At 67.0% G+C, this 55,793-nt stretch carries 50 protein-coding genes, 2 pseudogenes and 2 riboswitches (2 of these 54 cut by a window edge); of the genes and pseudogenes, 20 read left to right on the forward strand and 32 right to left on the reverse strand.

All coding sequences use genetic code 11. The annotated features are described in order from the left end of the window. Both ACXAD2_RS04715 and cbiE read right to left on the reverse strand, forming a co-directional pair. Positions 1 to 22, reverse strand: partial view of a cobalamin biosynthesis protein gene (locus ACXAD2_RS04715; RefSeq protein ID WP_475168196.1) — the start only. It extends 338 nt beyond the left edge of the window; the window shows 22 of its 360 coding nt (coding positions 1-22); the start codon lies at positions 20 to 22; its stop codon lies off the left edge, out of view. After that, positions 19 to 1,215, reverse strand: a complete 1,197-nt coding sequence (gene cbiE / locus ACXAD2_RS04720) for a precorrin-6y C5,15-methyltransferase (decarboxylating) subunit CbiE (protein WP_475167520.1) — start codon at positions 1,213 to 1,215, stop codon at positions 19 to 21. Before cbiE ends, ACXAD2_RS04715 begins: the two co-directional genes overlap by 4 nt. Here cbiE and ACXAD2_RS04725 point away from each other — a divergent pair. Further along, the gene (locus ACXAD2_RS04725) at positions 1,214 to 1,960 is read left to right on the forward strand and encodes a cobalt-precorrin-6A reductase (RefSeq protein WP_475167522.1); all 747 of its coding nucleotides are present in this window, start codon (positions 1,214 to 1,216) and stop codon (positions 1,958 to 1,960) included. The genes cbiE and ACXAD2_RS04725 overlap by 2 nt on opposite strands. On the opposite strand, the gene cobJ is transcribed toward ACXAD2_RS04725, so the two are convergent. From cobJ to ACXAD2_RS04760, 7 genes are read right to left on the reverse strand one after another with little or no spacing between them, the layout of a single operon-like run. Continuing rightward, entirely contained in the window at positions 1,939 to 2,685 is a 747-nt protein-coding gene (cobJ, locus tag ACXAD2_RS04730) for a precorrin-3B C(17)-methyltransferase (protein ID WP_475167523.1), read from the reverse strand. The two genes, ACXAD2_RS04725 and cobJ, sit on opposite strands and share 22 nt — an antisense overlap. Then, positions 2,682 to 3,422 carry a precorrin-2 C(20)-methyltransferase gene (gene cobI / locus ACXAD2_RS04735; RefSeq protein WP_475167525.1) on the reverse strand — a complete coding sequence of 247 codons (741 nt, stop codon included), beginning with the start codon at positions 3,420 to 3,422 and terminating at the stop codon, positions 2,682 to 2,684. The genes cobJ and cobI overlap by 4 nt, the downstream gene beginning before the upstream one ends. Further along, complete coding sequence (locus ACXAD2_RS04740) at positions 3,419 to 4,048, reverse strand: precorrin-8X methylmutase (protein WP_475167527.1); 630 nt, start codon at positions 4,046 to 4,048, stop codon at positions 3,419 to 3,421. Before ACXAD2_RS04740 ends, cobI begins: the two co-directional genes overlap by 4 nt. Positions 4,049 to 4,054: 6 nt before the next feature. Then, on the reverse strand, positions 4,055 to 5,176 hold the full coding sequence (gene cobG / locus ACXAD2_RS04745) for a precorrin-3B synthase (protein ID WP_475167531.1): 1,122 nt from the start codon (positions 5,174 to 5,176) through the stop codon (positions 4,055 to 4,057). Further along, positions 5,173 to 8,499, reverse strand: coding sequence for a cobaltochelatase subunit CobN (gene cobN / locus ACXAD2_RS04750; RefSeq protein WP_475167534.1), 3,327 nt, complete (start codon positions 8,497 to 8,499; stop codon positions 5,173 to 5,175). Before cobN ends, cobG begins: the two co-directional genes overlap by 4 nt. 24 nt (positions 8,500 to 8,523) lie before the next feature. Then, positions 8,524 to 9,579: a cobalamin biosynthesis protein CobW gene (gene cobW, locus ACXAD2_RS04755; protein WP_475167536.1), complete on the reverse strand. Its 1,056-nt coding sequence runs from the start codon at positions 9,577 to 9,579 to the stop codon at positions 8,524 to 8,526. Continuing rightward, the gene (locus tag ACXAD2_RS04760) at positions 9,576 to 10,019 is read right to left on the reverse strand and encodes a DUF1636 family protein (RefSeq protein WP_475167543.1); all 444 of its coding nucleotides are present in this window, start codon (positions 10,017 to 10,019) and stop codon (positions 9,576 to 9,578) included. Before ACXAD2_RS04760 ends, cobW begins: the two co-directional genes overlap by 4 nt. A gap of 90 nt (positions 10,020 to 10,109) precedes the next feature. Beyond that, positions 10,110 to 10,322: riboswitch (cobalamin riboswitch) on the reverse strand. 38 nt (positions 10,323 to 10,360) lie between these two features. On the opposite strand from ACXAD2_RS04760, the gene cobO reads away from it, so the two are divergent. The 4 genes and pseudogenes from cobO to ACXAD2_RS04780 all read left to right on the forward strand — a co-directional run bounded on the left by cobO (position 10,361) and on the right by ACXAD2_RS04780 (position 14,353). Further along, positions 10,361 to 10,972: a cob(I)yrinic acid a,c-diamide adenosyltransferase gene (cobO, locus tag ACXAD2_RS04765; protein ID WP_475167546.1), complete on the forward strand. Its 612-nt coding sequence runs from the start codon at positions 10,361 to 10,363 to the stop codon at positions 10,970 to 10,972. 200 nt (positions 10,973 to 11,172) lie between these two features. After that, a riboswitch (cobalamin riboswitch) is annotated at positions 11,173 to 11,368 on the forward strand. Positions 11,369 to 11,537: 169 nt separating this feature from the next. Then, a complete protein-coding gene (locus ACXAD2_RS04770; RefSeq protein WP_475167549.1) occupies positions 11,538 to 12,551 on the forward strand; it encodes an ABC transporter substrate-binding protein in 1,014 nt (337 codons plus the stop codon). Further along, positions 12,548 to 13,588: a FecCD family ABC transporter permease gene (locus tag ACXAD2_RS04775; RefSeq protein WP_475167550.1), complete on the forward strand. Its 1,041-nt coding sequence runs from the start codon at positions 12,548 to 12,550 to the stop codon at positions 13,586 to 13,588. The genes ACXAD2_RS04770 and ACXAD2_RS04775 overlap by 4 nt, the downstream gene beginning before the upstream one ends. Next, positions 13,585 to 14,353, forward strand: a pseudogene (locus ACXAD2_RS04780) (ABC transporter ATP-binding protein). The gene ACXAD2_RS04775 and the pseudogene ACXAD2_RS04780 overlap by 4 nt, the downstream one beginning before the upstream one ends. 68 nt (positions 14,354 to 14,421) lie before the next feature. Here ACXAD2_RS04780 and ACXAD2_RS04785 read toward each other — a convergent pair. The 4 genes from ACXAD2_RS04785 to ACXAD2_RS04800 form a co-directional block, all read right to left on the reverse strand. Then, a complete protein-coding gene (locus ACXAD2_RS04785; RefSeq protein ID WP_475167552.1) occupies positions 14,422 to 15,360 on the reverse strand; it encodes a FecCD family ABC transporter permease in 939 nt (312 codons plus the stop codon). An 89-nt stretch (positions 15,361 to 15,449) separates the two neighbouring features. Continuing rightward, positions 15,450 to 16,439, reverse strand: a complete 990-nt coding sequence (locus ACXAD2_RS04790; protein WP_475167553.1) for a FecCD family ABC transporter permease — start codon at positions 16,437 to 16,439, stop codon at positions 15,450 to 15,452. Next, a complete protein-coding gene (gene fepB / locus ACXAD2_RS04795; RefSeq protein WP_475167555.1) occupies positions 16,436 to 17,365 on the reverse strand; it encodes a Fe2+-enterobactin ABC transporter substrate-binding protein in 930 nt (309 codons plus the stop codon). The genes ACXAD2_RS04790 and fepB overlap by 4 nt, the downstream gene beginning before the upstream one ends. Beyond that, complete coding sequence (locus ACXAD2_RS04800; protein ID WP_475167558.1) at positions 17,362 to 18,213, reverse strand: siderophore-interacting protein; 852 nt, start codon at positions 18,211 to 18,213, stop codon at positions 17,362 to 17,364. Before ACXAD2_RS04800 ends, fepB begins: the two co-directional genes overlap by 4 nt. Before the next feature lie 150 nt (positions 18,214 to 18,363). On the opposite strand from ACXAD2_RS04800, the gene ACXAD2_RS04805 reads away from it, so the two are divergent. Continuing rightward, positions 18,364 to 19,146, forward strand: coding sequence for an ABC transporter ATP-binding protein (locus ACXAD2_RS04805; protein WP_475167561.1), 783 nt, complete (start codon positions 18,364 to 18,366; stop codon positions 19,144 to 19,146). 5 nt (positions 19,147 to 19,151) lie between these two features. On the opposite strand, the gene ACXAD2_RS04810 is transcribed toward ACXAD2_RS04805, so the two are convergent. After that, complete coding sequence (locus tag ACXAD2_RS04810) at positions 19,152 to 19,940, reverse strand: IclR family transcriptional regulator (protein ID WP_475167563.1); 789 nt, start codon at positions 19,938 to 19,940, stop codon at positions 19,152 to 19,154. 347 nt (positions 19,941 to 20,287) lie between these two features. Between ACXAD2_RS04810 and ACXAD2_RS04815 the strand changes: the two are divergent. The 6 genes and pseudogenes from ACXAD2_RS04815 to ACXAD2_RS04840 all read left to right on the forward strand — a co-directional run. After that, a pseudogene (locus tag ACXAD2_RS04815) lies at positions 20,288 to 20,572 on the forward strand (hypothetical protein); the annotation flags it as partial. Between the two features lie 460 nt (positions 20,573 to 21,032). After that, positions 21,033 to 22,214: a TonB-dependent receptor gene (locus ACXAD2_RS04820; protein WP_475167565.1), complete on the forward strand. Its 1,182-nt coding sequence runs from the start codon at positions 21,033 to 21,035 to the stop codon at positions 22,212 to 22,214. 67 nt (positions 22,215 to 22,281) lie between these two features. Continuing rightward, on the forward strand, positions 22,282 to 23,583 hold the full coding sequence (locus ACXAD2_RS04825) for an NtaA/DmoA family FMN-dependent monooxygenase (RefSeq protein WP_475167568.1): 1,302 nt from the start codon (positions 22,282 to 22,284) through the stop codon (positions 23,581 to 23,583). A gap of 145 nt (positions 23,584 to 23,728) precedes the next feature. Next, the gene (locus ACXAD2_RS04830) at positions 23,729 to 25,813 is read left to right on the forward strand and encodes a TonB-dependent siderophore receptor (RefSeq protein WP_475167571.1); all 2,085 of its coding nucleotides are present in this window, start codon (positions 23,729 to 23,731) and stop codon (positions 25,811 to 25,813) included. After that, positions 25,813 to 27,051: an MFS transporter gene (locus ACXAD2_RS04835; protein ID WP_475167575.1), complete on the forward strand. Its 1,239-nt coding sequence runs from the start codon at positions 25,813 to 25,815 to the stop codon at positions 27,049 to 27,051. The genes ACXAD2_RS04830 and ACXAD2_RS04835 overlap by 1 nt, the downstream gene beginning before the upstream one ends. 197 nt (positions 27,052 to 27,248) lie before the next feature. Further along, positions 27,249 to 28,127 (forward strand): helix-turn-helix domain-containing protein, encoded by an 879-nt coding sequence (locus ACXAD2_RS04840; RefSeq protein ID WP_475167579.1) that lies wholly within the window; start codon positions 27,249 to 27,251, stop codon positions 28,125 to 28,127. Positions 28,128 to 28,160: 33 nt separating this feature from the next. Here the strand turns inward: ACXAD2_RS04840 and ACXAD2_RS04845 are convergent, their stop codons facing one another. Continuing rightward, entirely contained in the window at positions 28,161 to 28,601 is a 441-nt protein-coding gene (locus ACXAD2_RS04845; protein ID WP_475167582.1) for a TonB-dependent receptor domain-containing protein, read from the reverse strand. Then, positions 28,565 to 29,125, reverse strand: coding sequence for a TonB-dependent receptor plug domain-containing protein (locus ACXAD2_RS04850; RefSeq protein ID WP_475167584.1), 561 nt, complete (start codon positions 29,123 to 29,125; stop codon positions 28,565 to 28,567). The genes ACXAD2_RS04845 and ACXAD2_RS04850 overlap by 37 nt, the downstream gene beginning before the upstream one ends. Before the next feature lie 180 nt (positions 29,126 to 29,305). On the opposite strand from ACXAD2_RS04850, the gene ACXAD2_RS04855 reads away from it, so the two are divergent. Beyond that, positions 29,306 to 30,187, forward strand: coding sequence for a helix-turn-helix transcriptional regulator (locus ACXAD2_RS04855; RefSeq protein WP_475167589.1), 882 nt, complete (start codon positions 29,306 to 29,308; stop codon positions 30,185 to 30,187). A gap of 22 nt (positions 30,188 to 30,209) precedes the next feature. Here the strand turns inward: ACXAD2_RS04855 and ACXAD2_RS04860 are convergent, their stop codons facing one another. The 12 genes from ACXAD2_RS04860 to pcaD all read right to left on the reverse strand — a co-directional run bounded on the left by ACXAD2_RS04860 (position 30,210) and on the right by pcaD (position 42,147). Continuing rightward, entirely contained in the window at positions 30,210 to 31,088 is an 879-nt protein-coding gene (locus tag ACXAD2_RS04860; RefSeq protein ID WP_475167592.1) for a homocysteine S-methyltransferase family protein, read from the reverse strand. 213 nt (positions 31,089 to 31,301) lie between these two features. Further along, positions 31,302 to 31,823 carry a ferric reductase-like transmembrane domain-containing protein gene (locus ACXAD2_RS04865; RefSeq protein WP_475167595.1) on the reverse strand — a complete coding sequence of 174 codons (522 nt, stop codon included), beginning with the start codon at positions 31,821 to 31,823 and terminating at the stop codon, positions 31,302 to 31,304. A gap of 94 nt (positions 31,824 to 31,917) precedes the next feature. Continuing rightward, positions 31,918 to 32,406, reverse strand: coding sequence for a peptidase associated/transthyretin-like domain-containing protein (locus tag ACXAD2_RS04870; RefSeq protein WP_475167596.1), 489 nt, complete (start codon positions 32,404 to 32,406; stop codon positions 31,918 to 31,920). 216 nt (positions 32,407 to 32,622) lie between these two features. Beyond that, a complete protein-coding gene (gene pepT / locus ACXAD2_RS04875) occupies positions 32,623 to 33,882 on the reverse strand; it encodes a peptidase T (RefSeq protein ID WP_475167598.1) in 1,260 nt (419 codons plus the stop codon). A 331-nt stretch (positions 33,883 to 34,213) separates the two neighbouring features. Further along, the gene (locus ACXAD2_RS04880) at positions 34,214 to 35,686 is read right to left on the reverse strand and encodes an NAD-dependent succinate-semialdehyde dehydrogenase (RefSeq protein ID WP_475167602.1); all 1,473 of its coding nucleotides are present in this window, start codon (positions 35,684 to 35,686) and stop codon (positions 34,214 to 34,216) included. Positions 35,687 to 35,689: 3 nt separating this feature from the next. Beyond that, entirely contained in the window at positions 35,690 to 36,736 is a 1,047-nt protein-coding gene (locus ACXAD2_RS04885; RefSeq protein WP_475167609.1) for a tartrate dehydrogenase, read from the reverse strand. Between the two features lie 42 nt (positions 36,737 to 36,778). Next, entirely contained in the window at positions 36,779 to 38,242 is a 1,464-nt protein-coding gene (locus ACXAD2_RS04890; protein WP_475167616.1) for an aldehyde dehydrogenase family protein, read from the reverse strand. Positions 38,243 to 38,494: 252 nt separating this feature from the next. Beyond that, complete coding sequence (locus ACXAD2_RS04895) at positions 38,495 to 39,565, reverse strand: 3-carboxy-cis,cis-muconate cycloisomerase (RefSeq protein ID WP_475167622.1); 1,071 nt, start codon at positions 39,563 to 39,565, stop codon at positions 38,495 to 38,497. A 73-nt stretch (positions 39,566 to 39,638) separates the two neighbouring features. After that, complete coding sequence (gene pcaG / locus ACXAD2_RS04900; RefSeq protein WP_475167625.1) at positions 39,639 to 40,238, reverse strand: protocatechuate 3,4-dioxygenase subunit alpha; 600 nt, start codon at positions 40,236 to 40,238, stop codon at positions 39,639 to 39,641. Between the two features lie 2 nt (positions 40,239 to 40,240). Continuing rightward, the gene (gene pcaH, locus ACXAD2_RS04905; RefSeq protein WP_475167627.1) at positions 40,241 to 40,984 is read right to left on the reverse strand and encodes a protocatechuate 3,4-dioxygenase subunit beta; all 744 of its coding nucleotides are present in this window, start codon (positions 40,982 to 40,984) and stop codon (positions 40,241 to 40,243) included. Then, positions 40,981 to 41,364 carry a 4-carboxymuconolactone decarboxylase gene (gene pcaC / locus ACXAD2_RS04910; RefSeq protein ID WP_066111273.1) on the reverse strand — a complete coding sequence of 128 codons (384 nt, stop codon included), beginning with the start codon at positions 41,362 to 41,364 and terminating at the stop codon, positions 40,981 to 40,983. The genes pcaH and pcaC overlap by 4 nt, the downstream gene beginning before the upstream one ends. Beyond that, positions 41,365 to 42,147 (reverse strand): 3-oxoadipate enol-lactonase, encoded by a 783-nt coding sequence (gene pcaD / locus ACXAD2_RS04915; RefSeq protein ID WP_475167633.1) that lies wholly within the window; start codon positions 42,145 to 42,147, stop codon positions 41,365 to 41,367. It lies immediately after the preceding gene. A 101-nt stretch (positions 42,148 to 42,248) separates the two neighbouring features. Between pcaD and ACXAD2_RS04920 the strand changes: the two genes are divergently transcribed. Continuing rightward, positions 42,249 to 43,172 (forward strand): LysR substrate-binding domain-containing protein, encoded by a 924-nt coding sequence (locus ACXAD2_RS04920; protein WP_475167635.1) that lies wholly within the window; start codon positions 42,249 to 42,251, stop codon positions 43,170 to 43,172. 15 nt (positions 43,173 to 43,187) lie between these two features. On the opposite strand, the gene ACXAD2_RS04925 is transcribed toward ACXAD2_RS04920, so the two are convergent. The 3 genes from ACXAD2_RS04925 to ACXAD2_RS04935 all read right to left on the reverse strand — a co-directional run bounded on the left by ACXAD2_RS04925 (position 43,188) and on the right by ACXAD2_RS04935 (position 46,436). Beyond that, positions 43,188 to 44,141 carry a 2-hydroxyacid dehydrogenase gene (locus tag ACXAD2_RS04925; RefSeq protein ID WP_475167642.1) on the reverse strand — a complete coding sequence of 318 codons (954 nt, stop codon included), beginning with the start codon at positions 44,139 to 44,141 and terminating at the stop codon, positions 43,188 to 43,190. 131 nt (positions 44,142 to 44,272) lie between these two features. Then, entirely contained in the window at positions 44,273 to 45,145 is an 873-nt protein-coding gene (locus tag ACXAD2_RS04930; protein ID WP_475167644.1) for a histidine decarboxylase, pyruvoyl type, read from the reverse strand. Positions 45,146 to 45,152: 7 nt separating this feature from the next. Then, positions 45,153 to 46,436 (reverse strand): hypothetical protein, encoded by a 1,284-nt coding sequence (locus ACXAD2_RS04935; RefSeq protein ID WP_475167647.1) that lies wholly within the window; start codon positions 46,434 to 46,436, stop codon positions 45,153 to 45,155. Positions 46,437 to 46,746: 310 nt separating this feature from the next. Here ACXAD2_RS04935 and ACXAD2_RS04940 point away from each other — a divergent pair, with 310 nt between their 5' ends. After that, entirely contained in the window at positions 46,747 to 50,496 is a 3,750-nt protein-coding gene (locus ACXAD2_RS04940) for an AAA family ATPase (protein ID WP_475167650.1), read from the forward strand. A 24-nt stretch (positions 50,497 to 50,520) separates the two neighbouring features. On the opposite strand, the gene ACXAD2_RS04945 is transcribed toward ACXAD2_RS04940, so the two are convergent. After that, a complete protein-coding gene (locus ACXAD2_RS04945) occupies positions 50,521 to 51,021 on the reverse strand; it encodes a MarR family winged helix-turn-helix transcriptional regulator (RefSeq protein ID WP_066111286.1) in 501 nt (166 codons plus the stop codon). 215 nt (positions 51,022 to 51,236) lie between these two features. On the opposite strand from ACXAD2_RS04945, the gene ectA reads away from it, so the two are divergent. The 5 genes from ectA to ACXAD2_RS04970 form a co-directional block, all read left to right on the forward strand. Next, a complete protein-coding gene (gene ectA, locus ACXAD2_RS04950; RefSeq protein ID WP_066111288.1) occupies positions 51,237 to 51,773 on the forward strand; it encodes a diaminobutyrate acetyltransferase in 537 nt (178 codons plus the stop codon). Positions 51,774 to 51,834: 61 nt separating this feature from the next. Then, positions 51,835 to 53,124, forward strand: a complete 1,290-nt coding sequence (gene ectB / locus ACXAD2_RS04955) for a diaminobutyrate--2-oxoglutarate transaminase (protein WP_224901490.1) — start codon at positions 51,835 to 51,837, stop codon at positions 53,122 to 53,124. A 4-nt stretch (positions 53,125 to 53,128) separates the two neighbouring features. Next, the gene (locus ACXAD2_RS04960; RefSeq protein WP_164180609.1) at positions 53,129 to 53,521 is read left to right on the forward strand and encodes an ectoine synthase; all 393 of its coding nucleotides are present in this window, start codon (positions 53,129 to 53,131) and stop codon (positions 53,519 to 53,521) included. A 3-nt stretch (positions 53,522 to 53,524) separates the two neighbouring features. After that, the gene (locus ACXAD2_RS04965; RefSeq protein WP_066111294.1) at positions 53,525 to 54,949 is read left to right on the forward strand and encodes an aspartate kinase; all 1,425 of its coding nucleotides are present in this window, start codon (positions 53,525 to 53,527) and stop codon (positions 54,947 to 54,949) included. Between the two features lie 278 nt (positions 54,950 to 55,227). After that, a protein-coding gene (locus ACXAD2_RS04970) for a carboxynorspermidine decarboxylase (RefSeq protein ID WP_475167660.1) crosses the window boundary here: on the forward strand, positions 55,228 to 55,793 show its 5' portion. Its footprint extends 526 nt past the window's final position; only the first 566 of its 1,092 coding nucleotides appear in the window; it begins with the start codon at positions 55,228 to 55,230; its stop codon lies off the right edge, out of view.

Consider the following 55,793-nt stretch of genomic DNA (forward strand, 5'->3'; position numbering starts at 1 on the left):
AGCCAAACCCCGCGACGATCACAGCGTGACGCTCCATTGCGCGACCGGGCGCGCTGCGGCCCAGCCGGTGCGCGATCCCAGCGGCGCGGCCTGCGCCAGCTCGATCCGCAGCAGATCGCCGCCCTGCCGCGCATGGGCCCCGAGCAGCAGCGCCTCGGTCTCCAGCGTCACGGCATTTGCCACCAGCCGTGTGCCCGGCGCCAGCTGCCGCAGCAGAAATTCCAGCAGCGCCGCATCCAGCCCGCCGCCGACGAACACCGCATCCGGCGCAGCCAGCCCGGCCAGCGCCTCGGGGGCGCGGCCAGTGATCACCGCCAGCCGCTCCAGCCCGAGCCGCGCGGCATTGCCGCGGATGCGCTCGGCGCGGTCCGGGCGCGGCTCGATGCTGGTGGCGGCAAGCGAGGGATGCGCCAGCAGCCATTCCAGCGCGATGCTGCCCGAGCCGCCGCCGATGTCCCACAGGTGCTCGCCGGGACGCGGGGCCAGCGCCGAGAGCGTCAGCGCCCGCACCGGGCGCTTGGTCATCTGTCCGTCGCTGTCGAACCAACCGTCCGCACGCCCCGAGGCCAGTGGCAACACCGCGCCGCCGCCCTGCACCTGCAGCGCCACGCAGACCGGGTGAGCGAATGCGCCCTGAAGCAAGTCGGCCAGCACCGCCGTGACCCGCTCTCGTGGACCGCCGAGCGCCTCCATCACCCAGAGCCGCGAGGCACCGAAGCCCGCCGCGCACAGGTAATCGGCCAGTTCCGCCACAGCCGCGCCGTCGCGCAGCGTGACCAGCGCGCGCAGTCCCGGCGCCAGATGCGGTCGCAGCCGCGCCAGCGGCGCCGCATGCAGCCCGAGGCAGAGCAGCCCGTCAAGCGGCCAGCCCAGCCGGCTCGCCGCCAAAGAAAAACACGACGGCCCCGGCAGCGCCCGCCACTCATCACGCTCCAGATACCGTGCCAACACCGAGCCCGCGCCGAACCAGAACGGATCGCCCGAGGCCAGCACGACCACCTGCCGCCCGCGCAGCGCCAGCAGTTGCGGCACACCTTCGGCAAAGGGCATCGGCCATATCACGCGCTCGGCGCGCGCCTCGGGCAGCAGCGCGAGATGCCGCTGCGGGCCCATGACCACCTCGGCGCAGCCAAGCGCGGCAAGGCTTGCAGAGCACAGCCCTTCCGCGCCATCTTCGCCCAGCCCGATGATCGTCAGCCAAGGAGCCTCAGACATGTCCCGCCCCCTCGTCCTTGGCGGCACGACGGAAGCCAGCGCATTGGCTGCGCTGCTGGCTGAGGCGCGGGTCGGGGCGATACTGTCGCTCGCCGGGCGCACCCGCCAGCCCGCCGCGCAGCCGCTGCCGACCCGTGTCGGCGGCTTTGGCGGGGCCGAGGGACTGGCGCGCTACCTGCAAGACAACGGCATCACCCATGTCATCGACGCCACCCATCCGTTCGCCGCACAAATGAGCCGCAATGCCGCCGCGGCCTGCGCCATGCTCGGACTGCCGCTGATGGCGCTGAGCCGGGCCGCTTGGCAGGCGCAGCCCGAGGACCGCTGGCAACACGTGCCAGACATGGCGGCGGCGGTGCGCGCGCTGGCGGGACCGCCGCGGCGGGTCTTCCTCGCGGTGGGCCGCATGCAGCTTGCCGCCTTCGCCGCACAGCCGCAGCACCACTACCTGCTGCGCCTCGTCGACGCGCCGCAGGCCGCCCTGCCCCTGCCGCGGGCCGAGGTTATCGTGGATCGCGGCCCGTTCACCGTCGAGGCAGATCTTGCGCTGCTGCGGTGGCACGGCACCGAGATGGTCGTGGCCAAGAACGCCGGAGGCCCCGGCGCAGTGTCGAAGATCACCGCCGCGCGCGCGCTGGGGCTGCCGGTGGTGATGATCGACCGCCCCGCCCTGCCCGCGCGCGCCGAAACCGATGACCCGGCAGAGGTGCTGCGCTGGCTCGCTCATGCGAACCTCGGTGTGTAGACGATGGGCGCCCCGGCGCGCGGGATCACCCGCGTCCGCGACGATCCGACAATCACCATAGTGCGCATGTCCGCCATCTGCGGCGTGCAGTCCGGCAGCGGCACGGTGCGGATCTCTTCTTCGGGGGTCGAGACCGCACGGGCAAAGATCACCGGGCGGGCATCGCCGCAGACCTCGGTAAGCAGGGCGAGCGCGCGCGCGAACCCCTCGGGCCGGGCCTTTGAGCGCGGGTTGTAGAAGGCCATGGCGAAATCCGCCTCCACCGCCAGCCGCAGGCGCTTCTCGATCAGCGGCCAGGGCTTGAGATTGTCGCTGAGGTTGATCGCGCAGAAATCATGGCCCAGCGGAGCTCCCGCCCGCGCCGCCGCCGCCAGCATCGCGGTGATCCCGGGCAGCACCGAGATCTCGAGCCTGCGCCACGCCTCCGGGCCGGCCTCTACCGCCTCAAAGACTGCCGCCGCCATGGCAAACACCCCCGGATCGCCCGAGGACACCACCACCACGCGCCGCCCCGCCGCGGCCAGATCCAGCGCGTGCCGGGCGCGCTCAAGCTCGACGCGGTTGTCAGAGGCGTGTTTCACCAGCCCCGGGCGATCCGCCACGCGGGCCACATAAGGCAGATAGCCGATCACATCCGTCGCCGCGGCAAGCGCGGCACTGGCCTCGGGCGTGACCAGGCTTTCTGCGCCCGGCCCCAGACCGGCGATGACCAGCCGCCCGCTCATGGCCGTCGCCCCTGGCCGTGCACGACGATGATCGAGAAATAGGGGGTCACGCTGCGCTCTGCTTCGGCAAGGCGCTGGACGGTCTGGCCCGGCATCGAGGCGAACTCGATCAGCCATGCCGCATCATATCGTCCGGCGCTTTGAAGGGCGCGGCAAACTTTGTCGATATTGCGCCCGATCTTCATCACCACCAGCGCATCGCTGTCAGCCATACGCTGCGCCAGCATGTCCTCTGGCAGCGTGCCCATCAGCACGGTCAGCACGTCATCGCCCCAGGTGATCGGCGCGCCGGTGGCGGTCCAGGCCGCCGACATGCCGGTGATCGCAGGCACCACCTGCACCGGCACCAGATGCACCAGCCGCATGTAGAGATGCATGAACGAGCCATAGAAGAACGGATCGCCCTCGCAGAGCACGACCACATCTTCGCCCGCCTGCGCCAGTTCGGTCAGCCGGGCCGTGCAGGTCTCATAGAAGGCGGCGAGCAGGCGGTTGTACTCGGGATCGGCAAAGGGGATCTCGGTGGTCACCGGATATTCCATCGCGTGCTCTTGCGCGCCCTCGGGGATCAGCCCCTCGGCGATGCGCCGCGCCTGCCCGCGCCGCCCGGCCTTGCGAAAGAAGGCGACATGGCGCGCGCCGCGCAGCAGCCGGTCGGCGCGCACGCTCATCAGGTCGGGCTCGCCCGGCCCAAGGCCGAGGCCCCAGATCGTGCCTGTGTTTGGCTGCAAGTTCATTCGGCACGGCTCGCAATGGCATTGACCGCTGCGACGGTGATCGCGCTGCCGCCGAGACGGCCCTCGACGATGCAGCAGGGCACCGGCTGCGCGGCCCAGAGCGCGGCCTTGCTTTCCGCCGCGCCGACAAAGCCGACCGGGCAGCCGATGATCGCGGCGGGGCGCGGGCAGGCCGGATCCTCGAGCATGTTGAGCAGATGGAATAGCGCCGTCGGCGCGTTGCCAATGGCCACCAGCGCGCCCTCGAGATGCGGTCGCCAAAGCTCCAGCGCAGCGGCAGAGCGGGTGTTGGCCATCTGCTGCGCCAGCCCCGGCACTGCCGAATCGTGCAGCGTACAGATCACCGCGTTGCCCGCCGGCAGGCGTGGCCGGGTGATCCCCTCGGAGACCATGCGCGCATCACACAGGATCGGCGCACCTGCCTCCAGCGCGGCGCGGGCGCGGGCGGTGAACTCCTCGGAAAAGCGGATGTGCCGCTCCAGCCCGACCATCCCGGCGGCGTGGATCATCCGCACCGCGAGCTGTTCCTCGTCGCGGCCAAAGCGCCCGAGGTCGGCCTCGGCGCGGATGGTGGCAAAGCTCTCGGCGTAGATCGCTGCGCCGTCGGTCTGGTAGCGGTGGGGCATGGTCGTTCAAAGCACTCCGGTTTCAAGGTCGTCGGGCGTCAGCCCGGTGCGGCAGGGGGTATCTCCTGCGCGGCCATTTTCGATGAGGTCGAAGCGCCCGTCGCGTCCCACCAGCGTGCGGCGCGCGGCGCGCGGGCGGGCGCAGCCCTTGGCGCAGCCCGAGACGTGCAGCGCGCCGTCCCAACGCCCCGCGAGCGCCCGCGCCAGCGCGCGGGTCTGCACCGTGGCCGAGGCGCACAGCGGCGCCCCCGGGCAGGCGTCGACGGCAAGCAGCGGATCCCTCGCCGCGGCGATGAAAGGCCCGGGGCGCGGCAGCGCGCCACCCTCGAGCAGCAGCATCCGCCACGGCGTGACTCGGATCGCAATCGCGTTGCTTTCCCGCAGCACATCGGCCAGCGCCAGGGCATCGAGCTGGCCAAAAGCCGCGCCGATCAGCGCGCCCTCTGGCCGCAGGCCCGGCTCGGGCAGATCGGCGGCGGGCAGCGGCGGCACCTCCTGCCAGCCGCGCGGCAGGGCAGTCTGCGCCACCACCTGCGCCATGCGGCGGCGCTCCGGCGTGCGCCGCGCGTCGAACCAACGCAGCATCTCAACAAGGGCCGGGATCGCCCCGTCCTCGGTCACCACGCGCCCCGCCGCCGTGCCATCGGCGCGCAGGATCAGTCCGTTGGCACTGCGCTCCAGCCGGACATCCGCCGAGGCCGTGGCAAGCAGCGGTGCCGCGCCGGTGTCGATGGCAACGCCCACTTTGGCGGGCAGTTCGGGCAGGCTGGGCAAGGCTGCCGTCAGCGCGTGCGTCAGTCTCTCGGTGAGGTCCCCCGGCTGCCAGAATGGCGAGACGAGGATGTTGCGCCGCCGCTCCGCCGCGGCGCTGGCATCGAGCAGCCCGAGCGCCGCCAGACCCGCCAGCAGCGGGGCATGATCGGCCTCGGCAACGCCGCGGATCTGCAGGTTTGCGCGGCTGGTCAGATCGATCACACCGCTGCCGTGGCGCTGCGCCAGCGCGCAGAGCCCCAGCGCCTGCCGCGCGTCGAGCCGCCCCAGCCGGGGCCGGACCCGCACCACCAAGCCATCGCCCGACATCATCGGCTGGTGGGCCCCGGGGCACCAGCCCTTGACCGCGCCGCTCATCGGCCCTGCTCCAGGTCGGCGCGGATCGAGTTGCGGCGGCTGTCCCAAAGCCCGGCGCCCTGCAGCGCGAGGAACCGCGCGCGCAGCGCCTCGAGCGCGGCGGGATTGGCCTCGGCCATGAAAGCCGCGACCTCCTCGTCGCCCAGCGTCGCGTCGAAATAAAGGTCGAAGAGATGCGGGCCGACAACCCCTGCGAGATGCGCGAAAGCCGCCATGTGATCGAGCGTCGCCGCGATCTCGGCGGCCCCGCGGAAGCCATGGGCGCGCATGCCGTCGATCCAGCCGCGCGAGCCCGCCCGCGCCTGAACCACCCGCGCGATCTCTTCGGTCAGCGCCCTTGCGCGGGGCCGCGCCGGGTCGGTGGTGTCGAGATGGTAGAGCCTCGCATTGCCGCCGGTAAGCGCCTGCGCGGCGGCAAAGCCCGCCTCATGCGCGGCATAATCGGCGGCCAGCAGCAGGTCGGTCTCGGGCAGGTCCTGCGGGTGTACGAAGGCATCCGCCCCGGCGAGCCGCGCGCGCAGCCCGGCCTCGTCGCGCACCGCGTCCTCGCCATCCAGCGCCCAGGCCGAGGCCGCGAGCCAGGCCTGCCCCGCGCGCTGCCGGCCTGCGTCGCTGTAATCTTCCAGCGCCGCGGTCAGGCCCAGCCCGTAGCTGCCCGGCGCCGGGCCGAAGACCCGCGCCCCCGCGCGCCCCGCATAGGGATTGAAATCCGCCGCCTCGTCGCGCGCCGCGAGCGCCCGCACCGCGCTGGCAAACAGCGCGGAGAGCGTCGGGAAGACATCGCGGAACAGCCCCGAAACGCGCAGCGTCACGTCGATGCGCGGGCGCTCGAGCTCGGCGATCGGCAGCACCTCGATGCCACGCACCCGCTCCGAGCCCGCATCCCAGATCGGGCGGCAGCCCAGCAGGTGCAGCGCCATGGCGAACTCCTCGCCGGCGGTGCGCATGGTCGCCGAGCCCCAGAGGTCCACCACCAGCCCGCGCGGCCAATCGCCCGCGTCCTGCAGGTGCCGCCGCACCACCTCCTCAGCCAGCCGCACGCCCTGAGCATGGGCGGCCCGTGTCGGCACCGCGCGCGGATCGGTGGTGTAGATGTTGCGCCCGGTCGGCAAGACATCGCTGCGCCCGCGGTAGGGAGAGCCCGAGGGGCCGGGCGCGATCCACCTGCCCTCCAGCGCCGCCAGCAATGCCGCGCGCTCGGTGGCAACAGAGGCGGCGGTGTCGAAGGGCGCGCCCGGCCGCGCGGGGCGCCCCCAGACGTGCAGCCCCTCGCCGAACTGGCTTTCCTTCACGTCGCAGACGAAGCGGTCGATGCGGGTGATCGCCTCGGCGCTGCAGCCGGCGGTCGCGAGGCCCAGGTCATCCTCCACCCCAAGACTGCGGGCCTCGAGCCGGATGTCTTCCTGCAACCGCTCGCGGCGGCGTGGATCGAGCCCGTCGGCGTTGGAGAACTCATCCAGCAGCGCCTCGAGCCGCGCCAGCCGCAGCGGCGTGCCACTGGTCTTCAGCGGCGGCGGAATGTGCCCGAGGGTGACCGCGCCGATGCGCCGCTTGGCCTGCGCCGCCTCGCCCGGGTCATTGACGATGAACGGATAGATGACAGGCAGCGCACCGGTCAGCGCCCCCGTCAGCGCCTCTGGCCAGCAGGCGTCGGACAGCGCCACCGATTTGCCCGGAAGCCATTCCAGCGTGCCATGCGCGCCGATATGCACCAGCGCATCCACCCGGTCCTGCAGCCATAGATAGAAGGCGACATAGGCGTGGCGCGGCACCCGTTGCAGATCGTGGTAGTCATCGGCGCGCGCCTGCACGGGGCCACGTTCGGGCTGCAGCGCGACAAGCGCCCGGCCCAGCGTCACCGCAGGGAAGTGGAAGGCGCCGTCACGGACCGCCGGGTCATCCTCGGGCGCGCCCCAAGCGCCGCGCAGTTCGGTGCGCAGCCGCTCGGGAAGCCGCTGCAGCGCCGCAAGATACTCAGGCAGGGGCCAGCGCAGAGTGCGCGTGCGCAACATCTCCGGCAGATCGCCCGCCGGCTCCGGCACATCATAGCCCGCCGCCTGCAGGTCACTCAGGATCGCGCGCGCCGAGGCGGGCGCGTCGAGCCCCACCGCATGCCCCATCTGCCAGTCCTTGCCGGGATAGGTCGAGAGCACCAGCGCCACCCGCCGCTCCGGCGCCGACACCCTGGCCAACTTCAGCCAACTCGCAACCCGCGCCACCAGCGCAGCGATGCGGCCGTCATGCGGGCGGTGCAGCATACGCGAAAACTGCAGCGCGGGATCGCGCGGGCCGGGCTCTTTGAAGGAGATCACCCCGCCGCTCAGCCGACCGTCCACTTCGGGCAGCACAACGTGCATCGCAAGATCGGCAGGCGAAAGGCCGCGCTCCGCCGCGTCCCATGCCGCGCCGGTCGACGTGGCCAGCGCCGCCTGAAACACCGGCACCCCGGCGACGTCGAGGACCGATCCGCCCTCGGATCCTCGCCCCGAGAACGCGGTGAGGTTGACGATGGCGTCGGGCGCCAGCGCCTGCACCGCCGCGCGCATGTCCCCGGCGAGCCCCTGTGCCTTCAGCGACAGTGCAAAGAGCCCGACCACCTCGGCGCCTTCAGCGCGGAAGGCGGCGAAAAGCGCTTCGACCGGAGCGATGTCCGCCGCGACCAGATAGGCGCGGTAGAACACCAGCAGCACCCGGCTGCCCTTCATCTTTCCAGCACTACTCCGAGGAGCGCGAGGGGCAGCGCCCCTCGCATCTGCCAGCGCCAGCACGCCAGCCTCGGGCGTCCAGAGCCCCCAATCCGGCAGCGCCCGCGCGCCCGGCACCGGTCCGGCAGAGAGCCCCGCCGCCAGCGCCAGCTGCGCCAGCGCGCCATGCGCCGCCGCCGTCCCGCCCATGTCGCAGAGCTGCGCCAGTCGCCGCAGGGTCGAGATCGGCAGGTTGGAGATCGCATCGAGTTGCGTATCCTCGCGCCCGTCCGCCGGCAGCACCGCCAACGCGATGCCGCGGCGCTGCGCCAGCGCCTGCACCTGAGCCAGCCCGTAGGACCAGTAGGACCTGCCGCCGATCAGCCGGATCAGGATGCCCGTCGCCCCTTCAAGGGTGCGGTCCACATAGGTGTCGACCGACAGCGGGTGCTGCAGCGCCGCGAGATTGGCCAGTCGCAGGCTCGGCAGGCCACCCTCGGCGCGATGCCACGCCGCCGCAAAAGCCCCGAGATCGCTGTCGGAGAAGGACAGCACCACCAGCTCCGCCGGGCTTTGGCCCAGATCGGTCGGCGTGGCGCTTTCCTCGAGCCCATGGCTCTCGCGGAAGATGACATGCATGGCGGGCCCCAGGGTCTATGCGGTCTATTCGGCGGGCTGGCGGGCCGTCCCCAGCGCGGCCTCGATCACCTCGCGGCGGATGTCGTCATGTTCTGCGATGACCACCAGCTTGCCCTGCCGCGCCTCGCCCGGCTGCCACGGACGGTCAAACTGGTGGCGCACCCGCGCGCCCACCGCCTGCATCAGCAGCCGCATCGGCTTGCCTGCGACGGCAGCATAGCCCTTCACGCGCAAGATGTTGTGATCCCGCGCCAACCCCTCGATCGCGCCCACCAGCGCGGCGGGATCGGCCAGCTCAGGAAGGTCCACGACGATCAACTCAAAGTCGTCATGGTCGTGATCATGCGGCGTGTCGTGGTGACTGGGACGGGCTGCCATATCGTCCTCGGCCGCCGCCTCAAGACCGAGGATGACGCGCGGATCGACCACGCCTTCGGCCACCTCGATCACCGGGATCGGGCGCGGCGCTTCGGCGGCGATCACCTCCCGCGCCTTGGCGACGCCCTCCGGCCCGGCAAGGTCGGGCTTGGTCAGCAGCACGAGGTCGGCGCAGGCGATCTGATCCTCAAAGACCTCCGACAGCGGGGTCTCGTGGTCGAGGCTGTCGTCGGCAGCGCGCTGCGCATCGACCCGCGCCACATCGGGCGCGAACCGCCCCGCCGCCACCGCCTCGGCATCGGCCAGTGCGATCACCCCGTCGACGGTGATGCGCGAGCGGATGTCGGGCCAGTCGAAGGCCTTCAGCAAAGGTTTCGGCAGCGCCAGACCCGAGGTCTCGATCAGAATGTGGTCGGGGCGCGGCTCGAGCGCCATCAGCGCCTCGATGGTGGGAATGAAGTCATCGGCCACGGTGCAGCAGATGCAGCCGTTCGACAGCTCAAGGATATTCTCGGCCGGGCAGTCGGGGATGGCGCAGCCCTTGAGGATCTCACCATCGACGCCGACGTCACCGAACTCGTTGACCACCACGGCCAGCCGCCGCCCGCCGGGGTTCTGCATCAGCGCCGAGATCAGCGTGGTCTTGCCCGCGCCGAGAAAGCCGGTGATGACGGTGACAGGCAGTTTCGAAAGATCGCTCATGTGTCGGTCTCCTCAAGCGGATCGGGGAATTCGGCAGGCGGGATGCGCGCCACGCAGTTGCGTTTGAAATGGTCAGGCCGCTGCCGCCATGGGATCAGCCCGTCCGGCGCCGCGTGATAGGCGCGCGCGCCTTCAAGAAGCACCCCGGCCAGCGCGCTTTCGAGATTGCCGTAGACATAGGTCCATTTGCCGGCACCGCCGCGCAGCGCCGCGGTACAGCCCGCGTCGCAGTTCTGCAGGCATTCCACGGCGCGCAGACGCACGCCCTCGGGCGCACCCGCCGCCAGCAGCGCGTCGTAGAGCCGGCGCCCCGGGCGCAGCCCGTCGTTGTCGCCGGGCGTTTTGCTGTTTGCCTTAGGTCGGCATTTCACGCAGACCAACAGCTCGCTGTCGGCCTCGGTTCGTTCGGTCACTCTTAGCGTGTGCGCGCAGTTATTCATTCGCCTCGCCCTATCGGCAGTGCGCACGGAGGTATCGGCGGAATGAGTCCCGGCAAAAGGGTACACCCCGACACCGGCACACCCCGTCCGGTCTCATCAGTCAGGCTGGCAGGTCTCCCGGCTCACGGAATTCAAGGACATAAGCCCAGCGGACGCTCTGCCTTCCCAGCCTGTTGCGGCCAGTGGCAAGTTGAGCGCCCTTTTCCGTTCACGGTCGCGGGGGCGGCTGCTTTGGGCCTCTCACGAGGCCATCGCATTCCCTTTTCACCCGTTTACACGGGCACCAGCGTGATGCCAGATGCGCTCCAAAACCGACCCTTGTCAAGCGACGGAGCGTTGCAATGAGCGATGACCTCGACACACGCCACAACGAAAAGATGAAGCGCATCAAAGCCGCACGCACGCGGATGATGGCGACGAAAACCGAAGAAAAGGGCCTGATCATCGTCCATACCGGGGCGGGCAAGGGCAAATCTTCCTCGGGCTTCGGGATGATCATGCGCTGTATTGCGCATGGTATGCCCTGCGCCGTGGTGCAGTTCATCAAGGGCACTTGGGTGACCGGAGAAGCCGAGTTTCTGCGCAATCGCTTTGCGCAGGAGTGCCGCTTCTTCGTCTCGGGCGAGGGCTTTACCTGGGACACCCAAGATCGCCAGCGCGACATCGCCGCCGCCCGCAACGGCTGGGAGATCGCCAAGAAACAAATTCTCGACCCCGAGGTGCAATTCGTGCTGCTGGACGAGATCAACATCGCCCTGCGCTACGACTATCTCGACATCGACGAGGTTGTGGACTTTCTGCAGACCCACAAGCCGCCCATGACCCATGTCTGCCTGACCGGACGCAATGCCAAACCCGAGCTGATTGAGGCCGCCGATCTGGTCACCGAAATGAGCCTCCTCAAGCATCCGTTCAAAGAGGGCGTCAAGGCGCAGAAGGGCGTGGAATTCTGAGCTCTGGCGGTGCGTATGATGGCGCGCGCCGGCACCTGATCACACCCTGTCTGAGCGCTGTGCCCGCGTCTGGCCGACGGGCCGCAGACGTTTGCTTTGCCGCGCGACTCGCATCCGCGGGTGCGGCTCTGCTCTGCCGCAGAGCGCCGCCCGCCCGGCGATGCGCGGCGAAAGGCAGTTGCCAGAGCGGATCGTGAGCCGCTAAAGAACCTTCGTCGGTTTCCGAAAGGAATCAAAAGGGAATCCGCCACCGCGCCAAACGGTGAACCGGAACTGCCCCCGCAACTGTAGGCGGCGAGCACCAAGCGACACAGCCACTGTGGCCCAGAGCCATGGGAAGGCCGCTCGGTGCAACGACCCGCCAGTCAGGAGACCTGCCGACGCAACGCAACGCGGCCCGGACGGGGATGTCCGGGGAGGTGCCTATGAAATTCGTCTATCGGTGCCCAGGGGCACCGGCCATTGCCAGCTTGCGCGGGGGAAGCCAATCTTCCGTCGCCCCGCCAGCCGTGTGCGCGGCGTTCCCCTCCCTGTCTTCGGTCGGCCACCCTTCTGGAGACACTTCATGTATCGCGCACCCTTGATTGCGGCAGCCCTCGGGGTCGCCCTGCTGCCGCTGGCGGCAAATGCTCAAACATCCTATCCGCTGACGCTGGAAAACTGCGGCGTCGCGCTGACCATCGACGCCGCGCCCGAAAGCGCCGTGACGGTCGGCCAGGCCGCGACCGAGATACTCTACTCGCTGGGCCTCGGCGAGAAGGTGACCGGCACCTCGGTCTGGTTCACCAAGGTGCTGCCCGAGTTCGAAACGCTGAACGCCGGGATCGAGCGGCTGGCGGACAATGACCCGAGCTTCGAAAGCGTCGTCGCCAAGAAGCCCGGGCTCGTCGTCGAACAATACGAATGGCACATCGGCCCGCAGGGCATCGTCGCCACGCGCGAGCAGTTCCACGATCTTGGCATCCCGACCTACACGCTGCCCGCCGATTGCGTCGGCAAGGACAATTCGGTCGGTGTCGATGGCACGCGGCTCGAGCTCTACTCGATGAACAGCGTCTATCGGGGCATCACCGAGCTGTCGCAGATCTTTGACGTCGCAGAGAGCGGCAACGCGCTGGTCACTGATCTGAAGTCGCGCGAAGCGGCGGCCATCGAGAAAGCCGAAAGCCTCGATCTGCCAGAGGATGCGTCTGCGGTGTTCTGGTTCTCCTCGGCGGAGATGGACATCGACCCCTATGTCGCCGGTCAGGGCGGCGCGCCCGCCTATATGATGCAGGCGCTCGGGCTAGAGAACGTCGTCGACAGCAACGAGGAATGGCCCACCGTCAGCTGGGAAACCATCGCCCGTGCCAACCCGACGGTGATCGTCGCCGCCCGGATGGACCGCCGCCGCTTCCCCGCCGACGATATCGAGAAGAAGCTGGAGTTCCTGCGCACCGATCCCGTCGCGAGCCAGATGGATGCGGTGAAGAACGGTCGGATCGTGATCCTCGACGCGCATGGTATGGACCCTTCGATCCGCAATGTCGGCGCGCTTGAGACGCTGGCGGATGCGCTGAGCGGTTTCGACCTCGAATGACCGATCTGACGATGCCGGCGGGGGTCGCGCGGCCCCTGCTCCTGTGGGCACCTGCCGGCATCGCCGCTTTGGTGCTGGCGGTTGTCGCCGGGACCGTGCTGGGAGAGACGCCGCTGCCTTTGTCGATGGTGGCAGAGGTCTTTGCCAACCACCTATGGGGCGCAGGCCACGAGATTGATCCGATCGACGCCGGCATCATCTGGTCCTACCGGCTGCCGCGAAGTCTGGTTGCCGCGGGCTGCGGTGCGGGGCTGGCGCTGTCGGGCGTAATTCTGCAAGCGCTGGTGCGCAATGCGTTGGCCGATCCCTACCTGCTCGGGGTCTCGGCAGGGGCGGGAACCGGGGCGGTGGCCGTCACCATCCTTGGGCTCGGCGGTGGCGCGATCGGCATGTCGGCGGGCGCCTTTGCCGGGGCATCGCTGTCCTTCGTTCTGGTTGTCGTGCTGGCCCGGGCGGCGGGGGGCGGCTCGGCGCAGCTGGTGCTGGCCGGGATTGCCGGATCGCAGCTGTTCAATGCGCTGACGTCTTTTCTGATCACCAAGTCGGCCAATGCCGAACAGGCGCGCGGGATCATGTACTGGCTGCTCGGTAACCTGTCGGGGGTGCGCTGGCCGGATGTCTGGCTGGCGCTGCCCGCCGCCGGGCTGGGCCTTGCCGCCTGCGTCTGGTTTGCCCGCGCCTTGGACGCCTTTGCCTTTGGCGCCGCCGCCGCCGCTGCGCTTGGCGTGCCGGTGCGCCGCGTGCAGATTGTGCTGATCGGGGCGACCACGCTGATGACCGCCATCATGGTCAGCCTCGTCGGATCCATCGGCTTTGTCGGGCTGGTCATCCCGCATGCTATGCGCTTCATCGTCGGTCCGCGTCACCACCGGTTGATCCCGGCCTCGGCGCTTGCGGGTGCGGTGTTTCTCATCGCGGCGGATGTCGTCTCGCGCGTGCTCATTGCCGGGCAGGTGGTGCCGATCGGCGTGGTCACCGCCCTTGTCGGCGCGCCGGGCTTTGCCCTCATCCTGATCCGAAACCGGAGGCGGGCATGAGGTTGCATGCACAGGGGCTGGGCTGGAGTGCCCGCGGAAGACCCATCGTCGACGGGGTGACGATTGATATCGCGCCGGGCGAGACCTTTGGTCTCATCGGCCCCAATGGCTCGGGCAAATCCACGCTGCTGCGGCTGCTTGCCGGGCTCGCACCAAGGCCGCGCGGCACGGTCGCCCTCGATCAGCGCCCGCTGGCGGATTCTGACGCGGCGCGAGATCGCCCGGAGCATCGCCTTCGTCGAGCAATTCGCCGACACGTCCGAGGCGCTCTGCGTGCGGGATGTGGTGGAGCTGGGCCGCACGCCGTGGCTGTCGGCGCTGTCGCCCTTCGGCGCGCAGGACCGCCAGATCGTCACCGAGGCGCTGCGCGGCGTCGCCATGGAGCAGATGGCAAAGCGCAGTTGGTCCACGCTTTCGGGCGGCGAGCGGCAGCGGGTACAGATCGCCCGTGCTCTTGCCCAGAGGCCGCGGCTGCTGATCCTCGACGAGCCCACGAACCATCTCGACATTCACCACCAGCTGTCACTTCTGCGCCTGGTCAGCCGGTTGCCCGTGACTGTGGTGATGGCGCTGCATGACCTCAACCAGTCCATGGCCTGTGACCGGCTAGGAGTGATGGAGGCCGGTCGGCTGGTCGCCTGCGGTCCCCCGCGCGAGGTGCTGACGCCGCAGCGGCTCGCCCATGTTTTCCGGGTGCATGCCACCGCGCTGCACGATCCGGCTGACGACACGACGCTCTTCCGATTCCAGACACTTGAGGACTGACATGAAAGCAGCCGCCCTGTGGCTCGCCTGCCTGGCCATCTGGCCGCCCTACGCCGAGATCGCCCGCGTCACCGGCGGAGCAGCACCAAGAGAAGATAGAGCCCCCCGAGAAAGCCGGTCATCAGCCCGACAGGCATGGTCACCCCGAAGGGCGCGGCCTGGCTTGCCAAATCCGCCGCCATGAGTAGCGCCGCTCCGGTCAGTGCGGCGCTCAACAATGGCACCTCCGGTGCTCCGGTCAGGCGCCGTGCGAGCTGCGGCGCGGCGAGGGCGACAAAGGCGATCGGGCCGGTTGCGGCCGTGCCGACCGAAGAGAGCCCGACCGCCGCCATCACCAGCACCGCACGGACCCGCCCCACGGGCACGCCCAGTTGCCGGGCCATATCCTCGCCCATCTCAATGGTCGAAAGCTGCCGCGACAGCAGACAGACCGCCGGCGCAAATATCGCCAACCCCGCCCATACGGTGGCCGCATGCCCCCAAGTGCGCGCGTTCAGCGAGCCTGCGAGCCATACTTGCGCGGCCATGACCATGTCGATCTCGCCCATCGCCAGAAGGAGTGTATTGGCGCCTGTCAGAAACGCCCCTGCCCCGATGCCAACAAGGATCAGACGGTGGCCACCACCACTGCCGCTGCCGCTCCGCCGTGCCAACAGAAGCACCGTAATCGCGGTGAGAAGACCGCTGCCGACCGCTGAAAGCGCCGTGCGCAAAGGGTCGAGGCTGCTGAGGACGATTTGCATGACGGCACCGGTCGCCGCCCCCGTGGTAAAGCCGATCACGTCGGGCGAGCCCAATGGGTTGCGCGAAAGCGACTGAAACACCGCCCCCGCCATTCCAAGCGCCGCGCCGACCCCGGCGGCTGTCAGCAGCCGTGGCAAGCGCACGCTCTGCAGGATCCGTGTGGCGACGGGATCGCCCTGTCCGATCAGCGCCAGCCACACCTCCGGCGGGCTCAGCGCCAGCCGACCGGTGCCAAGCAGTCCCGCAGACAGGGCCAGAAGCACTGCGAGTATGCCAAACCCGGCAAGCAGCGATCGCGGTCGCCACAGCAGGCTCAGGCGGCCAAGCCTCTGTACTCTGCGCCCTGCCGGGATCATGGCCGGGCCAAGCGGAAGCGGCGGACAATATGGATAAAGACCGGTCCGCCGAGCAGCGCCGCGACGATCCCCGCCGCGACCTCAGCCGGGGCAACGAGCACGCGTCCAAGAATGTCAGCCAGCAGCAACAGCATCGCGCCGATCATCGCCGAAAGAGGCAGCACGCGCGCGCTTGCCGGCCCTGTGAGGGCCCGCGCTGCATGCGGCGCAACAAGTCCCACAAAGGCGATCGGTCCGGCTGATGCGGTGGCGGCGCCCGCCAAGACCATAACCGCAAGGCACGCCAGCGCCCAGACCCGGCGCGGATCGAGCCCCAGCACCCGGCCAAGGTCTTGTCCCAGCGCCAGCGCATCCAGTGCCGGAGCAAGCAGCAGCGCCACAGCGCCGCCGCAGGCCAGCGCCATGCACATGGTCAGACTGACGCCAAGGCCGCGTCCCGCGAGCCCGCCCGCGCCCCAATTGCGAAAGATATCGAGCACTCCCAGCCCGGCATTCAGGATCAGCAGGCTGGTTGCTGCACCAAGGGCCACCGACAGCCCCGCCCCGGCCAGAACGAGGCGCACCGGATCAGTGCCGCTCTCATGCGCGCGCCCGAGCACGAAGACCGCGACCCCGGCGAGCCCCGCGCCCAGAATGCCGAACCAGATATACTGCGTGATCGCGCTCAGCCCAAAGACCATCGCCCCCAGAACGATGGCCAGCGCGGCACCGGCATTTACGCCCAGAAGCCCCGGTTCGGCCAGCGGGTTGCGCGTCACCGCCTGCATCAAAGCGCCGGCGAGCCCCAAGGCGCCACCCGCCGCGAGGCCAAGCAAGGTGCGCGGCAAGCGCAGTTCACGCACCACAAGATGCAGGTCGTTGGCCGGATCGTAGGCGGTGAACGCGCGCAACACCTCATCCGGCGGCACCGAACGCGAGCCCACGGCGAGGCTCAGCGCCGCCAGCAGGATCAGGAGGGCAAGCAAGGCGAAGGTCTTTCGGCTCACGGGGCGAGTTGCTCTGCCACAGTGTCGACCATCGCAAGGCCGGAATAATAGTCGATGCGGAAGCTGCTCGGCCCCAGCGCATAGACCCGTCCGGCCTTCACCGCTTCGACATTGGCAAGCACCGGATCGGCCATGAAATTCGCGACGTCATCGGCATCGGCGGAGAGCAGAAAGACCGTCTCTCCGGTGATGCCCTGCGGCAATGTCTCATGCGAGATGAAATCGAACTCACGTGACTGCTGCACCGCACCGCGCAGGCTTTCGGGAATGCCTGTGACCTCAAACCCCATTTCCGTCAGAACACGCGCCTGAGCGCCCTCGGGCTTGCTGACACCGTAGGTGCCAAAGAAATTATACGACACGATGCTGACGCTGCCCTCGGGATGGACGATACGCTCGGCAGCGGCCTGCGTGTGGGCGATGAAATCCCGGCTGACCTGCTCGGCCCGCTGCTCTTCGCCCGTGACACGGCCAAAGGTGGTTGCAAGCGCCTCCCACGGGTTCACGCCGTAATTGAGCGTAAGGACCGGATAGCCCATGGCTTCTATTTGCGGCACGAAGGGAAGCACACTGTCGCCGCCGGTTTCCGAGACCACCACCAGGTCGGGATCGGCGAGGATCAGCGCCTCGATGTCGAAACTGAGGTCGCGGTAGAGCGGGGTGACGCCGCGATCATGCGCAACCTCGGCCCATTGCGTGAAGAAGCCGCTGTCATCGGTCAGGGTTCCGTTTGCCGCCGATGCCGTGGCGACCAGCGGCGCGCCGATCGCAAGAAGGGTGCCGGTGAGGCTCGGCGAGGTCGAGACGATCCGCTGCGGCGGCGCATCAAGGGTGAGCGTGCCGGTTGCATGGTCGATGCTGCGCGGCCAGCCTTCTTCGGCGGCCAACGGGGTCGCCATCATCAACAGTGGGAACAGGAACTTCATACCGCCTCGTCGCTGTCCATCATGTCTTCCATGCGCAGCCCTTTCGCGAGGGCAGCTTCATACGCCGCAAGCCGGCGGCGGTCCAACTCGGAACTCGAGGTGCCGCGTTTCCAGTAGCCCAACACCTGCAGCGCCTCGCGCGGCATATTCATAGCGCGGAAATACTGGCGCAGCCGCCGCATCTCTTCGCGCTCGCCGGCGGCCCAGATGGTCCAATCCGCAGGGTCTTCCAAAGCCTTCGCGGCGCTGATCAGCCGGTCGGTCGTTCCCGCAGGACAAGCTGCGTCGCGCAGCATGAAGTAGCGTTCGACCCCAGCGACCCTCGGCAAAGCCTCCATTGCGGCGCGGTCGCCGCCGTCGATCCAGACCGCACCAAGCACGCCGTCGGGCCAAGCCTCGAGGATCGCATGGACCGCCGGGATCGCGGTGTCGTCGGCAAAGAGAGCGGCGCGTTTGCCCGGCGTGAAGGGCGGCACAAAATGGGGCCGCGGACCGGTCAGCCAGACGGTGTCGCCTGGTCGTGCCATGTCCAGCCAACGCATCGCCGGACTGTCGTCGTCATGCAGCACGAAATCTATGTCGACCGTGCCGGCCTCGGCGTCAAAGCTGCGGATCGTGTAGATGCGGCTGATCGGACGTCCGGTCTGCGGCGTCTCGACCTCAAGGCGGACGGCAAGGTTGGGCACAGTCCACTGCGCTGGCGCGGCTCCGGGAATCCGGCCGGTGACACGGATCATCGATGGGAATGGCCGCGAGATCTCGCACAAGCTCATCTGGACCCGCTCCATGTCGCGCATGTGGTCCTCTCCCGAGAGCACGCCGTTGGGGTCCTCGACCTGTTCGGTCATCGCAGCCTTTCCGCCCCCGCTGAGGGGCTGATATCCGGAAATTGTCGCTGGCTGGAAACCGGGCAGCACCCGACCTGGCTGCGTCCATATTGCAGAGCGCATTCCGCGATGCAATACGAGGAGGACAGCTTCCGAAGCTTTGGAGTTCCGATGACTGACCGCCTGCGCGCCGAAGGGCTGACGCTGAAATATGATGCACGCATCATTTCCGAGGGGCTTTCGGTGAGCGTGCCCGATGGCGCTTTTACCGCCGTTGTGGGACCGAACGCCTGCGGCAAGTCGACCCTGCTGCGGGCTCTGGCGCGGCTGCTGCCACCAGAGGCCGGACAGGTTGTGCTGGACGGTAAGGCGATATCTCAGATTCCCTCACGCGAGGTGGCCCGAAACCTCGGTCTGCTGCCACAGCAGCCAATCGCGCCGGATGGGATCACCGTGGCGGATTTGGTCGCGCGAGGCCGGTTTCCGCACCAGAGCTTTCTGCGGCAATGGTCGCCGCAGGATGAAGCCGCGGTCGAGCGCGCCCTCAAGCAAACCGGGACCAGCGATCTTGCGGACCGCCCTCTCACGGATCTTTCAGGCGGCCAGCGGCAGCGGGTCTGGGTTGCGATGGCGCTGGCGCAGGATACGCCGATCCTTCTGCTAGACGAGCCGACCACCTTTCTCGATATCGTGCACCAAGTCGAACTGCTCGAGATGCTGGTTCAGCTCAACCGCGAGGGGCGCACCATTGTCGCCGTGCTGCACGAGTTGAACCTTGCGTTCCGCTATGCAGGGCACCTGGTGGCGATGCGCGACGGGGCGGTGGTGGCGACCGGAACGCCCGATGACATCGTGAGCGCCGCACTGATGCGCGAGGTCTTCGGGCTGGATGCGCTGGTCATGCCCGATCCTCTGACCGACCGCCCGATGGTGATCCCGCGCGGCCCTGCCTGACTTCGTCAGCTCGCCGCAGCGCCACCGGTCACGCGATTGACCACCTTCGCCACGTCCTGCAAGGCCAGCCGATCCGATGGCGTGCGCAACTGGCCTAGGTCCGTCACGGTGGTGATCACACAGGCAATCTCTCCCTGTGCATCGAATACGGGCGCCGCCTGCCCGGTCACGTCGGTCAGCAGATGGCTCGTCAGTTCGCACCAAGAGTCGCTGCGGATGCGTTCGATTTCGGCAGCCGACGGCGGTGTGCCGCGAAATGCCTCTGGCTGCGCGACGCGCGCCGCCGCGATCCGCGCAGGCGGTAGGAAGGCCTGAAAGACGTGGCCGCAGGCGGATTTGTCCAATGGCAACACATCGCCGAGGCCGATGGAGCTGATCGAGAATTGCGCGCTTCGATACCAGCGGACGAAGACCGGGCCACGATCAGACCAGATCGTGACGCCGCCGCTCATCGCCTGCCGTTCGGCCAGCGCCCGCATCTGCGCCCCTGCGATCTCGACCGCATCGACACGCCGCAGCGCTGCAAGCCCAAGGCCAAGCGCCGCCGGTCCGAGGTCATAGGCGCTGCTTGCCGTGTCCTGCACGGCCATGCCTTCCTTGACCAGAGATTGCATGTAGCGATGCGCGGTCGAGCGCCCGGTGCCGGTCGCCCGCGCAAGGTCGGCCAGTGACAAAGCCGTACCCGCTTCCGCGAGGCATTCCAGAAAACGCATAGCCATCGAGATCGACTGGATCGTGGCGCTACGCTTTTCCGGCCCCTCCTTGAGGCCGAGGCCGCTCATCTGTTCGCTCATATGCTGGGCCTTTGCCACCTTGCTTACGCAGTGACCATTACCGCACGCCGGCGCGAAGGCAAAGCATCACACCGAGATCACGCGATTGACATGTGGAATACGTCATGCAATGCGGAACTTAGATCACACAGGCCAGCCGCGAGCGTTTCCTCAAGCCAGTTCCTGCACCGAACGAAGATCCGAACGATCAAATTGGGGGACATCACATGCACTGCAGCCGCCTGATGCAGGGCGCAAGCCTGCTTGCCATCGCCACTGCCGCAACGCCCGTAACCGCTCAGGACAGTGAGCTTGGCTACGAACTTGGCACGATCTTTCTGACCGGCGAAAAGGTCGAACGTGACCTGATGGATACCGCGTCGTCGGTCACCCTCTACACGGGCGAAGAGATCACTGAAGAAAGCCCCGGCAAGCCGAACGTGCAGGCGCTGATTTCGGGAACGCCGAACGTGGTGTTCTCTGAAAACGTCAGCACTCCGATCATCCGCGGCAGCAACTCCGAAGGCCCACACACCGGCGCCAACGCCTTCTTCGGTGGGACCGTGCCGCGTGCGACGATCAATCTCGACGGGCAGTATCTCGACTACAACGCCTTCTATTTTGGTGCGACCTCGGCCTGGGACGTCGGCAGTATTGAGGTTTATCGCGGGCCGCAGACCACCTCGCAGGGGGCGAATGCGATCGGCGGGGCCATTGTGGTGAACACCAATGATCCGACCTTCGAGCGCGAGGGGGCCTACCGGCTGGAATTCGGCGATTATGGTCAGAAGCGCGCGTCGCTGATGCTGAACACCCCGCTGGGGCAGGACTTCGCGGGGCGGATCGCGCTGGACTACAGCGGCCGGGATACCTTCATCGACTACAACGGCAGCGCCTTCGTCGACAATGAGATCGGCCAAGACTTCGAGACGTTCGATGGCCGCGCCAAGCTTCTTTGGGCACCTTCGGACATCACCGGCCTTGAGGTCATGCTGACCTACAGCCACACCAACACCACGGGTCCCAGTTCGGAAGGCGCATCGCCTGACTACGAGGATTTTGAGTTCGATCACCATGTACATGCCGGGCTGGCAGCAAAGCTCCGACACGGCGATGCTCGATACCAGTTACGATTTCGGCGGCGGCCTCCGGCTCGACAACAAGCTGCAGTACACCTACTCGGACATCGACCGCCGCATCGGCGCAGAAAGCATGGGCGATGCGGATATCGAGCGCGCAAACTGGAGCAATGAACTGACCCTCAGCTTCGGCAATACCGAAGACGTCCTGAGCGGCTTTGCCGGACTCTACTACGCCCACACCGATCAGGACGACAGGCTGGATCAATACGGCATCTCTACCTTCGACGACGAGAAGGAAAACCTTGGCATCTACGGCGAGGCAAGCTGGCGCTTTGCCCCCGGCTGGACCCTGACCGGCGGCCTGCGCTACCAGCGCGATGAGGTCTCTCGCTCTGGCACGGTCACGCCGTTGTTCGCCAGCAGCGATCTGGACTACGCAGAGACCTTCGAAGAGGTGCTTCCCAAGATCACCCTCGCCTACGAGGTGAACCCGGACTGGACCATCGGTGCTCTGGTCTCCAAGGGGTACAACCCCGGCGGGGTCTCGCTCGACTTCGTGTCGTCGAAGGCATGGGAAGACTACGATGCGGAAACGGTGTGGAACTACGAGCTTTTCACCCGCGCCAGCCTGCTCGACAACCGCCTGTTCCTGACCGGCAATCTGTTTTACTCGCTCTACGACGACTACCAATACAACGTGACGCAAACGGTTGATGGCACGACCTTCATCCACACCATCAACGCCGACGAGGCCGAGGCTTGGGGCCTCGAGCTGGCCGCCGATTGGCAAGCCAGTGAAGCCCTGCAACTGAATGCGGGCCTTGGCCTGCTTGAGACCGAAATCACCGACTTCTCGGACGCGCCGAGTTTCGAGGGAAATGCCTTTGCCCGCGCGCCCGGCACCACGCTGAGCGTCGGCGCGAGCTGGGATCTGACCGACCGCTTCAACCTTGGCGGTCAGGTGCGCTATGTCGACGATTATTATTCCGATACCGCCAACACCGGTGACTACGAGATCGAGGGTTACACGCTGGCCGACCTGCGGATGAGCTATAGCATCAGTGATCGTTTCGAGCTCTATGGCTACGTCAACAACATCTTCGACGAGCGCGCCCCGGTGCTGAAGCAGGCCGCCCGCGGCACGGTGGTCTTCACGCAGGCCTCGATGACGTCGCCGCGCATGTTTGGCTTTGGCATTCAGGGCTCTTTCTGAGCGCGCACGTCTGACCTGTCGGGCCGGTCCCAACGGGTCGGCCCTTCTTGCTGCGGGAGGCCCAGCGATGAGACGCCGGGACAAACTTTGCATAGGCATGTCCGTTGCCCCGACCTGGCTTGCCGCCGAGGGCTGGCGCCGGTCTGACAGCGGCATCGAGGGGCTGTTTTCCGCAGGGTTTGCGGGCCGTATCGCTGAGGCGGCAGAGGCCGCGCATCTCGACTTCGTGTTTCGCCCCGACGCCAGCGCGCTGCCGCTTGCACCGCTGGAGCAAAGCTTTGGCTTCGCCAGTCTTGACCCGACGCTGCTGCTGGCCTCGATGGTCGAGAGAACCTCGAAGATCGGACTGGTCACGACGATCTCGACGAGTTTCACCCACCCTTACAATACCGCGCGCCAGCTGATGTCGCTGCACTGGATGAGCGGCGGACGAGCCGGTTGGAACGTTGTCACCGCGTTGGCCGGGCACCAAAATTTCGGACTGACCGAGATGCCGCCCTCACCCGAGCGCTACGCCCGTGCGGCGGAATATGTGGCGGCCGTGCAATCGCTCTGGAAGAGCTTTCCCTCCGACGCGCTGCTGATCGACCGCGAGAGCGGGCGCTTTGCCGACACTGGGCGCATTCGACCTGCTGCGCACCATGGCCAGCATTTCGACATCGCGGGCCCGCTCAACCTGCCGGCCTTTCCCGGCCCGGGGATCCCGATCATGCAGGCGGGCGCGTCAGAGGGGGGCGTCGCGCTTGCCGGACAGATCGCCGATATGGTCTTCGGGCAGACGCTGGACAAGGCGACCGCGCTCGCGGCATCCGCGCGGCTGGTAGCGGCGGCGGAGCGGTCCGGAAGGCCGCCGAACGCGGTGCGGCTCCTTCCCGGCCTGAGCCTGTATCTGGGCGAGACCCGTGAAGAAGCCCGCGCCCTGTTCCTTGCCACGCAGGCTCGGGTGAGCCGCGAGGACCGTATCGCGCGCGTGCGACGGGCCACCGGGCTCGACCTGACGGGGTGGGCGGATGACACGCCGGTGCGCGCCGAAGATTTGCCCGCAGAGCACGCGCCGCCCCTGCCCGGCCATCGCGCCATCCTGCAGGCGCTTATTGCCAGCGAAACGCCCAGCGTGCGCGACCTTCTGGCGCGACCGGAAGTGCTCGCATCGGTCCACTGGCAGATCATCGGCACGGTCGAGGATGCAACCGAGATCATCGCCGACTGGTTCGAGTCCGGCGCGATCGACGGGTTCGTGGCTGTTCCCGGCGGATCGTGGGCCTGCTTCGAGCGCGTACTCGGTGAATTGGTCCCGCGTCTCGCCGCCGCCGGGCTGTTCCGCAAGACCTATTCCGGCGACACGCTGGCGCATCACCTGGACGCTTGAGCCACAGCCTGCGCCAAAGCCCGGCCGCCCAAAGCGGAGCTTCATAGCCACAGGGCACACCCAAAAGAAGATTCCTGACAAAAATAGTTTGACTCTATCTTCACATTGGCGCGAAGAGACCGCAAAGTGAGGAGGAACATTTAAAATGCATGTTTCACGCATCGCGCTCCTGTCAGCGCTGCTCGCCGCCCCTGCGGTCGCCCAAGAAGCCACCGTCGATCTCGGCACCCTGACGCTCGAAGCGGAGAGCGACGATACGCTGCTTCAAGAGGGCTATGTGGCTGAATCCGGTCGCCAAGCGACGCGGGTCGACACGCCGATCCGGGATATTCCGCAGGCGATCAGTACGGTCACCCAAGACCAGATCGAGGATCAGCAGCCGCGCACCCTTCTCGACACTCTGGGATACTCCGCCGGCGCCAATGTGTTCAATTTCGGCTATGACAGCCGCTACGACGCCGTCTACATCCGCGGCTTCGCGTCCTACTACAACGGCCTGTTCCGGGATGGGCTGCGGCAGGTGAACGGCCCGTCGGCCTGGTATCGCAACGAGCCCTATACCTTCGAGGGCGCGGCAGTGCTGAAGGGGCCGTCCTCTTCGATGTACGGCGTCAGCGGCGCCGGCGGGATCGTCAACGTCATCTCGAAGCGCCCGAAGGACGATACATTCCGCGAGTTGCAACTCACCCTCGGCACCGAAGAGCGCAAGGAACTGGCGTTCGATTTCAGTGGGCCGCTGGATGAGACCGGGCGGCTGAGCTATCGCCTGACCGGTGTGACGCGCGATGCCGACACGCCGCTCGAAGGCTATAAGGACGATCTGAACCTCATCGCTCCTGCGCTGACCTATGAGGTCACGGAAGATACGCGCATCACGCTTTTGTCCGAGTATGCCGAAGGTGTGCGCGGCGGCACCGCATCCTACTACAACCCGGCCTATGGCGAGGCGTCAGACTTTTATGTCGGCGACCCCGATTACAATGATTTCGTCAACACCCAGTGGCGGATCGGCTATGAAGCGGAGCACGATTTCAGCGAGGCGCTGACCCTGCGCCAAAAGCTGCGCTATTCCGAGGTCGAAGCAGACCTCGAGTTCAGCGGGGTCTATGCCACGGACACCGGGCTTGGCCGGTACTGGGGCCATTACGTCGAGGAGTCCGAGACCCTTGCCATCGACACCATGCTCGAAGGGCGGTTCACCACGGGTCTTGCGAGCCACACGGTCGTCGGTGGCTTTGACTTCTCGCGCTCGTCTTACGACGCGGACTATGTGCTGGGCTATGTCTCGGCTGAAGCCACTGACGCGATGGACCTGCCCTACTATGGCGGTCAGGATATGGAGCAGCGCGGTATCTATCTGCACGACCAGATCATGGCGGGCGACTGGACGGTTTTCCTCAGCGGGCGTTACGATTGGGTCGATATCACCACCTTTGACGCCGCCGAAGACGGCAGCGACACCGATGCCGAGGGCTTTTCGGGTCGTATCGGCGTCAGCTATGCGGTGACCCCGCAAGTCTCGATCTTCGGCAATCTGTCGAGCTCCTTCGTGCCGGTCACCGGCCTTGTCTATGATGATCCGAGCGATCCCGACAGCGACCGCGCTGCCGATCCCACGCGCGGTCTGCAAAAGGAATTGGGTGTCAAATACCAGATCCCCGGCACCCAGAGTCTGATCACCGCATCGGTGTTCGACATCCGGCAGGAAGACGGCGTGGTGTTCCAGACCGTGGATGCCACGGCGTTCGACGGTCTCTATCAGGTGCAGGTGCCCTACGACCTGCGCTCGCGCGGGCTCGAACTTGAGGGGCAGGTCAACTTTGGCAGCGGGTTGCGTATGACCGGGGCCTACACGTACCTCGACATGGAGATCGAAGAGGGCGCGACGGGCACCGAAGGCAACACGCTCTCTGCGACCCCCGAGCACAGCGCCTCGATCTGGGGCTTCTTTGAGCCGCAAAGCGGGCCGTTGGCCGGTTTCGGCTTTGGCGGTGGCCTGCGCTATGTGGGCGAAAGCTGGGGAGACGATACCAACACCTTCAAGAACGACGCCGTGACCTTCACCGATCTGGCCATGTCGTATGATTTCGGTCATCTGGGCTATGATGGCCTGCAGCTGAGCGTCAACGTCAAGAACGCCTTCGACGTGACCGACCAGACCTGCAGCGCGGGCTATTGCTATCGCTACGAAGGCCGCACCGCCACGGCGAGCCTGCGCTACCGCTTCTGATGGAGCAGCAGAGCACATCCGGCAGCTCTGGGCGCGGCAACCTCTGGGGCGTGGTCGCGGCCATCGGCGGCGTCTATGTCGCGCAGAGCGTCATCGGCGGCGTCACCTGGACCGGGCTGCCGGGCGTGCTGCGGGCAAGGCAGTTGCCGCTCGATCAGATCGGGCTGGTTTCGGCCATCGTCCTGCCCTGGGCGCTGAAATTCCTCTGGGCGCCGTGGATCGAACGCTACCGGCTGCCGGCGCAGGGGCGCGACCGCTCGGCGACCATCGTGCTGGCGGGCGCGGCGGTCGTCGTCGCGGTTCTGCTGGTCATGGGGTTGATGGAGCCGGTGCCGCTGTTGCCGATCCTCGCGGTGCTGATGATCGCCGCCTTTGCCACGGCGACGGTGGACATCGCCTGCGACGGCTTTGCCGTCGACGCTCTGAAGAACACACCCTACGGCTGGGGCAATGCGGCGCAGGTGGGCGGGGCCTATATCGGTTCGGCGATCGGCGGCGGGGTCTTTCTAATCCTCGTCGACCGCGTCGGATGGATGGCCGGGAGCTGGGCCATGGCCGCGGTGATCGCCATGCTTTGCGTGCCGTTTGCCCGTGTTGCCCGGCGCGGCGCGACCCGTCAGCGATCGCATTTGCCAAGTCTGCGCGCCGCGCTCGCCCGCGCCGAAGTGCGGCAGGGCATGCTTGTCGCAGCGCTCTACGTCGTGGCGCAAAAGACCGCGATGGGCATGTTCGGCCCGTTCTTCATCGATGCCGGCTACGATCTGGCACAACTGGGAATTCTTGCGGGGCTCGGCAGCGTGAGCCTTGGATTTGCTGGCGCGGTACTTGGTGGCGGCTTCGTCCGGCGCTTCGGCACCCGGCGCGTGCTGATCGCGGCGGTGATGCTGCAAACCCTGATCCTTGCGGTGGTCGGCCTTTCCGCAGCGCAGCTCCTGCTGCCCGCAACCACGGTTGCTCCGGCGGCGATGGTGGCAAGCGCGGCGGTCATGGCCTTCGGCTTTGTGGCGCTCTACGGTCAGTTCATGCGCTGGTCCGATCCCCGTCAGGGCGGTGTCGATTTTACCATTTTCCAATGCATGGACGCGGCGGTGAGCATGGTCGCGGGCATGCTCGCCGGGGTCATGGCCGAGCACTTTGGGTACGCGGCGTTTTTTGCCATCTCCTGTGCGCTGTCACTTGCCATGCTGCCTGCGATATGGAGCGCGACGTCCCGCGCGACTGAAGTGCAGCACGGCTGAGCTGTTGGAACGCGCGGCGGGGGCCGTCTGCCATTCCCCCGGCCTTCCTCCTGAACCCCGGCTTGTCAGCAATCGGCGAAAAGGTATACACAAGGCCCCAGGCCGTAGGCCGCCAGCGCCACGCGATTGAGCCAATTGCGCAGCAAACAAACCCTTTGCACAAAACAGGTAATCTCCCTTTGGGCTTCATGCATTCCATGACCTGCCAGACCGAGGGCATCCAGAGCACCGCGCCGGTGCGATGGCGGTCTTTCCAGAGCATGTGTACCGTCTATTGGGAGGCACAGGGACAGGCTGGTGCCACCGGGTATTACCGCTCCCCGGACCCTCGGGTGATGCTGTTTTTCAACGACGTGTCGGACAGCATCCTGTTTGCCGGGCAGAGCGCCGCACCGCTTGCCGATTGGCGCCCCATGCTGCGGGCCCTTTACGTGCCCTCCGGCGTGCCGATGTGGACCAGCTTCCGCGCGCCGCATCGGTTCTCCCATCTCGATCTGCATATTGACGAGCACTGGCTGCTTGAACGGATCGCGCCAATGCTTGGCGAGGACACCGCCAGAGCCGCGCTCCGGCATCCGACCGAGGTGCAGGATGTCGCCGCGCTGGCGACGCTCGCTCGGGCGCTCGCCGACGAGATTGATCGCCCCAGCCGGGCGCCGGCCTTCGCCGAGAGCCTCGCGGTCGCGCTGGTGACCGGCCTTGTCGCCCCGAAACCCGACGCTGACGAAACCGCCGGCGCGCAGGGCGGGCTGACCGCTTGGCAGATGCGTCGGCTGCGCGGCTTTCTGGCCGAGCGCGGCGGCCGGGCCAGCAACGCCGAGCTGGCGCGTGAGGTCGGCCTTTCGGAAGGCTGGTTCAGCCATGCCTTCAAGCGCACGACCGGCAAGACGCCGCTGCAATGGCAGCAGGAACACCGCATCTCGGCGGTGAAGGAATGCCTGCTGCACGAGGATCTGACCATCGCCGAGATCGCGTTGCGCTTCGATTTCTCTGACCAGGGGCATCTGACGCGGGTGTTCCGGCGTCACGCGGGCATCACCCCCTCGGCTTGGCGCCGCGAAGCCCGGGCGCGGTAGGACCCGCCCGCAAAGGGCGGACGGGTCATTCGGTCACCAGCTGTGGTTTAGCGTCAGGCTGATCTCGCGACCGGCGTTGTAGTAGTCGGTCGAGAAGCCGCCCTGAGCGATGTGCTTTTCATCCAGCAGGTTGGTCACATTGAGCCGCATCTGGGTGTTCTCGGCAATGTCGTAGCCAATCGCCGCATCCCAGAGCCAGGCGGCGTCGGTCTTGCCGGTATTGGCATCCGAGCGCCAGTACTCGCCGGTGTAGCGCACCCCGAGCCCGAGGTTCAGGTCCCCGAAACGACCCTGTCCCGGCACGACGTAATTCGTCCAGATCGAGCCTGCGTGCTGCGGTGTCGAACCCAGCTCGTTGCCGTTGTTGCTGCCATTGTCGGATTCGAGGATCTCGCTTTCGAGGTAGGTGTAGGCGGCGGTGAACGAGAATTGCTCGGTCAGCTCGGCCTTCGCCTCGAGGTCGATGCCCCGCACCCGGGACTCGCCACGCACCTCGTCGAGCAGCGTGTCACCACCTCGACCCGTTCCAGATAGTAGGGATCAAGCTGCCCCATCGACGCGCTGCCGATGGTCAGACCGTCAAGATACTTGGGTGCGAAGGCACGATCCCCAAGCCCGCGGATCGAGGTCTCGTCATGCAGGTTCGAGGTGCCGCGATATTCCGAAAAGACCCCGGGCGTATAGCGCAGCGCCTCGGCCACCGAACCGGCGTCCTGATCGGTGATCTGGTCGGCGGTCACCACCGAGATCGACACCGGGGTTTCGGCGATCGGCGTGTCGCTCTTGGTCGCCGAGCCACTGCGCTGCGCCACATAGCCCTCGACCGGGCCACCCGCTTCTTCGGCGCTCTGCTGACGTTCAAGGTAGATCGTCCCAAGATCCTGCTCCTGTGCCAGTGCTGGCAATGCTGTCAGGATCGTGCTGCCCATCAGCAGCCCGCGCAGGATGGCGCCCCTTGCGCCGCGCCGAGACCAGCCCGCTTTTGCCTTTGTCGTCATCTGTCCACTCCGCTCCGCATGTGCCCAGCATTTGGCCCGGCACAGTTCTTGATGTTTTTTATCGGATTAATTAGCTTGGCCCGACCCAGTCCATCAGCAACATGTTTCCCGGCGCGACTCTTTGCTTTGCGCGCACGACATCAGAGCCAAATGGCCCAGAGATAGAGGCGGAACCTGCCGATGACGGTGCAGAATTTTCCCGGCGATCTGCGGATCGGAGTGCTGAACGAGCATATCGCCGGCGTCGAAAACCCAACTCCGTCCGATGTCCTGCCCAAGCTGCAGCTGCTGGTTCTGCTCAACGGGTATCAGGCGTTCGAACTTGGCGGTCGCGAAATCGTCCTTGACGCCGAGGGTCGCAAAGCGGCGGCCGTCATCATGCTCGTCTCGCAGGCGGTTACTCTGCGCTATGTCGCCTCGAGAGGTGCGCCGCTGCGCAAGATCGCGCTTGCCGCGCCCGATCACTGGCTTGATGCGCTGCCCAACGAACGCAGCAGTCAGATCGCGGGTCAGATCGCGAGCCCGGCGGAACAGGGATGGTCGGGCAAGGCCGGATATGCGCGGTATCATGTCTGGGTCCCGTCATCGGACATCTGCCGCTTGGCCGGGCAAATCATCACGCCGCCACCGAGCGAGGACGCACGCCAGAGCGGGCTCTTTCGGATGTCCCGGGGGCTTGAGATCCTCCGCCGTTCGCTGTCGGATCTGCACCATGCCGATGCGCAAGATAAGCCGATTGAGGCGAGCCGCCTTGCGGAAACCCTGCGTCTCTACATCATCGAGAACCTGCAGTCAGAACTTTCCCTAAGCGAGATGGAGCGCCGTCTCGGGCGCAACCGCCGGTCGCTGCAACGGCTGTTCAAACAGGAATACGGGCTGACGCTCAGCACGTTCATCCGTGACACCCGGCTCGATCTTGCCCGGCGCGCGCTGCAGGAACAGGGCATCACCGTCGGGCAGGCCGCGCATCTGGCGCATTACAGTTCCGCCGCCAATTTCGCCACCGCCTTCCGCCGTCAGTTCGGATTGGCCCCGCATGATCTGCGCGGACAATCTTTGTGATTTCAAAACGGCGCCTGAGCGATCAGGCGAAATGCGCTCGCAGCAACGCGATGTGATCCGCGCCGATACCGCAGCATCCGCCGATCATGGTTGCGCCTGCGGCCACCCAGCGTTCTGCCCACGTGAGATAAGCCGCGGGCGAAAGATCATCGCGGATCGTCGCAAGAACCTCGTTCGCCGCGCCATCCTCGCCGCGGGCTGTGAAGGCGTTGGCATAGACCCCGACCGGAAGGTCACGACCTCTCGCCACGCGCACCGCCTGTTCCATCACTTCGGGCATCGAGCAATTGAACAGCACCGCCTCCGCGCCGAGTTGACGGGCAAGGTCCACCGCGTCTTCCACCGTCTCGCCAGAGCGCAATGCAGGGTGAAGGCCAAGATCACGAGGCTCGTCGCGCAGGCTGAAGGACATCCACAGCGGTTTCTTGGACCCGGCGACTGCCGCGCCGGTCACCTGCGCTTCCTGCAGGCTGCTCATGGTTTCGGCCAGCCACAGATCGACGTGGGGCATCAGGCTCCGAACAAGAACGGCGAGAATCTCGGCCCCTGCTTCGGGGTCGAAATTGCGAGGCAGGTATGAGCCACAGGCGGGCGGCAAGGAGCCGGCGACCCTCGCACCGGGAAACCGCGATGCCGCGCGCCGGGCCAGTGATCCCGCAAGATCGGCGAGTTCCGCGCCGCGGGCATCAAAGCGCGCCTGCCCGATGTGATAAGGCACCACCGCGTAAGTATTTGTTGTCGCGATGCTCGCACCGGCCTGGAAAAACGCTTCATGTGCTCGAACCACCGCTTCCGGTGTCTCAAGCAGCGCGCCAGCCGACCATTCGGGCTGCCGCAGTTCAGCGCCGAACCGCATCAGTTCGCGCCCGAGGCCGCCGTCGAGAAGGGTGAGCGCGGTCATGTTACGTCTTCCTGAAGTGACCCAGCCCACATAGCGCAAGGGGCGGCAAGACGCATCCGCTTTTACGCGGCGGCTTGGGCTATTTGCCAGCGGTTCTCTCTTTGAGGAGCGGTGTTCAGGGTCAGCGCCAGCCCGTAGGCCAGCGGCCACCCGGTCTGCGCGCCCCAGGACTTTCGCTCAGGCCGCACAACGATCGCAAAGCAAAATCTACGGCTAGCGTGGCGCCGCCCCGCGCCCTGCGACCCGCTTGAACAGAACCGTGGCAACGGTCGCCAAGAGCGCAGCAGCGCAGAGCACCGCCTTTGACACCGGCTCCATAGTCCCCTCGATCAAGACGGCATGGACCACGCTACAGACGACGATCAGCACGGCGAGGCACCTGTGGGCGAGATGCCAGCTTCGGCTCCGCCTGCGGAGTGCCCCAAGCGCCCCGGTAAGGAAGACCGCCCACATGGCGATGACGCCCCAAGCCGAAAAGGGCGTCGGGGAGGCGAACGCCAGCGCGTCCAGAACGTCGGGCGGGCTGGTGATCCAGAGCCCCCCGACATGACCGACAACAAGCAGCACCAAGAGCGCCCCGCTCGCCCGGTGGACGCGGCGCGCGCAACGCGGGGTCAGTCCCGGCAGGGCTCTTGCTGCGAGCAAGGGCTGCACCAGCAACAGCGCCATCGCAAGGATTCCTGCAAAACCGGAGGCGATATAGATGGGCCGACGCCACGCCAGCAGCGGACTCATCGCCGCCGCCACGAGAGGCACGGCGATGATCAGCGCAAGGCAGACCCACGCAAGCGCCGCACGCCAGTGTTGCCTTGCGGGCGGCCCCAAGCCCTCAGACCGGCCGCAGTACGAAATGTGCCTCAAGCGCCGTGTCCCGGGCGCTCTTCATCACCGGACGCAAAAAGACGGTCTCGAACTCGCCGCTGTCGTAGGCAAGATGCCCGTGCGGCTGACCGAAGGCCGGGACGATCTGCGGCATTTCGAGGCGGAACACTCCGTTCGCATCGGTGAGCGTTGCGCCGTGGCTCTGTGGATCGCGCTCGTGCCCCTCGGTGGTATGGGCCCAGATCTGGATGCGCTGGCGCGCCAGCGGCTTCCCGTCTCCGGCGCGTCGCACCGTGCCGGACATCCAGAAACCGCCGCCCCCGATCCGCTCGACAACAGGCGCACCGGGGCGGTAGTTGTTGGCGCCGCCACGCATGGACGGCGTCGCGGCCAGCGCTTGCGCAGGCGCGGGTCGAAGCAGGCCGGACGGTCCGCCCAGGATCAGGGCAGCTCCGGACAGAAGAAGCGTGCGGCGGTCGTGTAAGACGCTGGTCATGCGAGGTCCTCCTGACAGGCACTCTGTGGCCCGGCGCGGGTCCGCCGGGATCAACCGTCGTGCAAGGCTAGCGCGAAAACCTCTTTGCCCAAAGCGAACCCGCGCGTGTTTGCTTCAACTCGCCGCCACAAAGGCGTGAACTGGCCAATCGAGAGGTCTCGGGCCTCCAACGTCACGCGCAGCCCCGCCGACTGCGCGAAGTGGCCGCCCGATGTCCTAAGGTTGCGCCTTCGCAGGGTGCGCTTCGACGGCCAGCCCCGTGAGCGTCAGGCACAGGTTCGTCGCCACCGTCATGTCCTGCACCGAGATCCATTCCAGCGGGCCGTGGATGTTCTGCATCCCGGTGAAGAGGTTCGGGGTCGGCACGCCCATCTCGGTCAGCCGGGAGCCGTCGGTGCCGCCGCGGATCGGGATCGACACGGGCTCGATGCCGAGCTTGCGACAGGCGTTTCGCGCAAGATCGACCGGCGTCATGTCGTCTTCGAGCCAGTAGCGCATGTTGCGGTATTGTGGACGGATCTCGCAGGTGATGCTGGCGCGCGGCTCGGTCGCCTGCACCGCCTCGCAGACCTGCCGCAGCAGCGCCCCCTTGGCCGCCAGCCCCTCACGTTCGAAGTCGCGCAGGATCAGCCGGATCTTCATCTCCGACGAGCCTCCGGTCATGTCGGTGACATGCACAAAGCCATCGCGCCCGTCGGTTGTCTCGGGGGTCATCGTCGCCTGCGGCAGCATCTGGACGATCTTCGCTGCCAGATGCGTTGCATTGACCATCTTTCCCTTGGCAAAGCCGGGGTGGATCGACACGCCGGTGACCGTGACCTCGGCGGCGTCGGCCGAGAAGGTCTCGTCCTCGATCTCGCCGACCCGGCCACCGTCGAACGTATAGGCGAAGTCCACCCCGAGCGCCGCGGGCAGCGCTTCGGACACCCCGCGCCCGATCTCCTCGTCGGGGGTGAAGGCAATACGGACCGGGCCGTGCGGGATCTCCGGATGCGCCAGAAGGTGCCGCGCGGCGGTCATGATGATTGCGACCCCTGCCTTGTCGTCAGCGCCAAGCAGCGTGGTGCCCGAGGCCGTGATGATATCATGGCCCTGCTTTTCCGAGAGGTAGGGAAAGACCTCGGGCGAGAGTTTGAGCTCGGGGTCGTCTGGAAAGGTGATCTCGCCGCCGTTATAGCCGTGGATCACCCGCGGCTTCACACCGGTGGCGTTGAATTGCGGCGCAGTGTCCACATGCGCGAGAAATCCGATGCTCGGCCCGGGCGCGGTGCCGGGGATGGTGGCCATAACGACACCATAGTCGGTCAGCTGCACGTCCTGCGCGCCGATCTCCCGCAGTTCAGCCTCAAGGAGCTGCAGCAGGTCAAACTGGATCTCGGTGCTCGGCGCGCTCGGCGAGGCCTCGTCGCTTTGTGTGTCGATCGCGGCGTAGCGGACCAGCCGCGACTCGAGTTCCCTGTCGAAGTCGTGTTGCATGTGCGTTCCTGCCTGATGAAGCTTTCCGAGCCAAAGGGGCGCGCTGCGGAACGAGAGTCAAGCTCTCCGCCTCGGGCGGGGCCTGTCACCCAAAGCTGCCGTTGGAACCTGTGAAGGCGTCAGGTCGAGGCTGGGCGGCGGCGGGATTGCTGTCCATGGCGGCCCGCTCATGGCGTGCACGCCAGATCATTTCGGGACCGTCCTGGCGCGAGCAGCCCCTAAAGAGCCAGAACATACCCCCAGCATGCCCCAGAGGCGCGAGGGGGGAAGGCCCGTCTACCAGATCACCTCAACCGCGGCGCCCGACGGCGGCTCGGTTGAGGCGCTTGGCTCAGAGGCCGCCGAAGTGGAAGGCCTTGGTCTCGAGGTACTCCTCGATGCCCTCCTGCGCGCCTTCACGGCCAAGGCCCGAGGCCTTCACCCCGCCGAAGGGCGCCTCGGCGTGGCTCACCGCGCCGGTGTTGAGCCCCACCAGCCCCGCCTCCAGCGCCTCGCCGAAGCGGAAGGCGCGGGCCATGTCGGTGGTGTAGAAATACGCCGCGAGCCCAAAGGGCGTGCCGTTGGCGATCGTGAGCGCCTCTGCCTCGGTCTCGAACTTGAAGATCGGCGCGACCGGGCCAAAGGTTTCCTCGCCGGCCAGCCGCATCTCCTGCGTCGCGCCGGTGAGCACCACCGGATCGGCGAATTGCGCCGGCAGATCACGCGTCGCCGTGGCGCGGGTGGCGCCTTTCGACAGCGCATCCTCGACATGGGCGGTGATCTTGGTGATCGCGGCGGCGTTGATCATCGGGCCGATGTGCGCCCCCTCCTCGGTGCCCGGCGCGACCTTCAGCGCGTCGACCTTCGCCGCCAGCGCCGCGACGAAACGGTCGTGGATGCCGGACTGCACGAGGATGCGGTTGGCGCAGACGCAGGTCTGCCCGCCGTTGCGGAACTTGCTGGCCATGGCGCCCTCGACCGCCGCCTCGAGATCGGCGTCGTCAAAGACGATGAAGGGCGCGTTGCCGCCGAGCTCCAGCGACATCTTCTTCAGCGTCGGCGCGCATTGCTCGGCCAGCAGCGCCCCCACCCGCGTGGACCCGGTGAACGACAGCTTGCGCACCACCGGAGAGGCGGTGAGCGTCGCGCCGATCTCCTCGGGGCGGCCGGTCAGCACGTTGAGCACGCCCGCCGGGATGCCCGCCCGCTCGGCCAGCACGCAGAGCGCCAGCGCCGAATAGGGGGTGAAGTCCGAGGGTTTGATCACCATGGTGCAGCCCGCCGCCAGACCCGGCGCGACCTTGCGGGTGATCATCGCGTTGGGGAAGTTCCACGGCGTGATGATCGCGCAGACGCCCACCGGCTCCTTCATCGCGAAGATCTTCTTGCCCGGCACCGGGCTGGGGATGATGTGGCCGTTGATCCGCCGCGCTTCCTCGGCGAACCAGCGCACGAAGGAGGCGCCATAGAGGATCTCGCCCTTGGCTTCCGCCAGCGGCTTGCCCTGCTCGGCGGTGAGGATCAGCGCCAGATCGTCGGCATGCTCGAGCATCAGGTTGTACCAGACCATCAGCAGATCGGCGCGTTCGGCGTGGGTCTTTGCCTTCCAGGCTGTCATCGCCGCTTCGGCGGCGGTGATGGCGCGGCTGGTCTCTGCGGCGGTGCAATCGGGCATATGGCCAAGCGTGCCGCCGGTGGCGGGGTTGGAGACCTCCATGTCAGCGCGGGCGATCCACTGTCCGTCGATCAGCGCCGCCTCGCGGAAGAGGTCGGGATCGGAAAGGCTGTCGCGGATGTCGGCGGCGAAGGCGGTGTGCAGGGTCATGGCTCAGGCCTCCAGAGCGGCGATGACGGCCGCGGTGATCTCTTGGGTGGTGTTGAGCCCCGGGCGGATGCCGATGCCCTTGGCGGTGGCGGCCTCGATGGCGGCCAGCACGGCGGCGGAGGCCTCGGCCTCGCCGAGATGCTCGAGCATCTGCGCCACGGACCAGATCGCGGCGATCGGGTTGGCGATGTTCTTGCCGGCGATATCCGGCGCCGAACCATGCACCGGCTCGAACATCGACGGCGCCGAGCGATCCGGGTTGATATTGGCCGAGGCGGCAAAGCCCAGCCCGCCCTGGATCGCCGCACCGAGGTCGGTGAGAATGTCGCCGAAGAGGTTCGAGGCCACCACCACATCCAGATCCTGCGGCGCCATGACCATCTTGGCGGCCATGGCGTCGATATGCATGTGGCTGACGGTGACATCGGGGTATTCGGCGGCCAGCTCGCGCGTCACCTCATCCCAGAACACCATCGAGTATTTCTGCGCGTTGGATTTGGTCACCGAGGTCAGGTGCCCCCGCCGCGCCCGCGCCTGCTCGAAGCCGAAGCGCAGGATGCGCTCGACCCCGACGCGGGTGAAGACCGAGGTCTCGACCGCCACCTCATTGTCCTTGCCCTCATGCACGCGGCCGCCGGCGCCGGAATATTCGCCTTCGGTGTTCTCGCGGATGCACAGGATATCGAAGCCCTCGGCCTTCAGCGGCCCTTCGACGCCCGGCAGCAGCCGGTGCGGGCGGATGTTGGCGTATTGGTTGAAGGCCTTGCGGATCGGCAGCAGCAGCCCGTGCAGCGACACCGAGTCCGGCACGGTGGCGGGCCAGCCCACCGCGCCGAGATAGATGGCATCAAACCCGCGCAGCGTCTCGATCCCGCCTTCGGGCATCATCGTGCCATGCTCAAGGTAGTACGCGCAGGACCACGGGAAGCTCTCGCTCTCCAGCGCAAAGCCAAAGCGGCTGGCGGCGGCGCCCATCACCTTCATCGCGGCATCGGTCACGTCAACGCCAATCCCGTCACCGGGGATCAGCGCGAGCTTATAGGTGGTCATCTTGAATCTCCTTGGGGGGATCAATTCGTAATCAGCCGCGGCTCACAGGTCAATCAACACCGACTTGGTCCGGCGGTTGGCGAGATAGGCCTCTCGGCCAAGATCCTTGCCCAGCCCCGAGGCCTTCCAGCCCCCGGTCGGCAGAATGTGGTCGCGGGTGCGGCCATAGCGGTTGACCCAGACCGTGCCCGCTTCGAGATCGCGGGTCAGCCGCATGGCGCGCGACAGGTCACGGGTGAAGAGACCGGCAGCCAGCCCGTAGGTCGGGTGGCTGGCAAGCGCCATGGCCTGTTCCTCGGTCTCGAAGGTCTGGAAGGTGGCGACCGGGCCAAAGATCTCTTCGCGCACAGCAGGATTGGTCTCGTCGACACCGCCGATCAGCGTCGGGCGATAGAAGGCCCCCGCGTGATCGAACCGCCCGCCGCCGCAGATCAGCTCGGCGCCGTCGTCCTGCGCGGCCCGGACGATGCTGTCGATCCGCGCCAGCTGCTTTTCGGAAATGATCGGCGAGAACCCGGCTTCGGCGTTATGGGTCTCGGACGGGGTGATCTTGGCAAAGCGCTCCGACAGTTTCGCCGCCAGCTCATCGGCGACGCTCGCCTCGACGATCATCCGCGAGCCCGCGACGCAGAACTGCCCGGCGTTGGGGATGATGCCGGTGGTCAGCGCGTCGGCGGTGACGTCAAGATCGGCATCGGCGAAAACCACCATCGGGCTCTTGCCGCCCAGCTCCAGCGTCATCGGCTTGATGCCGCAGCGGGCGATGTTTTCCATGATCGCCGCCCCGGCGCGGGTGGAGCCGGTGAAAGACACTTTGTCGATGCCCGGATGGCCGGTGATCGCAGCGCCGGTGGTCGGCCCGTCGCCCAGCACGATATTGATGAGCCCGGCGGGAATGCCCGCTTTCACCGACAGTTCGGCGAGGTAGAGCGTGGTGTAGGGCGTCATCTCCGAAGGTTTCAGCACCACCGCATTGCCCGCCGCCAGCGCCGGGCCCAGCTTCCACGCGGCCATGGAGATCGGGAAGTTCCACGGGGTGATCGCCCCGATGACGCCGTAAGGATGATCCGAGATGAAACCGAACTGCGCGTCCGAGGTCGGCACCAGCGTGCCCGCCTCCTTGTCGGCGAACTCGGCGAAAAAGCGGATTTGCTCGGCGGTCACCATCACGTCACCCGCCAGCGCCCCGGCATAGGGGCGCGAAGAGCAGACCGCTTCGAGCATCGCCAGCGTCTCGGCCTCCTGCTCGATGAGATCGGCCCATGCGTGCAGGGCGCGCAGACGGGCGCGCGGCTGCAGCCCAGCCCAGCCCGAGGTGCGCAGCGCGTTGCGCGCGCTCATCACGGCGCGGTCCACAAGCGCGGCATCGGCGCAGGGAATGGCCCCAAGGCGCTGGCCGGTCGAGGGCGAGACAAGCTCGATCGCCTCATCGCCGGACACATATTCGCCTCCGATGAAATGCCGGTTCGGCAGTGGCAGCCGGGCGGGATCGAAAGCGAACGTCATGGGGTACCTCATTCAGGTCTTGGGGCCAGCCTGCCGCAACAGGCGCAGTGAAAACTGCCGCAGCCCCGCGCCGCGCCAAGCGCGCCTGTCAGAGCGGCGACAGATTGTGCGCTAGTCTTAGCGAGCGGATTTTCGGCTGGCCAGAGCCGCCTCGGAAAAGCGTCCTGCCCCATAGCTTTCGCGCAGGTTCCGTGCCGGATTTCCGGGCGGAGTTTCAGCCGCCCGTTCCCCCGGCCGCCGCCTCACATGGCCTCACTTGGCCTCGGGCATGCCGATGCGGTCGATCTTGCTCACCAGCGCGGTCGCTGTGGCCAGCGCCGAGGCGGTGGCCTGCGCCATCTGCGGCAAGATCATCCATTCCAGCGCCCAAGCCGCGCCCGAGCGTTCCTGCTCGTGGATCATCGCCTGATGCATCCCAGAAAGCTGCACCGCGTTGAACCGCGCCAGCGTCACCAGCAGTTCGGCGCTCACCGGGTTCTGCTTGTGCGGCATCGCCGAGGAGCCACCGCCGCCCGAGAGTTTGATCTCGTCCAGCCCCTGTTGTGCCATCAGGCAGATGTCCTGCCCGATCTTGCCCAAGGTTCCGGTGATCAGCGACAGAAGCCCGGCATATTCCGCCACGCCGCCGCGCATGGCGTGCCACGCGCTGTCCGCGCTGGCCAGATCGAGCGCTGCGGCGACGTGATCCACCACCGCCTGCGCATCGGTGCCAAGCGCCTTGCGGTCGCCAGAGGCACCGCCGATCTGCACCCGCTCGACCCGCGGCGCCAGCTGCGCCAGCCGGTCCAGATGTGCCGCCAGCGGCTGATGCCACGGGCGCAGCCGATCCGAGACGGTGATCTCGGTCGCCGCCTGCATCCGCGTGCGCCCCATCAGCGGCGTCGTGCCGCGGCGCGCGTCAAGCTCGATCAGCGCCGCTTCCAGCGTGGCCAGCCGCTCCGCCAGCAGCGCGCTGCTCTCCTTGAGGGTCAGCGCCAGCGCGCTGTCCACCACATCCTGCGAGGTCGCGCCCTTATGCACCGCCACTGCCAGATCGCAGCCGACGATCTCCTTCAGCTGCGCCACCAGCCGCGGCACCGGCACGCCGTCGCGCGCCATGCCCGCGCGGATGTCAGACAGATCGATCTTCGCCGCCTCGATCTGTGCCGCCGCCGCCTCGGCCAGCGCCGCATCGGCCCGCCCGCAGACGCCGAGCGCCCGGCTCCACGCCGCCTCGAAGGCCAGCATATGCGCCATCTGCCGGTCCGCAGACCAGATCGCCGCCATCTCGGGGTCGGCAAAGAGCCCGCCCAGCCAAGGGTGATCGAAAACGCTCGCGCTCATAGGTCCTGTCCCTTCACATGCCGAAGGGGCGGCCCGCACAGCCGCCCCGTCGCATCGTTCTAATATCCGCGCCTCAGATGTCGAGGAAGACCGTCTCGCCCTCGCCCTGCAGGCGGATGTCGAAACGGTATTTTCCCTCGCCGGTCTTCTTGGCGATCAGCGTCTCGACGCGCGGGCGCTGCTCGATGCGCGCCAAGAGCGGGTCCGAGGCATTGTCTTCGTCCTCGAAGTAGATGCGCGTCTGCAGGCCCATGTTGATGCCACGCGCCACGACCCAAAGCGAGATATGCGGCGCGCTCTCCACGCCGCCCCGGCCCTTCACCTTGCCCGGCTTGACCGTGCGCAGGGTGAACTCGCCGGTCTCGGCATCGGCGGCAAAGCGGCAATGGCCCGAAACCTTGGGGTCCGCGCCGTCTTGCCCGGCAAAGACGCCCTTGGCGTCGGGCTGCCAGCTTTCGATTAGCGCGTCGCGCATCGCCCAGCCGGTGCCATCGTAGACAGAGCCGGTGATCTCGATGATCTCGCCGTCGCAGCCCTCTTCGATGGGGCTGACGCCGATCTCTTCGTCGTAATAGCCCGCGTTGCCCGCGTAGGTGGGCATCAGACCGATGTGGACGTAAGGGCCCGCGGTCTGCGAGGCGGTTTCCACGAGGGTGTCGAGTTTCTGCACCATGATCACATGCCCTCCAGCTTGTTCTCGAACATCGACTGGCGGCGGCCGCGCAGCACGATGTCGAACTTATAGGCGAGGTAGTCGAGCGGGCGCGAATGCGCCAGATCGAGCGGGGCGACCAGCGCATCAAGCTGGGCGCGGTTCTTGATCGTCGCGGCGATCGGGCAGTGGTCGATCAGCGGATCGCCCTCGAAATACATTTGGGTGATCAGGCGCTGGCCGAAGCTATGACCGAAGACCGAGATATGGATGTGCATCGGGCGCCAGTCGTTGCCGCGGTTCGGCCAGGGGTAGGCGCCGGGACGGACGGTGAGGAACTGGTAATAGCCGTTCTCATCGGTGAGCGTGCGCCCGCAGCCGCCGAAGTTCGGGTCGAGCGGCGCAAGATAGCTGTCCTTCTTGTGGCGGTAGCGCCCGCCTGCGTTGGCCTGCCAGATCTCGATCAGCGTGTTCGGCACCGGCTTGGCGTTCTCGTCAAGCACCCGGCCATGCATCAGGATGCGCTCGCCGACCGCCGGCGCCGCGCCCTTGGTCCAGTTCAGCACGAGGTTGTTGTCGAGCGCGCCCAGCTTGCCGTGGCCGAAGGTCGGGCCGGTCTCTTCCGAGGGCGAGCTTTCCATCGACAGCAGCGGCAGGTTCGGGGACCGGGTGACGCTGGTCTTATAGCCGGGATCATAGGCCACGGGATGCGCGTCGCGGTTGCGCGGGATCAGCGGGCCCTTATCTGTGGTGATGAAGTTGCTCATTCGGCTGCCGCCTCCATTTCGGCATAGGTCGCCTTGGCCAGTTTCAGCGCGTGGTTGGCGCGCGGAACCCCGGCGTAGATCGCCACGTGCTGGAAAGCCTCCAGCACGTCCTGCTTGCTGGCCCCGGTGCGCGCGGTGGCGCGGATGTGCATCGGGATCTCCTCGAAGTTGCCGGTCGCCGCCAGCAGCGCCAGCGTCAGCATCGAGCGCTCGCGATGGCTGATTGCGTCAGAGCTCCAGACCGTGCCCCATGCGCTGCGGGTGATCAGCGTCTGGAACGCCTCGTCGAGCGGCGTCTTGGCGGCTTCGGCGCGGTCCACATGCGCGTCGCCCAGCACCGCGCGGCGGGTCTTCATGCCCTGTTCGTAAAGCTCGTCCATTCAGGCGGTCCTCCTCAGAAAGTCATTGATCAGGCGGGCGGTCGCTTCGGGCTGTTCGACGCAGGGGATATGCCCCGCATCGTCGATCAACGCGAACTCCGCACCGCAAAGCTCGGCCGTGCCGCGCACCAACTCGGGCGGCGTCGAGCCATCCTCGGCCCCCGCCATCGCCAGCACCGGCAGGCTCAGCGCGCGGGTGCTCTCGGTCAGATCGGCGCCTGCGATGGCGGCGCAGCAGCCCACGTAACCCTCGAGCGGCGTGCGCTCGAGCATGTTCTTCCACAGTGCGAACTGCGGGTCGCTCTCGCGGAAGCCCGGCGTGAACCAGCGCTCAAGAATGGCGTCCGCCAGCGAGGCCACACCGTTTGCGCGAATGCCGTCGATCCGGGTCTGCCACATCTCGGGCGTGCCGATCTTGGCCGCCGTATCCATCAGCACCAGCGCGCGGATGAGGTCCGGGCGCTTCGCCGCCAGCCCCTGCCCGATGAGCCCGCCGATCGACAGACCGACAAAGGTGATGTCCTTCAGATCGAGCGCCGTGCAGACCGCCTCGGCGTCCGCCACCAGCGTCTCCATCGCATAGGGCGCTTCGGGCGCATCCGACAGCCCATGCCCGCGCTTGTCGAAACGCACCACGCGCAGCCCCTCGGGCAGCAGCGGCAGCAGCGCGTCCCAGACCCGCAGGTCGGTGCCCAGAGAGTTGGCCAGCATCAGCACGCGGCCATCTTTCGGGCCTTCGTCGCGGATGTGCAGGGTCACCCCTGCGGCGTCGATTGTCTGCATGTGTCCTCCTCGGGCCGGGTCGGGCCTGGCGCTCTTCTGCCATGGCAAACCGCCCGTGAAAAATATAAGTAGAGGCATCACTCATAACTGATGGGTTATAGATGCTCCACCCTCACCTGCGCATGCGCCACCTTAGGGTGTTTCTCGAGACCGCCCGCCTCGGCAGCCTGAGCGCCGCCGCCGAGGCGCTGCACGTCAGCCAGCCCGCCGCCTCGAAGACGGTGCGCGAGCTTGAAGAGATCCTGAACGCCCAGCTGTTCGACCGCAGCGGGCGGCGGCTGGCGCTGAGCCGGGCGGGCAAGATCTTCCAGCAATACGCGGGCACGGCGCTGGCCGATCTCGAACGCGGCGAGCGCCTGCTGCGCGAACTGCCGCAAAGCCAGCACAAGCTTGCCGTGGGCGTGCTGCCCACCGCCGCCACCGGGCTTTTCCCCGACGCCGCCGCGTGCTTTCGCGAAAGCCACCCTGACTGCACGCTGCGCGTCTCCACCGGACCGAACTGGCTGCTGCTGTCGCAATTGCGCGAGGGCGCGCTTGATCTGGTGGTCGGGCGCATGCCCGCCACCGGCACCGGCGAGGGGCTCAGCTTCCGCCAGCTTTACTGGGAGCGCGTGGTGCCGGTGATCCGCCCCGGCCATCCGCTTGCCGGGCAGCCGTGGGAGCCGTCGGACCTGATCCGCTTTCCGCTCATGCTGCCGCCCGCGGGCGCGGTGATTTCGGGCTCGGTGCGGGCGTTCCTGCAATCGCTGGGGCTGGGCGAGCCAGCTCCCGCATATGAGAATGTCTCCCACGCCTTCGGGCGGCGGGTCGTGGCGCGGTCCGACACCATCTGGTTCATCTCCGCGGGCGTGGTGCGCGCCGAGCTCGACAGCGGCGAGCTGACCGTGCTGCCGGTGCAGAACGAACTGCTGGGCGGCCCGGTCGGCATCTCGCTGCGCGACGGAACGCTGCCAGACCCGGCGCTGCAGGGGCTGGTGGACGCGCTCGTCGCCGTGGCCGCAGAGCATCCGGCGCAGGCGGTGTAAGCGGGCGTTGGCCCCCTACCCCGCCGTCGCCAGCGCCTTCATCTCCGGCACCGGGCTCACCAAATCCGCGCCGCTGGTGAAGGCGGCGATATTCTCGCGGATGAGATCGGCGGCCATCTCCTGAACCTCCGGCGCATTGCCCGCCATATGCGGCGTCAGCACCACGTTCTCGAGCGCGATCAGCGCCTCGGGCACCTCGGGCTCGGCCTCATAGACGTCGAGCCCTGCCCCGGCGATCCCGCCCGACTGCAGCGCCGCGATCAGCGCCTCGGTGTCCACCACCGAGCCGCGCCCGACGTTGATCAGATAGCCCTTCGGCCCCAGCGCCTGCAGCACCTCCGCGTTCACCGCGTGCTGCGTCGCCGGGCCGCCCGGCACGCAGGCGACGAGGTAGTCGCAGCGCTCCGCCAGTTCCAGCAGCGAGGGCACATAGGCATAGGGCAGATCATCCTTCGGGGTGCGGCTGTGATAGAGCACCTCCAGATCGAAGCCCGCCGCGCGCCGCGCCACCGCCGCGCCAATGCCGCCCATGCCGTAAAGGCCGATCTTGCGGCGCGAGAACAGCGGCCGCGGCGTCTCGCCGTAATTCCACGCGCCCGAGCGGGTCAGACGATCCTGATGCGGAATCCGCCGCACCGCCGAAAGCAGCAGCGCCATCGTGTGGTCGGCCACCGCGCCGGCGTTCACGCCAGCCCCATGCGAGACTTTGATGCCCCGCGCGATCGCCGCCGCGACGTCGATCCCCTCATAGCCGGTGCCGACGCAGCAGATCAGCCCGAGGTTCGGCAGCTCATCCATCTCGGGGCCCTTGGCGCCCTTGAACCCGGCGGTGACCAGAACACGGATTTCCGCGCGCTCTTCCTCGCTCAGATGGCCGTAGCCTTCGGTGCAATCATGCAGCGTGTAATGCGCGCCGAGCAGAGTGTGATAGGCACGGGTTTTGATGTTGATGGCGACATGCTGCGGCATCGGGCGGCTCTCCGGTCTGGCACCCCGCGGGGCGGGATGGGTCTTCAATCGGCGCCGCCCCTCCCCCGCGCGGCGCAACTCGCGCCCATCTGCGCCGAGCGCCGCGGGGGTTACAAGCGCCGAAGACCGAACTAACGCCGGTAGCGGCCCGGATAGGGCTCCATCGGCGGTAAATTCAGCGCCGCCTCCCATTCGCCGAGGGTCATATCGGCCAGATCGCCCGCGCTGCGCCCCGGCGGGATCGCCGCGGGTGGCAGCGCCACATAGGGCACGCAGGCCAGCGCGCAGCCGACCATGTCCGGGGTGATCCGCAGCGTCTTGGTGCCGATGAAGATCTCGCGGTACTTCACCCCCTGATCGGCGCCGCAGCGCAGGATCGACTTGGCGATATTCGCCTCGATGTCCTGCAGCGGCGCCTCGCCGGTGCTTTCCGTGTCCGACGCATCCTCGATGAAGAGGTTCGCCGTGGTCATCCGGTCCTCGGCGATGGCCAGCGCCAGCGCGCACCAGATCGCCGTTTCAGCCTTGGGGCGAATGGTCTGGGATTTATTCGCGCAGACCACCATGGCCCCCGGCAGCGGCGCGAACCGCCGCTCGTGGCGCGAGCCGAACAGCCGGTAGGCGGCGTCGAGCAGCGGCTCCATCGGCAGCACCGGCACCTCGGCGCCATCATGGCGCGGCAACACCATCTTTGCCGCCACACGGCCCTGCGCCAGATCATCGGCACGGGCAAGGTCATAGCCCCAGACCGCGCCGTTGACGCCGCAAAAGCTCGAGACGGTGATCATGTTGATCTGCCCGATATAGGCGTCCTCGCATTCCGCCCGGTCGTAAGAGACGATGCCCTCGAGCCCCTCGTCCATATCCGCCGCGACCGTGCCGATCGACAGCTTCAGCGCCGCTACATAGCCCCAGCCGCTGGATGGCGGATTGCCGTAACCGGCACAATTGTCCGGAAACGGGCCGATGGCGTTCTCGGCCACCTCGCGGAAATGCTCACTCATCTAAAGGTTACTCTCGGTCCAGCCGCAGATGCGCGCGCACCCATGCGCCGGGGTCTCTGGCGCTGCCGCCCGGCTCCACCGGCGTGACGATCAGCATGGCGCCGCCCAGCATCACCCGGTGCGGCGTGTTGTCGAGCCCCGCGCTGCGCACCTGCTGCAGATCGCCGGGGGCAAAGCCAAGTTCCGCGCAAAGCTCGGCCAGCGTGGTGCCGGGATGGGCAAAGACCCCGCCCGTCTGCGGCGCAAAGCCAGCGGCCAGCAGCGCGCTGGAGGTGGGGGTGGCGGTGCCGCCCTTGGGCGTTGTGGGCTCAGCCATGGCAGCCTCGATATCGGGCGGGATCTGCAGCAGCCGCCGCTGGGTGAAGCGCACCTCGGTGGCGGGATCGTCGATCACATGCGGCGCACAGTCATGGTAATAGGCGTTGACCAGCGAGGCGCGCAGGTTGGTCTCGCTCAGCCAACTCGCGCCCATGCCCGAGTAATGCCGCGTGCCAAGCGCATCCATCCCCATATACATGGCGTTGAGCCCGGTCCAGAACCCCTCGGGCGCCCAATGCAGGTAATCGTCCTTGTTCTTGAAATAGAGGTAATCGCCGGGCACCGGCGGCGCGTCGAGCGGCGCCGAGATCATGAAGAGCGTCGCCGGATTGGGCGTTTCCGCCTCGCCGATGCGCCACGGCCCGATATACATGCGCTGCCATTTGGCGGCCATCTCATCAAAGCGCGCGGCCCCCAGACCGTTCAGCAGCCCCAGATAGACCGCCATCTGAAAGCCCCCGGCGCATTCCCCGCGGAACGGCAGCAGCGCCCCCGTCACCGGCGCCATCGCCTGCGCCGCCTGCGTGTCCGGCGCCTGCGCAAACTGCGCCTCGCTTGCCCCATCGGGACCGAAGAACTGCCAGAAGCGCGACAAAAGCGCCGGTCCGGCGCTGCCGAGCCGCGGCACCAAATGGATGTCGGGGTTGAAGTAATCCACGTCATAGGCGCCGGTGTTGAAGCGGCTCATCGCCGCGATCGCGGCAAGACGAAAGCGGATCTCGTCAAGCGCATCCGCAAGGCTGGCAAACGCGTGTCCCCGCGGGGACAGCTGCCACGCCTCGACGATCTGCCGCGCCAAGGGCAGCTCGAGCGCGCGGAGCGCCTGCGCTTCACTGCCGCCAAAAGCCGCCTCGGACTGGCGCGCTGCGGGCACCGTCAGATGTTTGACCACCTCGTGCAGCGCGGCCTCGGAATCATCCACCGGCTGGCCGGCGATGGTCAGGCCGTTGAAGGGTGTTTGCGGTATCGTCACGCGGCTCTCCTTGCCCCAATTCGTAAGCCAGCCCGACATGCGCAAGTGCCCGCGCTTTGCCCGGATCACCACATCCTGCGCGGAAACTGTTGCAATCATTTCGGGAAACGCTTGCAATTTCTCTATGTAACGTTGAACGTCCTTCCCCATGGTAAAGACGCATCTTTAGTATCGACTTAATACCCTAGGGTTCTACGGGCTGCGCAAAACTACCGCAAAAAGTGTATCGCCACCCAGAACCGCAGCAAGGCTAGGCACGACACCAGCTTGCGCCGGGCACCGCCCGCTGGGGACCGGGGGAGTGACGTAAGTGACGCAGGCCGTGTTGAGGTTGCTTGGGGGCTACGAGTTGCAGCTCGCAGACGGCACGCCTCTGCGGCTCACCTCGCGCAAATCCTTTGCTTTGCTTGCCATTCTCGCCCAGCGAGCCGACCGCGCCGTGCCGCGCGAAGAGATCGCCACCCTGCTTTGGGGCGACCGGGGCGAAGAACAGGCCCGCGCCAGCCTTCGGCAAGAGCTTTCGGTGCTGCGCCGCGCCCTGTCGCGCTATGGCCTAGAATGCATCGAGGCCAGCAAGGAGGCGGTGCTGCTCGACTCGCGGCGCATCGAGATCGACACCCAAACCGCCGAGGCGCTGATCGCCAAAGCCACGCCCGCCGCCGCCGCCCAGCTTGCAGAGGTCTATCAGGGCGACTTTCTGTCTGGGCTCGACATCCGGTCCGAGGCCTTCGAGGACTGGCGGCGCCTCTACCGCGAACAGCTGCGCGACCGGGTGCTCGACACGCTGCATGAGGCGCTGCTCGACGATCCCGCCGAGCCCGACATCGCCCGCGCCCTGCTGCGCATCGACGAGACCCACGAAGAGGCGCATCGCGCGCTCATGCGGCACTTCTGGCAGACCGGGCGGCGCGGCGAGGCGCTGCAGCAGTATCAGCGCTGCCTCGACGCGCTGCGCCGCGAGCTCGACGCCGAGCCCGACCCCGACACGATCGATCTCTTCGAAGAGATCCGCGACACCACCGCCCCGCCGGTCACCGGGCGCAGCACCGGCCCGCTGCGCCCCGGCGGCAGCGCCATCCCCGAGCGGCGGCAACTGACCGTCGCGGTGCTGGGCTTTGCCCTGCCCGAAGACCTCGACCGTGACCCCGAGAGCCTGTCGGCGCTTCTGGCCGATTTCGCCGCGCATTGCCGCGATCACATCGGCGCCTATGGCGGCAAGATCATCGATCAGGCCGACGGCCGGATGATCGCGCTGTTTGGCCACCCTCGCGCGCATGAGGCGGATGCCGAGCGCGCGGTGATGGCGGCCCTTGGCCTGCTGGAACAGCCCTTCCGCGATGCGCGCGGGCGGGCGCTGGCGCTGCGCGCCGGGCTTGCGATGGGCGAGACGCTGGTCGGTCAGCAGGGCAGCGAGGGCGCGGTGATCTCTGTCGCCGGGCCTGCAGTGATGACCGCCTCGCGCATCGAACTGCAAGCCGCGCCGGGGGAGACCCGCATCGCCGGGGCGATGCAGCACGCGCTGCGCGGGCAGTTCCGCCTGTCCCCGGTGGGCGATGCGGCCAGCGGCGCGCAGGTGCAGCGGGTGCTGGGCGAGAGCCACCATACCGACCGTTTCTTCATCTCGGGCGCCACCCGGCAGTTGACGCGGCTCACCGGGCGCGAGGAGGAGCTGCACGAGATGCTGCGCCGCTGGCGCGCCGCGACCCAAGGCGAGACGCAGGTGCTCGCGCTGCGTGGCGAGTTGGGCATCGGCAAATCCCGCCTGCTGTCGGACTTCAAGAAACGCGCGTTGACCGACGCGCCGCGCCTGCTGCAATTCTCCGGCTCGCCGCATCATCAGAAAAGCGCGCTCTTTCCGCTGGTTCAGCACCTGCAAGAGATGCTGGGCTTTGCCGATCTGCCCGATGACAGCAGCCGCCGCGCGCGCCTGCGGCACTGGCTCGAACGGCGCCCCGGCCTCGATCTTGGGCAGGTCGAGCAGGTGCTTTCGACGCTTTTGGGTCTCTCTTCGGTGCCGGACGAGCGGCTGCGCGATCAGGACGCGCTGCTCTCGGCGATCACCGCGCTGCTGCGGCTGGCCGCCAGCGAAGGCCGCCCGCTGCTGCTCATTATCGAAGACATGCACTGGCTCGATCCCACCTCGCAGCTGCTGCTCGGCCGGCTTGCGCAGGAACTGGAGGATTTGCCGCTGATGATGCTGGGCACCTCGCGTCAGGCCGAGGGCGTCGCCGTACCCAAGCCGCCACGGCTGCACAGCATCACGCTCGCCCGGCTCACCCCGCCCGAGGCGACCGCGCTGGTCCGCGACATCTGCCCCGAGACATGGCCCGAAAGCCGCATCGCCGAGATCGTCGCCCGCTCCGACGGTATCCCGCTTTATCTCGAGGAACTGGTCCACACCGCCGCCACCGGCGCCGACGGCAGCATCCCCGACAGCCTGCAGGCCTCGCTCACCGCCCGGATCGACCGGCTCGACGGCGCGCGGCTGCTGTTGCAGCAGGCGGCGGTGATCGGACGGGTTTTCGACCGCGAGACGCTGGCCGCGCTCGCCGGACGCCGGGCCGAGGATCTCGACCCCACGCTGCGCGAGTTGCAAAAGCTCGATTTGGTCTACCGGCTCGGGCGCGCCGCCGACGCGCGCTATGAGTTCAAACATGCGCTGGTGCAGGAGCAGGCGCATCAGACCATTCTTCTGGCCGAGCGCGCGGCGCTGCACAGCCGCCTTGGCGATATCCTCGCCGCCGCCCCCGTGCCCGTCCCCGCCGAGCGCATCGCCCGGCATTTCGAACAGGGCGGCCGCCCGCGCGACGCCATCCCGCTGCTCGAAACCGCCGGCAAACAGGCGCTGCGCGTCGCCGCCCACACCGAGGCCGACGCCCATTTCGCCCGCGCCGCCGAGCTTGCCCGCGGCCTGCCCGCCTCCGAAGAGGCCACCGCGCTGGAACTGAAGCACCTGCTGCTGCGCGGCCCGCAACTGCTGGCCCTGCACGGCTTCGGTGCCCCCGCGATCGAGGCCAATTACGCCCGCGCCCTGAAGCTCGCCGACAGCACGCGCGAACGCGGCGATCTGGCCCATGTCTACTGGGGGCTGTGGAGCTATTACGTCGTGCGCGCCGACATCGCCACGGCGGTCCGCATCGCCGAGAGCTACCTGACGCTCTGCCGCGAGCTTGGCGATGCGGTGGGCGAGGTGGCGGCGAATTATGCGCTGGGGGTCACGCAATATTACGCGGGCGACCTGCCCGAGGCGCTTGCCGCCTTCCGCGAGGCCGTCGCGCAGCACCGGCCCGGACTGCATGAGGCACAGATCGAGCGCTATGGGCTCGATCTTTCGGTCTGCGCCCGCAGTTACGAATGCTGGCTGCACGCGCTCTGCGCCGCGCCCGAGGCCGCGCGGCAGGCCAGCGCCGGGGCGATCGCCGCCGCCGAAGCCCATGCGCATGATTTCTCGATGGCCTTCGCCCATGTCTTCACCGGGGTGATGCACCACTTCCTGCAAGCACCGAGCCTCGCGCTGCATCACGGCCGGATCGCCGAGCGGCTCGCCGACCGGCACGGCTATGCGCAATGGCGCGCGCAGGCCGAGATGGTGATCGGCTACGCCCGCGACCAGCAGGGCGATGCCACCGGCGCGGCGCTGCTGTCCAAGGGCACCGAGGCCTATCTGGCCACCGGCGCCCGCCTCGCCCTGCCCTACGCCCGCGCGTGGCAGGCCGAGATCGCGCTGCGCGGCGGCGACCGTGAGACGGCACAAAGCCTTCTGCAGCAGGCGCGCGAGATCACCGCTGCCAATGGCGAGCTATATTTCGAGGCCGAGCTTCTGCGGCTGTCGGCGCGCTGCGGCGGCGATCCAGAGCGTCTGCTCACCGGCGCGCTGAAGGCCGCCCGCTGCTCGAACGCAGGGCTTCTGGAGCTGCGCGCCGCCCGCGACATGGCCGCGCGCGGATTTGGCGATGCCGCTCTGCGCCGGGCGCTGCATGAACTTCCGGAAAAAGCGGCTGCGGGCGAGATCGCCGAGGCACAGCAGATGCTGGCGACGCAGGACGCCGCCGAGCCCTAGCCTACGGCCCCGCTAAATCTGCGCTTAGTGGCCTTCCTGACGGATGTCGCGGATGGTCAGCACCGGCGAGGCGTCGATCTCATGCGCGTCCAGCATCGCCGCGACCCGCTCGAGCGACGCCACCAGCTGCGCCTGCTCCCAGTCCTGCAGCCCTTCGAAGCTTTTGACAAAGCGCTGCTGCAGCGCATCGGGCGACTGGCTCACCGCCTCGCGGCCCTTGTCCGAGATCACCACATCGGTCTGTCGCCGGTCCTTCACCGAGCGCTCGCGGCCAACCATGGCGCGCGCCACCAGCTTGTCGACCAGCGCCGTCACCGTGGCCTGACTGACGCCCATCTGTGTCGCCAGCGCCTTGGGCGTCGCCGCACCATGGTCCTTCTTGGCAAGGATCTGCAACACCCGCAGCTGCGCCGGGGTCAGGCCAGCGGCCTGTGCGAGCTTGCGCTCGTACAGTTCGGTCGCGCGCAGGATTCGGCGCAGGGCGATCAGGCTCTGATCGGTTCGGTCGGGAACGGGGTCGGACATGGCAATCTTTTGGCAGCTTTCTGCCGAAGCTTCAATCTACGAAGCACTTGCCAGGGTCATTCGAAAGACTAAGGGGATTTGCTTCATAAAAACTTAGCACTTCAGAGGCAAAATGGCCTCAAAAGCCGCTATAAGCGTAAAAACTGCTTCGGTGGTTGAAACTTTATCGCTGTTCGATTAGTTAGATTGACGAACGAACCAGAGGACCCTGATCAATGCCGAAAGACATGACACAGCCTGAAACGCGCACTCCCGTGCTGCGTAAGCCCGAAGCAACGGACGGGGCTGCGATCTGGGATCTCGTGCGCGCGTGCAAGCCGCTGGACGAGAATTCGATGTACTGCAATCTCGTTCAGGCAGAGCACTTCCGCGATACCTGCGTGCTGGCCGAACTCGACGGCGAGCCGGTGGGTTGGATTTCGGGTCACATGATCCCGAACCAAGACGCCTTCTTCGTCTGGCAGGTCGCCGTGAGCCCCAAGGCCCGCGGTCTCGGCCTTGGCCGCAAGATGTTGACGCATCTGATCGAGCGTGAGGAATGCGCGGACGCAACTGAACTGAAGACGACGATCACCCGCGACAATGATGCGTCGTGGGGGCTGTTCCGCAGCTTCGCCCGCTCCATCGGCGGCGAGCTTTCGGACGAGCCGCACTACACGCGCGACGAGCACTTCGACGGCATGCACGCGACCGAACACATGGTCACGATCGAGCTGCCGGAAGAGGAAGAGGCGCTGCGCGCCGCGGCCTGATCGCACCCCCTTACATCGCTACATCCTTATCTTTTCAAAGTTCCTAGAAAGGACTTCTGATATGCCGAAAGACACGTCTAACGGCCCGACTATTTACGCTCGCCGCGAATCCGAGGCACGTTCCTACTGCCGCTCCTTCCCGGTGAGCTTCACCTCTGCCAAGGGCTCGGAACTGACCGACGCCAACGGCAAGACCTACATCGACTTTCTGGCTGGCTGTTCCTCGCTGAACTACGGCCACAATGACGCCGACATGAAGGCGGCTCTGGTCGAGCACATCATGAGCGATGGCATTGCCCATGGCCTTGATATGCACACCGAGACCAAGGAAGCCTTCCTTGAGACCTTCGAGCGCCTGATCCTCGAGCCGCGTGGCATGGACCACAAGGTGATGATGGTCGGCCCGACCGGCACCAACGCCGTCGAGGCGGCGATGAAGCTCGCCCGCAAGGTCACCGGCCGCACCAATATCGTGGCCTTCACCAACGGCTTCCACGGCATGACCGTGGGCGCGCTGGCGGCGACCGGCAACAAGGGCAAGCGCAACGGTGGCGGCATGCCGCTGCAGGGCGTGACCCATCTGCCCTATGAGGGCGCCTTCGGCCCCGATGTCGATACGCTGAAGCAGATCGAGATGATGCTCGAGAACCCCTCGTCGGGTCTCGACGCCCCCGCCGCCTTCCTCGTGGAGCCGGTGCAGGGTGAGGGTGGCCTCAACGCCGCCTCCGCCGAATGGCTGCGCGGCATCGCCCGCCTTGCCAAGAAGCACGGCGCGCTGCTCATCGCTGACGACATTCAGGCAGGCATCGGCCGCACCGGCACCTTCTTCTCCTTCGAGGAAATGGGCATCGAGCCGGACCTCATTCCGATGGCGAAATCGCTCTCGGGCTTCGGTCTGCCCTTTGCCGCGCTGCTGCTGAAGCCGGAGCTGGACGTCTGGAAACCGGCCGAGCACAACGGCACGTTCCGGGGCAACACCCATGCCTTCGTGACCGCCCGCGTGGCGCTCGAGAAGTTCTGGGCCGATGGCAAGTTCCAGGCGGAGCTGGCGACCAAGGCCAAGCTGATCGAAGACGAACTGAACACCATCGCCGACATGATCCCCGGCGCGTACCTCAAGGGTCGCGGTCTGATGCGGGGCGTCGACGTCGGCTCGGGCGATCTGGCCGGTGACATCTGCGCCGAAGCCTTCAAGCGCGGTCTCATCATCGAGACCTCGGGCGCCGACGACGAAGTCGTCAAAGTGCTCGCGCCGCTGACCACCTCGGAAGAGACCTTCCGCAAGGGCTTCGAGATCCTGCGCGATAGCACCGCCGCCTGCCTGAACAACCACAAGATTGCCGCGGAGTAACACCATGATTGTACGCGATTTCAACGAACTGAAGAAAACCGACAAGCACATTGCCGACGCGCGCTGGACCTCCACGCGCATGCTGCTGGCAGATGACGGCATGGGCTTTTCGTTCCACATCACCGTGCTCGAAGCAGGCTCGGAACACACGTTCCACTACAAGCACCACTTCGAAAGCGTCTACTGCATGAAGGGCAAGGGCTCGATCACCGATATCGCCACCGGCGAGACCCATGAGATCAAGCCCGGCGTGATGTATGCTCTGAACCTGCACGACAAGCACATCCTGCGTGCGGAAGAAGAGCTGCACATGGCCTGCTGCTTCAACCCGCCCGTCACCGGCACCGAAGTGCACCGCGAAGACGGGTCCTACGCACCGGCCGAGGAGACGGCGTAAGCCATGACCCATACCGTTGAGAAAATCGGCGGGACGAGCATGTCCCGCCTGAACGAACTGCGCGACACGCTGCTGATCGGCGGCCGCGAGGGCGAAGATCTCTACGGTCGCATCTTCGTGGTCTCCGCCTTCGGCGGCATCACCGACCTGCTGCTCGAACACAAGAAGTCGGGGCAACCCGGCGTCTACGGGCAGTTCGCCAACGCCCATTCCGGCCACGGCTGGCACGACGCGCTGACCGAAGTGTCCAAAGCGATGATCGAGGCCCATGAAGCGGTTCTCGATCACCCCGGCGACGTCGAGCAGGCGACCGATTTCGTGCGCAACCGGATCGAAGGCGCGCGCAACTGCCTGATCGACCTGCAGCGGCTGTGCTCCTACGGGCACTTCCAGCTGTCCGAGCATATGCTGCAGATCCGCGAGCTGCTGTCGGGCCTCGGCGAGGCGCATTCGGCCTATGTCACCGTGCTGATGCTCCAGCGCGCCGGTGTGAACGCCCGCAACGTCGATCTGTCAGGCTGGCGCGATGATGGCCACTACACCCTCGAAGAGCGCATCACCAAGGCGCTCGAAGGGGTCGATCCGGCCAGCGAAATGCCCATCGTCACCGGCTATGCCCAGTGCACCGAGGGGCTGATGCGCGAGTTTGACCGTGGCTATTCCGAGGTGACCTTCTCGAAGCTGGCGGCACTGACGTCGGCGCGTGAGGCGATCATCCACAAGGAGTTCCACCTCAGCTCGGCTGACCCCAAGCTGGTGGGCGCGGAAAACGTCCGCAAGCTGGGCCGCACCAACTACGACGTGGCCGACCAGCTGTCGAACATGGGCATGGAGGCAATCCACCCCAAGGCGGCGAAAACTCTGCGTCAGGCGCAGGTGCCGCTGCGCGTTACCAATGCGTTCGAGCCGGGCGATCCGGGCACGCTGATCGACGACCAACCGGCCGAAGAAGCCGCGGTCGAGATCGTCACCGGCCTCGATATCGTTGCGCTGGAGGTGTTCGAACAGGACATGGTCGGGGTGAAAGGCTATGACGCCGCGATCCTCGACGTGCTGACCCGCCATGATGTGCGCATCGTGTCGAAAGTGTCGAACGCCAATACGATCACCCACTATCTGGACAGCTCGCTGAAGACGATGCGCCGGGTAGAGAAGGATCTGGCGGAGCTCTATCCGCAGGCAAAGATCAGCTCGCGCACGCTTGCGATGGCCTCGGTCATCGGTCGCGACCTGAAAGGCCTGTCGGTGCTGACCCGCGGCCTGCAGGCGATCGCCGAAGCCGGCTACGAGTCGATCGGCGCCACCCAGGGCCCGCGCAACGTCGACGTGCAGTACATCCTTGAGCGCGACGACCTCGACCCGGTCATCGCCGCGCTGCACGGCGCCTTCGTGACACCGCAGGCGAAGAAGCTGAAATCGGCCGCCTGAGCCTGCGCGGTCCGACAGGGACCATTCGACCAACTGAGGGCGGCCTTCGGGCTGCCCTTTTTTACCCAAGGCCCAACGGCCCCAACCGGCGGCCCAGACCGCGCCCCAAGTCTCTTTCGAAGAGACTTGCAAAAGTCTTCCAAGACTTTTGCCGCCGCGCTCCGATGCCGTCATCCCCCTGCCATATGCCGCAGGGCATTGTTCTCGCCAGATTTGCACTATAGTGGGACGGGTTCTTGCCGTTTCTTCCCCGTGTTTCGCTGTCCGGAGGTGACCAGATGCAGACGCCCTATTACCTGATCGACAAGTCGCGGCTGCTGCCCAACATGGAAAAGATCGCGCATCTGCGCGAGACATCGGGCGCCAAGGCGCTGCTGGCGCTGAAATGCTTCGCCACGTGGTCGGTCTTCGACATGATGAGCGAGTATATGGACGGCACCACCTCCTCCTCGCTGTTCGAGGTGAAGCTGGGCCGGGAAAAATTCCCCGGCGAGACCCACGCCTATTCGGTGGCATGGGCCGATCACGAGATCGACGAAGTTCTGGCAAGCTCCGACAAGGTGATCTTCAACACCGCCGCGCAGCTGCAGCGTTTCGAAGAGGTCAGCCGCGGCCACACCCGCGGGCTGCGCGTCAATCCGGGCGTCTCGACCTCGGGCTTCGATCTTGCCGACCCCGCCCGCCCCTTCTCGCGCCTCGGCGAGCATGACCCAGCAGATATCGAGCCGGTGCTCGAACAGGTCAGCGGCTTCATGTTCCACAACAACTGCGAGAACGACGATTTCGAGCGCTTCGACAACATGCTCGGCTCCATCGAACAGCGCTTCGGCCATCTCATCCGCCA

The sequence above is a fragment of the Salipiger sp. ABN3_019 genome (genome assembly GCF_056158605.1).

Coding starts and splice junctions, on each gene's coding strand:
- cobO (WP_475167546.1), top strand. CDS start 10,361: ATGAGCGATGACCTCGACACACGCCACAACGAAAAGATGAAGCGCATC.
- pcaC (WP_066111273.1), bottom strand. CDS start 41,364: ATGGACGAGCTTTACGAACAGGGCATGAAGACCCGCCGCGCGGTGCTG.
- ectA (WP_066111288.1), top strand. CDS start 51,237: ATGCCGAAAGACATGACACAGCCTGAAACGCGCACTCCCGTGCTGCGT.
- ACXAD2_RS04760 (WP_475167543.1), bottom strand. CDS start 10,019: ATGAATAACTGCGCGCACACGCTAAGAGTGACCGAACGAACCGAGGCC.
- ACXAD2_RS04920 (WP_475167635.1), top strand. CDS start 42,249: ATGCTCCACCCTCACCTGCGCATGCGCCACCTTAGGGTGTTTCTCGAG.
- ACXAD2_RS04725 (WP_475167522.1), top strand. CDS start 1,214: ATGTCCCGCCCCCTCGTCCTTGGCGGCACGACGGAAGCCAGCGCATTG.
- ACXAD2_RS04860 (WP_475167592.1), bottom strand. CDS start 31,088: ATGACCGCGCTCACCCTTCTCGACGGCGGCCTCGGGCGCGAACTGATG.
- pepT (WP_475167598.1), bottom strand. CDS start 33,882: ATGCAACACGACTTCGACAGGGAACTCGAGTCGCGGCTGGTCCGCTAC.
- ACXAD2_RS04740 (WP_475167527.1), bottom strand. CDS start 4,048: ATGCCCCACCGCTACCAGACCGACGGCGCAGCGATCTACGCCGAGAGC.
- ectB (WP_224901490.1), top strand. CDS start 51,835: ATGCCGAAAGACACGTCTAACGGCCCGACTATTTACGCTCGCCGCGAA.
- ACXAD2_RS04945 (WP_066111286.1), bottom strand. CDS start 51,021: ATGTCCGACCCCGTTCCCGACCGAACCGATCAGAGCCTGATCGCCCTG.
- pcaG (WP_475167625.1), bottom strand. CDS start 40,238: ATGGTGCAGAAACTCGACACCCTCGTGGAAACCGCCTCGCAGACCGCG.
- cobI (WP_475167525.1), bottom strand. CDS start 3,422: ATGAACTTGCAGCCAAACACAGGCACGATCTGGGGCCTCGGCCTTGGG.
- ACXAD2_RS04870 (WP_475167596.1), bottom strand. CDS start 32,406: ATGACCAGCGTCTTACACGACCGCCGCACGCTTCTTCTGTCCGGAGCT.
- ACXAD2_RS04770 (WP_475167549.1), top strand. CDS start 11,538: ATGTATCGCGCACCCTTGATTGCGGCAGCCCTCGGGGTCGCCCTGCTG.
- ACXAD2_RS04885 (WP_475167609.1), bottom strand. CDS start 36,736: ATGACCACCTATAAGCTCGCGCTGATCCCCGGTGACGGGATTGGCGTT.
- ACXAD2_RS04835 (WP_475167575.1), top strand. CDS start 25,813: ATGGAGCAGCAGAGCACATCCGGCAGCTCTGGGCGCGGCAACCTCTGG.
- ACXAD2_RS04800 (WP_475167558.1), bottom strand. CDS start 18,213: ATGACCGAACAGGTCGAGGACCCCAACGGCGTGCTCTCGGGAGAGGAC.
- ACXAD2_RS04775 (WP_475167550.1), top strand. CDS start 12,548: ATGACCGATCTGACGATGCCGGCGGGGGTCGCGCGGCCCCTGCTCCTG.
- ACXAD2_RS04890 (WP_475167616.1), bottom strand. CDS start 38,242: ATGACGTTCGCTTTCGATCCCGCCCGGCTGCCACTGCCGAACCGGCAT.
- ACXAD2_RS04825 (WP_475167568.1), top strand. CDS start 22,282: ATGAGACGCCGGGACAAACTTTGCATAGGCATGTCCGTTGCCCCGACC.
- ACXAD2_RS04965 (WP_066111294.1), top strand. CDS start 53,525: ATGACCCATACCGTTGAGAAAATCGGCGGGACGAGCATGTCCCGCCTG.
- ACXAD2_RS04865 (WP_475167595.1), bottom strand. CDS start 31,823: ATGAGTCCGCTGCTGGCGTGGCGTCGGCCCATCTATATCGCCTCCGGT.
- ACXAD2_RS04850 (WP_475167584.1), bottom strand. CDS start 29,125: ATGACGACAAAGGCAAAAGCGGGCTGGTCTCGGCGCGGCGCAAGGGGC.
- ACXAD2_RS04895 (WP_475167622.1), bottom strand. CDS start 39,565: ATGAGCGCGAGCGTTTTCGATCACCCTTGGCTGGGCGGGCTCTTTGCC.
- cbiE (WP_475167520.1), bottom strand. CDS start 1,215: ATGTCTGAGGCTCCTTGGCTGACGATCATCGGGCTGGGCGAAGATGGC.
- ACXAD2_RS04820 (WP_475167565.1), top strand. CDS start 21,033: ATGCTCGATACCAGTTACGATTTCGGCGGCGGCCTCCGGCTCGACAAC.
- ACXAD2_RS04880 (WP_475167602.1), bottom strand. CDS start 35,686: ATGACCCTGCACACCGCCTTCGCCGCCGACATCCGCGACAGCCTTTCC.
- ACXAD2_RS04855 (WP_475167589.1), top strand. CDS start 29,306: ATGACGGTGCAGAATTTTCCCGGCGATCTGCGGATCGGAGTGCTGAAC.
- pcaH (WP_475167627.1), bottom strand. CDS start 40,984: ATGAGCAACTTCATCACCACAGATAAGGGCCCGCTGATCCCGCGCAAC.
- cobG (WP_475167531.1), bottom strand. CDS start 5,176: ATGAGCGGCGCGGTCAAGGGCTGGTGCCCCGGGGCCCACCAGCCGATG.
- ACXAD2_RS04805 (WP_475167561.1), top strand. CDS start 18,364: ATGACTGACCGCCTGCGCGCCGAAGGGCTGACGCTGAAATATGATGCA.
- ACXAD2_RS04830 (WP_475167571.1), top strand. CDS start 23,729: ATGCATGTTTCACGCATCGCGCTCCTGTCAGCGCTGCTCGCCGCCCCT.
- ACXAD2_RS04925 (WP_475167642.1), bottom strand. CDS start 44,141: ATGCCGCAGCATGTCGCCATCAACATCAAAACCCGTGCCTATCACACT.
- ACXAD2_RS04840 (WP_475167579.1), top strand. CDS start 27,249: ATGACCTGCCAGACCGAGGGCATCCAGAGCACCGCGCCGGTGCGATGG.
- ACXAD2_RS04930 (WP_475167644.1), bottom strand. CDS start 45,145: ATGAGTGAGCATTTCCGCGAGGTGGCCGAGAACGCCATCGGCCCGTTT.
- cobJ (WP_475167523.1), bottom strand. CDS start 2,685: ATGAGCGGGCGGCTGGTCATCGCCGGTCTGGGGCCGGGCGCAGAAAGC.
- ACXAD2_RS04810 (WP_475167563.1), bottom strand. CDS start 19,940: ATGAGCGAACAGATGAGCGGCCTCGGCCTCAAGGAGGGGCCGGAAAAG.
- pcaD (WP_475167633.1), bottom strand. CDS start 42,147: ATGCAGACAATCGACGCCGCAGGGGTGACCCTGCACATCCGCGACGAA.
- cobW (WP_475167536.1), bottom strand. CDS start 9,579: ATGAGCGATCTTTCGAAACTGCCTGTCACCGTCATCACCGGCTTTCTC.
- fepB (WP_475167555.1), bottom strand. CDS start 17,365: ATGAAGTTCCTGTTCCCACTGTTGATGATGGCGACCCCGTTGGCCGCC.
- ACXAD2_RS04960 (WP_164180609.1), top strand. CDS start 53,129: ATGATTGTACGCGATTTCAACGAACTGAAGAAAACCGACAAGCACATT.
- cobN (WP_475167534.1), bottom strand. CDS start 8,499: ATGCATGTCATCTTCCGCGAGAGCCATGGGCTCGAGGAAAGCGCCACG.